Origin of the sequence: Acinetobacter sp. A3 (genome assembly GCF_012371415.1) — a bacterium.
Taxonomy (GTDB): Bacteria; Pseudomonadota; Gammaproteobacteria; order Pseudomonadales; family Moraxellaceae; genus Acinetobacter.
Genome location: NZ_JAAZQW010000003.1, coordinates 8,636 through 65,548, shown reverse-complemented (window position 1 = coordinate 65,548; position 56,913 = coordinate 8,636). Strand labels below are relative to the sequence as shown.

Below are 56,913 nucleotides of genomic sequence, written 5' to 3'. Positions count from 1 at the left end.
GCTTTAATCTAAGCTCAAAAAATTCCATTAAAAAAACCTGCTTAAATTAAGCAGGTTTTTTTGATTCTTAGTTGCTAAGACTGCCTTAGCGACAGCCTTAAACGACAACTTAGTTTGCGCGAATCCAAGTTTGGTTACGACCTAATGCCGCTACACCAATGAAACCGCGTAATTCAAGTTTCTTACCACCATTGGCAAGTTTACCTTTGAGCTTGTAGGTCTTACCAGTTTGCGGGTCAAGAATTGAACCACCATCGTAGCTTGTGCCACCCGTATTTTTCAGACCGCGAACAATGGTCAAACCTTTCAAAGATTTGTTGTGATACGGACCTTCACATTTTGTACAGGCATTTTCTTCACCAGGTGTTAAAATTGACTGAATACTTGCGGTTAAAGTTCCATTTTTTTGCTCAGTAAATCTTACCGTGGCTTTGGGTTGTTTGGTTTTATCGTCAATTGTTTTCCAAACTGTGCCGTTAAGCGGATCTGCAGCATTGGCTAAAGCGCTTAAACCTAACAGCCCGAATGCAAGTGCAATTTTTTTCATTGTTTTGTTTCCCTGGTCTACTATCAGACAACTTTATTATTAAAAAGTCACAACAAATTTGCAATTTTTGAATGTGACCGTTTAGTGTACCCTTGTAAATTATGTTGGTAAATACACAAATATCCGATCAAATAAAGAACAAAATGGAAAAATCATGAAGATTAACCCCATGTGGAAACAAATTATTACAGAGCGGTTTTTAAAAACCACCATCCGTACGCCTAGTCAGTTAAATTTACCACCCAATTCTTTACGTTTTGCACTTGAGCAAATGTGTCGTTTGTTTCCTATGCAAAAGTCGGTGCAGGTACGCACATTGCGTTTGGCAGGTTTACGTGCCGAAGAATTAAAACCTCAGGATGCTGCTACACAGCTAATTTTTCATATTCATGGCGGGGCTTTTTTTCTAGGTTCTTTAAATACGCATCGGGCATTTTTAAGCCAAGTGGCGGCACGTACTCAAATGCAGGTCATTCATGTCGATTACCCTCTTGCACCTGAGCATCCGTTTCCTAATGCCTTAGAAGCTGTCTTTGATGTTTATCAAAGTCTTTTAACACAAGGTATTCAAGCCAAAGACATTATTTTGTCTGGCGATTCTTGCGGGGCAAATCTGGCTTTGGCACTGGCCTTGAAAATACGGGATGAGCAATTGCCACAAGTCAGCGCCCTGATGCTGCTTTCACCCTTTCTGGATTTAACGCTCACCAGTGAATCCTTACGCTATAACCGCAAGCATGATGCCCTACTCTCGATTGAAACACTGGAAACAGGCATTGATTATTATGTGCCGCCTGAACTGGATCGTGCTGCGCCACAAATTTCACCTTTATTTGATGATTTACATGACTTGCCCCCTGTTTTGGTACAAGTTGGCTCTAAAGAAATTTTGCTGGACGACGCAGCCCGTTTTAAAGAAAAAGCTGAACAAGCAGGGGGAGAAGTACATTACAAACTCTACACAGGCATGTGGCACAATTTTCAAATGTTTTCGCCATGGTTTGATGAAGCCAAGCAAGCTTTGGCAGATTTGGCTGAATTTGCTCATCTGCAAGATCAAAGCTAAATTTGAAATTAAGCTAAAACCGTTGATGACATCATTGCAGCTCTATGCGCGTAAACGGAGTTTTCAATAAAACTGACAATAAAAAAGCTCAGCATCCTTAAGATACTGAGCTTTTTTGTTGGGAAAAATACAGCCTAAATTGCCTGAATTTGTTGCAAGGCCTTAGCAACTGCCTGATCTTTAAATTCAGACATACTCACACCTTCCGCACGAATCACTTGCACATCATTCACGCCTGTAAAATTGAAGATGGTTTTTAGAAAATCTTCCTGAAAATCGGCAGGGCTGTTATCACCATAGACGCCACCACGGCTACTGGCGATATACGCTGTTTTCTCACCCGCCAAGCCCACAGGGCCTTGCTCAGTATATTTAAAAGTTTTGCCTGCCACACTAATGCGGTCAATCCATGCTTTCAAGGTAGAAGTCAAACCAAAGTTATACATGGCAACACCTACGACCACGACATCGGCATCTATATATTGCTGGATAATTTTTTCACCCAAAGCGGCTTGTTCTGCGTCTTGGCCCATTAAAATTTCGGCAGTTAAATGCGGAATCGGTTGCTGTGCCAAATCTAAATAATCGACCTGTGCATGGGCATGTTTCGCAGTCAGTTGTTGCACAATGGCCTGACTCAACTGACGTGAAACCGAATTTTCACCTAAAATACTGGAGTCGATATGTAAAATTTTCATGGCTGCATCTCAATTCTTTATTCATTCAATAACGCTATTTTAATCTTTGCGCTAAATTGAATAATCTGGAGAATTAAGACACTCTGTTTTATTTTTGGAACAAAATTGGCAAGATCGCTGCGCCACAACCCACTTTGATTATGCAATAGCTACTCCAAATTTACACGACTACTCCATTCAGACTTGGCTTTGATAAGGTTCCAAATAATTGACCCACATTGGCTCTTGTAAAGCTGCTTGCATCCAAGCCTGCATAGCGGGATGCTGCATCACCAGTTGCATATACTGCTGACTTTCTGCGCTCACGGGCAAAGCATAAGTCATAAAACGTGTCACCACAGGGGCATAAAAGGCATCGGCAATGCTGAATTCACCACATAAAAAGCCACCTACAGTTGGGCGTGTTGCCCAAATCTGTTCAATGCGAGCCACATCCTGCCTCAAACCTGCATGTTCTTGCCATAATTTTGCGCCAACTTCCGCTAAATTGGCGCGAATATTCATCCCACATAAACTGCGTAAATCTGTAAAACCGCTGTGCATTTCTGCACAAATACTGCGTGCCCAAGCGCGTTGTTGTGCATTACGTGGCCACAGGGCTTGCTCTGGAAATTGCTCAGCCAAATATTCACAAATGGCAAGAGAATCCCAGACCAATAATCCATCATGCAATAAAGCAGGTACTTTACCGTTTGAGTTCACTGCCAGCACCTGCTGTTTAAAATTACCCTGACCACGTTCTGTGGGAAAATTGATCTGAATTTCCTCAAAAGGCAGATGAAATGCTTTTAACACCAGCCACGGACGCAGCGACCAGCTCGAATAATTTTTATTGGCAATATACAGTTGCATCATAATTGTGATTCCTGTGCTGTGTCCAACTGACTGAGCTGTTGCAATAAAGTACGCTCGGTAAATGCACCTGTTAAACGTAAACTGCGAATTTCTTGTTGTTGTGCATCTAAAAACAAGAATGTCGGTGGCCCTAAAATTTCCCATTGATTAAGCAAGGCCTGATGACTTTCATCATAATCACTTAAATCGAGTTTAATCAGATAATACGCTGCCAATGCCTGTTTAACCTCAGCAGCCTTCAATACTTGCTGCTCAATCGGACGACACGCTACACACCAGTCGGCATAAACATCGATCATCACTTGCTGATTTTTAGGGGCTTGAGCCAGTAACTGTTGTAATTCGGCAGCAGTTTTGGCCTGATGCCATTGTAATCCTACTACACTTTTTTGCTGCCAAAAGCGCTGACTGTGTTGATACTGGCTATAAATCAGATAAGGCACAACCAACAATAACGCACTCACATAAAGGGCTCGCAAGCCACCATGATAGCGGCTTAAACGATGCAGCACATAGCCAATAAAACTGAGTCCAAGTGCCAAGCTAAGCCATTGCAGCCATGCTTCACCAATTAAAGGACGGACAAAATATAGTGCTAAAGCCAGCATAATAAAGGCAAACAGCACTTTAATTTGATGCATCCACAAGCCTGCTCGCGGCAATACTTTTGCCCCAAGCACACTGGCCAACAATAACGGCGTACCCATGCCAAAACCGAGTGTAAATAGTAGTAACGCACCCTGTATCTGACTTTGGGTTTGGGAAATAAACAATAATGCCCCTGCTAACGGCGCAGTCATACACGGCCCAACCAACAAGGCAGATAACATGCCCATTAGCGCAGCACCAGCTAAATTACCGCCCTTTTGCATAGATTGCGCCTGATCGAGTCGATTGACCCAAGCACGTGGTAACTTGATTTCAAACAAACCAAATAGGTTTAAAGCAAACAGCACAAATAACAGGCTAAAGGCAATTAAGGTTGCAGGCTGCTGCAACCAACGCTGAAAATTCAAACCTGCTGATGACGCAATTAATCCCAACAGCGCATAGACCATGGCCATACTGCAGACAAAGACCAGTGCAATCATCCATGCTTTGATGCCTTTGTGTTCACGTACCAATAGGGAGGTCAAAATGGGCAACATCGGCAAAGAACACGGGGTAAAAGCCAGCAGCAGCCCCAATCCAAAAAATAATAGCAAACCATAGGCCAACGAGCTTTGTGCCAGTTTTTCAGACCACTGCTGATCTTGTGCCGTTATAGGTTGTGCAGCTTCAGGGCTTGTCTGCAAATCAGTTGGAGAATTGGCAGGTGCAGTTGAAAATCCTTCACGAGTGGAACTACTTTGCCCAGCCCAAATACTTTTTTGTGATGCACTTTGATTTTCTAAAATGACCAAACCTGTGTTATCGGTCTGGAATTCTATGCGCTGCGGTGGATAACAAATCCGATCTTGGGCGCACCCTTGCCAAGTCACTTGATAGTGCTGCGCAGCTTGGGTGGGAATTTTAAAACTCACCTGCCGATAATAAACTTGAGTGTGTCCATAATTTTCATCATAAACATCTTCAGCGGGAGGCAACTCCAAAGCCAGCACTTGCTGCCCATGCTCGACCTTAAATTGATGTCGATACAAATAATACTGTTCAGGCATGTTCCAGCGCAGTTCTGCCTGATGCGAATCTACAGATTCAACACTAAACTGAAAGGCTTTTTCGGGCGGAAGTAATGGCGTTTCTGCCTGCACATTCAAACTGAACAGCAACAGCCAACCCAACAATAAAATACGCACAGCTTTATGCAAATAGTGACTCAGATGATAAGCCACGCCTCGAATCACTGCATTTAACTGTGCTGCACTCGGCTGAAAAAAAGGCAGTGTCATCTTGTTTTAGCTGCCTCCGCATACACTTTGTTGTTATTGAATAAATGCAGCGCGTGAAATCACTGTTTACACGCGCTGCATTTTGAGTTGTTGTTTAAGTGCTGTTCACTTAAAACAGGAACGACATCCCTAAACCTGCACGGTAACTTTTATCTGCACCGTCTAAATCTACACCAACACTGGCATCGAGTTGGGTACGCTCATTCAGTGTATAAATCAGCCCTGAACCCAAACCATATTCATAGTCCTGACTTTCTGCTTTGCGATATACCAACTCAGAAAAACCCGACCATTGATCATTTAAACGATATTGAATATTTGGAATCGCAGTTGCCGCCCAATCACTATTTTGCACCGCATAACGCATGGTGATGCCCGTTTTTAATAGGTCGCTATATTGATAGCTCACCGCTGTGCTTAAACTGTAAATATCGTCATGTTCAGTAAAACCGTCATTGCCTGTGGCAATTAACGCTTCTAACAATACTGCCATCGACAATTTATCGTCATTTAAATCAATTGCTTGTTTTAGGCCAATGCTGACATCGCCCAAACCATCATCTTCAACCGATTGCCCTGCAGTTTTGCTTTGGCTCCACGCAGGACCCTGCCAACCTAGTTGCAACTCTAAGTCCTGCATTAAGCCTGTACGCAACAACATGTCAGCATTTAAGCGTGTGGTTTTCACTGTTTCGCCCAAAGCGTTGTTACTTTCCTGATAACTTGCACTTGGCAAAGCCTGTTCCCAAGCCAATTTTCCTACAGGGGTGATACCTGTGCTCATTCCTGCACCAGGACGATCAAATTCAAACTCGGTTGCTCCAACCTGCATGCTGATCGCTGCTGCCACCAGAATTCCAACTGTTTTTAATGCTGACATATTTTTATCTCTGCGGTTAGGCCAATTCTTTACTCATTTTTGCGCCATGGTGACGCAACAATTCTAAAGTCTGTTGTTCTTCTGGCAAAGCATCAGACCATTGAATTTCATCAAAATCACAATCAAACAATAAATCACTGATTGAAGATAAAATAGTTAAACCATCTTCATCTTTGGTATTTGGATCCACTTTTTCATCTAACAGACGTTGTACGGCAGGTGTACATGCTGCACTAGCAGCATCCCAAAGTGGTCCGTAGACTTCTTCGGCATCCCATAAATGCAAATTCACTTTGGCTTGAATCAAGGCTTCTAAAATATCTAGATGGACTTGTAAATCTTGTTGTTTTTGCTGATCACTTAATGGCTGACCCGCCTCATAAGCTTCACAAATTTTTTCCCACCATTGAAATAAACCGTCAGACCAGACCGAAATGACAGGCCCCTTTTCGGCATCCATAAAATTAGGATCCAAACCCTCTGCCAAAAGGCGTTGCACTTGGGCAAGGTCTAATTCTTCTATTGCTTGCACCAAAACTTGTTGTTGCGCAGTTAACATGCAGAAAACTCTCTTCAATCAATATTCAATTTAAGACTATTATGCCCAATAAAGCGGCATTTGTATGAGATAAATATCAGCAAATCGTGAATTTACATCTGCACAGTTCTATCAGGCATAAAAAAGCCCCGCAATGTTTGCGAGGCCAGAAGTCTGCAGTACTTAAACTGCATGTTTCTTATTCATCAGCATCGACATCTGTATCTACAAATTCAGGGCGTGCACCACGAGGGTTCTCATTTTTCTCAAACGCATGTTCTAGGCTGCGTTTTAAACGGTCAATCGCACCATGAATTGCAGTATCAATGTTGTGACCACGATGATTTACAACCACTGGTTTTAAACCTGCTGGACGGGCTTCAATCATGCAACGGATGTCGTCATCACCGCCTTTTTCCCCATTTTCATCACTAAAATGTACTGAAAAATGGGTAATACGCTCACTGTGGCGTTGGAATTCATTATTCAGTTCTTCACGAACGTAACTAATTAATCGATCACTGTTTTGAATGTTTTTATCGGTACGGATTTCAATATTCATGATTTCATCCTCTTGCGTTCGTTATTTCTGAATCTTGTTGTGCCAAAATCTTACATATAATTTTATACATATACGTTTTAGCGTGTTTATAATGTGCTGTTTTTACAGCATAAAGTACATCTTCAACTTAGTTTGGAATAACTTCCTCCCATTTGAATGATGAACACTTTTAAGTCTGCAGAACCGTGTCCCTATACCTTGAATATCGGGCCTATCTAAAAAATATGCAAGCGATATTTATAGAAAAGCAGCAAAAGAATAACCCTTTTAGGACAAGTTTTCGCTCAGATGTTCAATAAGCAACCAATTTGACTGTTCAAGCCGATGTGATTGGTTTTTCAACACAGAAACTTGATGCTTTTAAGGGGCTTAGCATGGCATGCAAAAAGCTAGACATTATTTTTACCATTGGTTTTAAATCCTGCAAAAAATGCAGCGCTTTTAGAATTGGCAAAAAATACCAAGAAATGACCTGTCAATAATCGAATTTTGCTTTATTTTTGCTTAAGAATCTGTATCCTTGAAACGCTTTTCTTGGGGTCTTATTTTATGAAATTTACACATATTGCTGCGCTATGCGCTCTCTCTACTGCTGCAACTTTTACGCAAGCTGCGCCAGTTTGGCAAGATTTTAGCATTACAGGTTTATATGGTGAGAATTATGCTCATCCTGTTGGCATGGTTGATGATTTAGAGCAAACCACTATTACTGCTGAATATGCTGCGGGATTGAAATACGGTGATTTTTTTGCCTTTGCTGACCGTACCAATAATGATCTAAGTGGTAACGAAACTTATTTTGAAGTTGCACCACGTTTAAGCTTGGGTGCTGTTTCAGGCCAAAAACTGGCAGTCGGCCCAATTAAAGACGTTTTGATTGCAACGACTTGGGAAGGTGGTGAAGGCTTTAACAACTACCTGTACGGTATTGGTTTTGCTTTAGACATCCCATATACCCAATATGCAAACATCAACTTCTATAAAGTAGAAAATGATGGCCAAGAAGATGATTATCAAATGACCATCACTTATGCTATTCCATTTAAACTTGGTTCAGAAGAGTTCTTGGCTGATGCTTTCCTAGACTGGTCTACGGCTGAAAAAAATAATCATGCAAGTGAATTGAACTGGACATCTCAGTACAAATGGAATGTGGGTAAACACATTTCACCTGATACCAAACTATACGTGGGTATTGAACATTCTGTTTGGAACAACAAATACGCCATTAAAGGTTTAGACGAACACAATGTTAGCGCATTAGTCAAATATCACTTCTAAGTCAGCCTGATCGCTATTCAAAAAAGCAAGACTTCGGTCTTGCTTTTTTATTGGCTGTTAAAATTTTCAATTTATATTCAGATATAAAATTAGCACGCGACTCATTTGTACTTCACTCAAAACTCCGCTACATTTACTTTAAATTTCAAATAAAAAGCAATGTGACTTCACATGCAAAAAACTGATTTTATTATTCTGCTATTTTGTGCCATTGCCGCAATTTTACATGGCATGAGTGGTTTTGGCTTTCCCATGCTTAGCACCGCTGCAGTGGCGATGCTGTATCCGCTGAGTACCGCAGTCGCCTTGGTTCTCATTCCCTGTTTACTGTTAAATCTATACATGTTGCGGGGTGACACCAAGCAATCTTTATTGAGCAGTTTATATGGCTACTGCAAAAAATATTGGGGCTTAATTCTCAGTGCGTTAATTGGCAGCTATTTAGGCGTCAGTTTGCTGCTGATTCTAAATGAAGGCTATTTAAAATTTGCGATGGGGACACTGATTCTGCTTTACGTGGCCGATCAGTTTAGAACCCACCCCTTACAAATTTCAGCCTCACTGAAAAATATGCTGATTTTTGGTTTTCTAGCAGGTGTGATTGGTGGTGCGACCAATGCCATGGCACCATTTCTGATGATGTATTTACTCAGCACTCAACACAGCAAAACTGATATTGTAGTAATTAGTAACTTAAATTTTATTATTTCTAAACTCATTCAACTGGCAGTGTTATATCCAGTAATTCAACAATTTAATCACATACAATTACAAGTTTTAGCCTTGATTTGCCTAATTTCTGTGGCAATGGTTTATGTGGGCAGTCAGATTCGTAAAAATATTTCTCAGGCTGTATTTAAGCAGATTGTATTTGCTTTGCTTGGTCTTATGGCTATTTACGCAATTGCTCAAGGATTATCCATCATTTTAAAACAGCCTGCATTGCTGGTATAAATCAATAAAAATGAACATAACAAATGGAAAATTATTTAGATTTTTTTTGGCTTAAACAAATTTTTACACCTATAATTAAGGCTAGCTTAAAAAAAAGTCTATTCAGACTGCTTCGGTCGTTTGCATCGACCAATCTTCCCTCTTTTCTTTTAATTCCTTTTGACGGAGTGAACTTCTATGGAAAATAACCATATAGAAGTGCCAGCCAATATTAAGCGAAAAGAACTGATCAAGACCTGGGTGATTGTTGCAATTGCAGCCCTGCTCTCTTTCGGTTTATACAATGTCTTGCCTTATGATGAAAATGCAAATAAGGGTCTAAGTCTGTTGCTTTTTATTGGTATTTTATGGCTCACCGAAGCGGTACACATTACCATTACAGCACTGTTAGTACCTGTGCTTGCTGTGGCTTTAGGTATGCCACTAGAAAATGCCAGCAAAGAACTTGTACCAATTTCAACCAAGCAAGCATTAGCAACTTTTGCTGACCCTGTCATTTTCTTATTCTTTGGTGGTTTTGCCTTAGCAACTGCGCTGCATATCCAAAAACTGGATCGTAAAATTGCGATGTGGATTATTTCCATGTCGGGCGGTCACTTGGGGATTTCGGTTTTATCTATTTTTGTGGTCACTGCTGCGCTGTCGATGTGGATTTCCAACACCGCGACTGCAGCAATGATGTTACCGCTGGCACTAGGTTTGTTGTCACACCTCGATGCCACCAAAGAGCGTAAAACCTTCGTTTTCATTTTATTGGGGATTGCCTACTCTGCCAGTTTAGGTGGTTTGGGGACTTTGGTCGGCTCTCCGCCAAACGCCATTGCAGCCAAAGCTTTAGACTATGACTTTGCTGACTGGATGAAAATTGGTCTACCAATGGTGCTGATTTTACTGCCAGCCATGTTGGTCAGCTTATATTTGGTATTGCGTCCAAATTTAAACCAGAAAATTCATTTTGAAACTGAAGTGATTCCTTGGACCAAAACCCGTATTGCAACCATGCTTTTATTCGCATGTACTGCAGTGGCATGGATTTTTGGTAAAAAACTTAGCGAAACCTTTGGTATTAGCCAACCCGATACATGGACTGCATTAGCTGCTGCATGTTTGGTGGTCATGCTAGGTACTGCCTCATGGAGGCAAGTGGCTGAAAATACCGATTGGGGCGTGTTATTACTGTTCGGTGGTGGTCTAACCCTCAGTGCAATCTTAAAAGATTCAGGTGCGTCTTTGGTATTGGGTCAAACCCTTGCCAATACCTTTGGTGATACTTCTCCATTGGTGGTCATTTTTGCAGTCACCATCTTCATTATTTTCTTAACCGAATTTACCAGTAACACCGCTTCTGCTGCGTTATTAGTACCTGTATTTGCTGCAATTGCAGACCAAATGGGTATTCCGAAAGAAATTTTAGTGGTGATTATTGGTATTGGTGCATCGTGTGCCTTTATGTTACCTGTTGCAACACCACCAAATGCGATTGTATTTGGTACAGGTCAAATCAAGCAAAGCGAAATGATGAGTGTGGGCATGGTCTTGAACATCATGTGTATATTTATTATTTCGTTATTTGTGTATTGGTTCTTTAGTTAAGTATCAATCAATAAAAATGGGGCATAAAATGCCCCATTTTTTATTCACTTTAGATCAGCTTAAACCGCCAAATCAGCTAAATTACCTTTCTGCTCTAACCATACTTTACGGTCAGCAGAACGTTTTTTTGCCAACAGCTTATCCAGCAAACCAGCAGTGAAATGACTGTCGTCTAAATCCAACTGCACCAAACGGCGTGTATTGGGGTCCATTGTGGTTTCACGCAACTGACTGGCATTCATCTCACCCAAACCTTTAAATCGGGTAATTTGCGGATTTTTGGTCTTGGCTTTTTTCAGGGTGTTTTCCAGCTCATCGTCATCTAACGCATAATGCACATCTTTACCGTCATCAATACGGAATAATGGCGGCATGGCCACATATAAGTGCCCATCTTCCACCAGACTTGGAAAATGCTTCACAAACAGAGCACATAACAAGGTCGCAATATGTAAACCGTCCGAGTCAGCATCGGCCAAAATACAAATTTTGCCATAACGCAATTCAGACAAGTCATCACTACCTGGATCAACCCCAATGGCAATTGCAATATCATGTACTTCCTGCGAGCCTAAAACCTCATCGGAAGAGACTTCCCACGTATTTAAAATTTTCCCACGAATCGGCATGATCGCCTGAAAGTTTTTATCGCGTGCTTGCTTGGCAGAACCACCTGCAGAGTCACCCTCTACAATAAATAGTTCCGATTCTTCACGGGTTTGCCCCACACAATCTGCCAGTTTACCGGGCAAGGCTGGGCCTGAAACAATTTTTTTACGTTCCACTTTTTTAGCCGCTTTTAAACGACGACCTGCTTTGGAAATTGCCATTTCTGCCAGTTGCATGGCAATGTCTGAATTTTGGTTAAGCCACAAGGCAAAAGCATCTTTGGCAATATTTTGCATAATGCTGGCTGCTTCACGGCTAGATAAACGCTCTTTGGTTTGCCCTGAAAACTGCGGTTCTTGAAACTTTAATGATAAAATATAGTTGACCCCGTCCCAGACATCTTCTGCAGACAGTTTCAAATTACGCGGCAATAAATTACGTAACTCACAAAATTCACGTAAAGCATCGGTCACGCCAGAACGCAAACCATTCACATGCGTACCGCCTTGTGCAGTCGGAATCAGGTTAACGTAGCTTTCCTGAATTTGCTCACCGCCTTCTACATTCCAACAAATGGCAAATTCGGCACTGGCACGCTCTGCCTCACCTGTGGCCACAAAAGCAGGTGCAGGCACAATTTCACGATCTTCCAGCTCATCCATCAAATAGTCGACTAGACCATTTTCAAATTGCCAGACAATTTTTTCATCGTTAATTTCATCAAGGTAATGAATTTCTAAACCTGCCGCCAATACTGCTTTAGCTTTTAAATTGTGTTTTAAAGCTTTTAAGGCAAATTTAGGCGAATCAAAATATTTGGCTTCAGGCCAAAAATGCACCAACGTACCCGAAGCACGTTTTGGTGCTTTGCCTTCCAATACTTCTAAAGGCGCAGCAGCTTCACCCTGATCAAATGCCATTTTATACAGGTTACCCTGACGCTGTACGGTCACTTCTACACGGCTAGATAAGGCATTGACCACGGAAATACCAACGCCGTGCAAACCACCAGAGAACTGATAGTTATCGGTACTGAATTTACCGCCTGCATGCAGTTTGGTCAGAATAATTTCAATCCCGCTTTGTCCGTATTCAGGGTGAATATCGACAGGCATGCCACGGCCATTGTCTTCTACTGACAATGAGCCATCTTTATAGACTTTTACCGTAATTTTATTGGCATGTCCCGCAAGCGCTTCGTCCACCGCATTATCAATGACTTCTTGCGCCAAATGGTTTGGACGTGTGGTGTCGGTATACATGCCCGGACGACGACGTACTGGATCTAAACCAGATAAAACTTCAAGAGATTGAGCGGTATATTGAGACACGTTGTACTGTTTCCTTAAGCTAGGGAATCCGATAAAAATTGCAGTAACATCGGAATTTTGTCTGCAAAATCATCCATGGCATGGTTGCCGTGCGCTTCGGTCATCATCATGGCCGAAGGCGAAGCAGTACTATAATAACGCTGCGCTTCACGATAATCCAAAACTTCATCGCCTTGTTGCAATAACACCAATATTTTGTCTGCATCTTGTGCAACTGGCAACGCAATGTCTGCTAAGTCATCCAATTGCTGTGCAGTTAAATGCCAGTTTGGGTGTACGGTGTAAGGCAATACATCGCCAAACAAGTCTTGAAACAACTGCCATGGTCGCATAGCAGGATTGATCACAACAGCAGGCACATGATGCTGTGCGACCAATTGTGTCGCATAAAAACCACCCAAACTGCTGCCCACCAATGCCACATTGGGCAAGCTTTGAATCAATGCCGACAGTTGTGCCAAAACCTCTAAAGGCGGCGCATTTAAATCGGGCAAATGCATCTGAACATTTGGGCGATGCTGCTGCACATAGGCATACAATAACTGCCCTTTCATGGACAAAGGGCTACTTTGAAAACCATGTAAATAAATCAAATTCATTGTTGCTATGCCCTTATTTTTTTATCTCTATCTCGTGAAATTTAGCCACTTTTGATGTGTTTTTAATTTAATTTTCATGGAAAAATGCAATTGTTAGACAAAAAGACGCATGCATCTTGGCAGTCATCGGTATTTTAAAAGCAGATCGAAATAAACACGATAAAATGAAAGCGTACAAGTTTATACCGCGAACTCAAGTAAAAATAAAGCGTTCGGTATATGGGAACACAAGGGGCAACACAGTATGCCAAGTTTAACACCACTGCATGAAACCTATTGTAGATGGGACCGTACACCTCCAAGTCAGGCCGATATTTTAGAAGGCTTGGCACAACTGGTCAGCACACGTCTGAATGCTGTCATGACCGATGTCATTCAAACCATCCAGCGTGAAGTCCTGCTTAGCGTGTTTGGCATGAGCGAACAACGCTCCAAAAAATTCCAGAAAACACCCACATTTCAAAAGCTGTATAAATTCGCCTTTAATAGTTTGCAACAATACGGCTACCACTTTGTTGCACCTGGCTTACGCCATATTAATGCACAATTCCCAAATTTACATGACAAAGCCCTAACCCCCAGCCTGCACTTTTTAGTCGGTGTACTCAATGGGGTGTTGGGAGATTATTTACTCGAGCAGCAAAATCCGCTCGCGTTGCCTATGGTGCTATACGATCATTATGGTGCAGTTCAACAAGGCGATTTGTCTGGGCGTATTGTGATTTTTGCGCATGGTTTGTGTCGTAACCATTTAGATTGGACATCACATCAAATGGGTGGTTTTGGTGAAAAACTACTGGCGCAACGTGATCACAACACCATGCTGTATCTGAACTACAATACAGGACGCAGAATTTCAGCCAATGGGCGTAGTCTCGCCAATACACTGGAAGACTTAATTCAGCGTCATCCTCAAATTACCAGTATTGATTTAATTGGCCACAGCATGGGCGGCTTGGTGTCACGCAGTGCGCTGTTTTACGGCAAACAAAATATGCATGGCTGGATTCATTTGGTGGAAAATCTGGTATGTCTAGGTTCACCGCACCACGGGGCAGTACTGGAGCGTTTTGGGTTCCATTTGCAAGATAAATTAGGCCGCTTCCCGATTGTGAAAATTGTCGGGCATTTGGTCAATATCCGCAGTAACGGTATTTTAGATTTGCGGCATGGCAGTGTGCGTGATGATGACTGGGAACATAATCAGGCACGGATTGGACAGGTCGATGACAATCGTAAACCTGCGCCCTTACCGACCCATATCAACACCTACTTTGTTGCAGGCAGTATTGAGCGTGAGAAAAAACAAAAGCTGAACCGCAAAGTGATTGGCGATTATCTGGTTAGCGTGAAAAGTGCTTTGGGCGAACATCCCAACCCACGTTTTGAATTGAAATTGCCCGAATCACATAAAGCGGTGTTTTATGGTTTAAACCATTTTCAGTTGCCTTATCACCCAAGTGTGGCCGAGCAATTGGTGAAGTGGTTTTATCCACCACAAGAAGATGTACCTGAACAGCAAATCCATGAATTTATTGGTGATTGGTCAAGTTTAGAAGGCATTGCCCTGACTTAAAATTTAAGACTCACCAACTAAAAATATAAAAAAAGCGCCATCTCAGTTTTGTAGATGGCGCTTTTTTAAATCCAATACCAGATAGACTGAACTTATTTTTTCTTAATTTTGCCAAATGAAGCAGGCGCAACAAAAGGATAGTTACGCAGTAATTGCCATAAACTGACCAAGGCCAACACACTAAAAAACAGCAATGACCATACTGGTAAAGACTGCCCCAAGAACGTCCAGTCAATTACCGCACATTCACCTGAACCCGACAGCACTTGCTGCAACACCGACTTCATTGGCAAAGCCTCAACCAAGTAATCCAGTCCCGGACCGCAGCTTGGAACTTGATCAGGTGGTAGGTTTTGCAACCAAACATGCCGTGCTGCCACACCCACTGACCATAAAATGCCAATACTGCCCAACAAGGCATATATGCGTTTGACCACATTGGAGCGTGGGTTATGCACAAAGGCAATCAACGACATTACACCCAAGGCAATTAAACCAACACGCTGAAACACACACAATGGACACGGTGCCAAACCTTGCACATGCTCCAAATACAATGCAAATGCCATCCCCACGACACTGGCTAAAAATAAAAAACCACTTAGCAGACGATAACTAATTTGCATGCTCGAGCCTCGGAATGATTAGCGATATTTTGCTAAATAGTCTGTAAAACTCAGACTATGTTCTTGTTCAAGTTGTTGTTGTTGCTGAATTGATTGTAGCGCAGCAGCATCAAAATAAGCCTGTGTTTCTGGGCTGAGTTGATGCTGTTCATATACATGCGCATGTTGCTGCGCCATATAGCTACCAAAGCCCCACGTTCCGCCATGACGAATAGTATCTGTAATCATGTGCGCAGACAGCGTTTCATCTACCTCGTGTAAACGCACCATCATGTGTGTTAAGGCGTTCGAGTACAATTGGGTGTCATAACTTTGGTCAAGTAAAGCAGCCAAAGGTTGCATGGCAGTGACATAGTGCTGCCCCCACGCTTCAATTGGAGTTTTGACTTCACCTTCCTGAATTTGTGCATTTGGCGCACGACCACGATTAACCACTTCGGCCTGATTTTGCTCAATAATCGTTTGCTCTGCATCAAACAAGGCTGGGCTATCGCTCAGTAAACAATACAGCGCCAAGACTTCCAAAAAGCCTGCCGTATGTTCATCAATCCCGATTGGGCTGTATGGGTTAACATCTACCGCACGTAGTTCCACATAACCAATACCACGATTCGCCAAGGCTTGTGATGGCGTTTCACCATCCTGCGGTACTTGTTTTGGACGTACCAAACTGTAGTACTCATTTTCAATTTGCAGGACATGGTCATTAATTTGAATCGCTTCGCCCGTTTCATCATCCAAACCTAAACGGCTAAATGGTAAATACGGCGTTTTCACGGCCTTTTGCAGACCATCCAAATAACCCGTTAAGTCGTTGTAATGGATACCGAGTTTTTTCTGTGCCGAGTTTTGATAACCAAAATTGCCCATACGCAATGCGGTGGCATACGGCAAATACAACGTACCTCGTAACAACGGCAACAAATGGTGTTCACGCCCTGTCATAAAACACTGACATACCGATGGACTCGCACCGAGCAGGAACATCACCAAAGGCGTTAAACGAATAAAATTACGAATTAAACCCAAATAACGATGGCTGCGATAATCCTGCAAACTGAGCGCTTTTAGCTGATCATCGGTTTCGTGTTGTTGAAGGGCTGCAAATAAATGCTCAGGGAAGGATAAATTATAATGCACCCCTGAAATGGTCTGCATACGGCGGCCATAGCGCACACCCAAACCACGGCGATACAGGGTTTTAAAACGCCCAATATTGGAGCTGCCATATTGCGCCAGTGGAATGCCTTCATCGGTTTCATCAAGCATACACGGCATAGACAGTGGCCAAAGCTTTTCGCCCTCACCCAAGTGCTGATGCACCACACTGTGAATATCACGCAAATACGCCAAAGCCTGCGGAATACTGTTTTGCGGTGGAGTAATAAACTCCATCAACGCTTCAGAATAATCTGTTGTAATGTGTGGATGTGTCAGTGCCGAACCCAAAGCTTGAGGATGTGCTTGCTGCGACAAAAAGCCGTCACTTTGCATACGCAGACTTTCGCGTTCAATCCCGCGCAACATCCCTTGAAGCAGCGCAGCGTCTACCCAGTTCGGTAAAACATCTTGCGCATTTGGTTCGGGTTGACTCATTACACTCTCGCTTAATCCAATACACTACGAATACGACATAAACCACAAGCTGATTTTGGGTCGGTTGCAATTTTCTTAATCATGGGCATGATCTAAGATAAAACCATAACCTTTCAAGTATAACTTGATTTGGCAGCAGTACATGCGCTTGGGCTGTTTTTTCTAACAAAATGATGATTTTGGGGCAGGCTGACATTTTATATAGTGGTCAACGTCAATAAATTTTAATTTGGCAATTTTTTATCACAAAGTTGCACTATAAGACACGTTAAATTTGTGATTTTATAATCAAATGAGCAGAGGTAAATAATAAAGCGTATGAATTATCAAGATTTTTTAGATTTTTGGTTTTCTCCAGCTGCAGAAGCAAATTGGTTTGTGAAAACTGCAGAATTCGACGCCTTACTTGCAGAAAAATTTGCAGAAGTGCATCGCCAAGCTGCGCAGGGAGAATTATGGACATGGCGTGGAACACCCGCAGGGCGTTTGGCTGAAATTATTATTTTAGATCAACTATCACGTAATTTATATCGTAATGACCCACGTGCCTTCGCTCAAGATGGTATGGCCTTGGTCTTGGCGCAGGAAATGATTCATTTAAAACTGGATCAGGACTTAAAGCCAATTGAGCGCCGCTTTTTATATATGCCATTTATGCACAGTGAATCAAAACGCATTCACGAAGTAGCCTTAGGGCTTTTTGAAAGTTTGGATGACCCCACTGTTTTGGGCTATGAACTTAAACACAAAGTGATTATTGACCGTTTTGGACATTATCCGCACCGAAATCAGGTGTTAGGACGTCCATCTAGCGCAGAAGAGCTTGAGTTTTTAACCCAACCCAATAGTAGTTTTTAATTGACTCGGTTGTGATAACGGGTTGAATTGCGCAGGAGAGCTTTCTTATGAAATATTCCCTACTCGGTCTTGCCCTTGCAGGCAGTTTGCTATTTACAGGTTGTGCCACCACACCCTCTAAACCTTTAAGTTTTGAGCAGTTGGGACGCTACAGCGCAACGCCACTCAATTCACAAACCTATCGAATTAGTTTTTTGGCGGGTCATAACATGAGTTTTGGCACAGCTGAAGAAATTACTTTGGTTAAATCGGCGCAAACCACACTGCAACACGGTTTCCGTTTCTTTAAAGTTTTAGATGACCCAAGTAACCGCAGCCAGAAACCGCCTAGACAAGCGGTGGTCTACCCCGCACCGAGTTATTATCCATACAATTATTCACCGTATGGCTATTATCACCGCCGTGCACCGTTCTGGCCTGACCCGTTTTATGACATGCCACAGGTGGTCAATTTAGATCCAACGCAGGTGTCTTATACCATTCAGTGTTTTAAAGATCAGAAATCTGCTCCTGAAGATGCCTTTGATGCCACATTGATTTTACAGTCTTTAGGCGCTAAATATGGGTTAAGTCCAACAGGACAACCGCTGATTGCGCCTGCTGCCCCTGCGGCACAGTAAGACCGTAATTTGCATCAACCATTGTTATTTGGTCACTCTCGCTTTAAAAGGATGTGTGCATGAATCCAGCACCTGCCAATAGCCCAACTCAGCACTCGGCAAACGTATCTCCAAGTTTGCAACGCAGTAAACGCTTTGCCACCATTGCCTTAGTGATTGCGGTACTGACCTGGCTGGCATTAATGCTGACCGCAAAATTACTGCCTGAATATACCTGGTTGATTCATATTCTGATGCTATCTGCCGAGGCAGGTGTAGTGGGTGGTCTGGCAGACTGGTATGCAATTACTGTGCTGTTTCGCAATCCTTTTGGCAAAATGCCAATTCCCAAGTTTTTACGTGATCACACCGAAATTATTCCGCGCAACAAAGACCGTATTGCCGAGTCGATGGGACGTTTTGTACAGGAAAACTTTTTGTCGCCACAAGTGGTAGAAAAAAGCCTACACAGTACAGACTTGTCTTTAGCCGTGGGTAAATGGTTGGCCAATCCACAAAATAATGCGCAAGTCACGCAAGTCATTCAGCAAACTGTACCGAAAATTTTTGAGTTCGTGGGACAAGAGCAAATTGGGCGCTTTATTCAAAGTAACAGTGTGCAATGGATTCGCAACACTCAGGTAAACCATTTGGCCAGTGAAATGCTGCGTGCCGTTTTAGAAAATGATTTCCACCAAGATGTGCTGCAACGTGGTTTAGACCTAGCCCATGACTGGATGCTAAAACATCCTGAAAAAAGCCGTGAATTGACCCGTCAGTTGTTTAAAGAACTGGGGGTCTGGAAACTGGCCAAAGGTGCCAGCTGGATTGGCATTGATGTACAGCAACGCACCATAGATTCATTGTTGCAACGAGTCGAATCTATGCTGGCAGACCCAGATCATCCTTGGCGCCAAAAAATTGAAGATGCTGGACAACAACTGATGCTGCAACTGGCAGACAACAACAGCAGTGCAAGCCAACGCCTAAATGACACTAAAAATACCTTGTTAGACAGCCCACCGGTCTTGAACTTTATTAGTGGTGCAGTGGTGATTCTCTGCAATGCGATTAAGGAAGATTTGCAAAAGCCTGACTCGGGGATTGCCCAAAACCTGCGTGTCGCAATTCAGCAAGTCGGGGAAAATATCATTGCCAACACGGCGGTGCGTCAGTTATTGAATGAAAAAATGGGCGCTATTGCGGTCAACTTGTCAGATCAATACAGCGAAAAAGTGATTCGTTTTATTAGTGAGCGTATTCATGAATGGGACTCACGCGAAATGATTGGCAAAATTGAAAATGAAGTCGGTGGCGATTTACACATGATTCGGGTCAATGGTGTCATCGTCGGTGCATTTATTGGTTTGGGTCTAGGGATTATTCGGGCGTTGGTGGAGTTGATTTGAGATTTAAATATTTAGGATACTTATTTATAAACTTCAGCTTCATTTAAGGTAGCTATCGATCATTTGAGTTACGGTTTCGGAATAATTTTAACTTCTATACTTGGATCCTCCAAGTTAGACATTATTTCTTTATAAATTTCATAATTTTCAACATCATGGCATACAAACAATACTTTAGAAATAGAGGGACTATATGCTAATGCAGGAAGTATAGTCCCTATGGCTATTTCAGCCGCCTTTCGCTTTGGAAGTTTATAGACCCCTGTCCCTAAATTGGGAAAAGATACTATTTTTGCCTGTACTTCGTTTGCTTTATTGAGTGCATTCCAATATGCATCACATAAAAGCTGTGCTTCATGATGATTACCATCAAGCCAACGTGGTGCAATCGCATGAATAATGTATTTTGCAGGCAAATCTCCAGCCGTTGTGAGTTCAACACTTCCTACAGGACGTATTCCTTTTTCTTTATTTAATTGTATACAAGCCTCTTTCATCAAAGGACCAGCCTTTTTGTGGATGATATAATCCAATCCACCACCACCAAGTAATGACTTATTTGCAGAGTTGACAATAATATCTACTGAAATTGTAGTAATGTCAGCTAAGATTAACTGAACAATTTTCATATCATTATTCTCCAACATCACAACTCGCCCCAAAAAAGTTATAGCAAAAATATATTGGCTTCAGGGATGACTCAACTAGATAAAAAAAACAAAATGCATGCTTCATTGTTATAAAAAATCTTTTCCCTAATTGCTCACAAGCTAATGATGTCCTCCCTCAAAAATTAGTTTGTGACAATATTTTTCGGCTTACAACACGATCATGCCACACCGAATATCCATTTGCATTCAACCCTGAAAACGCTACGATGTAAAGCAAACTGCTGCCACCATCAGAACCTTTCTATGCTCAATATTCACGCAAAACTCCCTGCTCAAGGTCTCAGTATTTTTAGCCGTATGTCGGCTTTGGCTCAACAACTCAATGCCTTAAATTTATCGCAGGGTTTTCCAGATTTTCCTGCACCTGCAGCACTACTAGACGCATTAAGCCAAGCCACACACGCAGGTTTCAATCAATATCCTTCAGGTGATGGCTACTTGCCACTGCGTGAACAACTGGCACAGCAATTTTTAAAGCGTGATCAATTACAGCTTGACCCCATCAGTGAAATTACCATCACCCCAGGGGCAACCCTTGCCATTTTTAGCATTATGCAAACCGTGCTGCAAGCAGGCGATGAAGTCATTATTTTTGACCCGAGTTATGACAGCTATGCCCCATGTGCAAAGCTGCTGGGTGCAAAAGCTGTGCACATTCCATTGCAAGCCCCGCATTTTCAAGTGGACTGGAATAGGGTTAAAGATTCGATTCATGCCAAAACCCGCATGATCATCATCAACACACCACACAACCCCACAGGCACGGTATGGTCAGAACAAGAGTGGCAACAATTAATTCACCTGATTCAGGCACATAACATTGTGGTGCTGTCCGATGAAGTCTATGAACATTTGGTCTTTGATGATCAGCCACACCGTTCTGCACTGTCTTTTCCTGAACTCAGAGAGCGTAGTTTCGTTGTCGGTTCTTTTGGTAAAACCTTTCATGTCACAGGTTGGAAAACAGGCTACTGTGCAGCTGCACCTGCTTTAATGCAGCTCTTCCGCCAAGCCTATCAGTTTGTGAATTTCTGTGGGGTGATGCCTGTACAAGTGGCATTGGCCAACTATATGCAGCAGCATCCTGAACATATTGCAGAGCTGGCAGGCTTTTATCAGGCCAAACGTGATTTATTTAATCATGGTATTGCTCAGTCACGTTTTCAGTTGAGTCCTGCACAGGGCACGTATTTTCAAAATTTGGATTACAGCAATATCCGTCCTGATTTAAATGCCGTAGACATGTGCCATTTCCTTGCCGAGCAACATGGCATTGTCGGTATTCCTGTGTCTGCGTTTTATCAAAGCCCGCCTGATGACTTACGTTTAATTCGTTTCTGCTTTGCCAAAAAAACCGAGACGCTGTTACGTGCAGCGGAAATTTTATCGGCAGTTTAAGTCAGGAATTGCATCGCTGAGTTACTGAAAAGCTAAGGCTTTTTAGGGGCGAATCATGCTAGGGTGAATAAAACAACCGCAGTTCAAACGCAGGATTTGGCATGGCAAGACCTCAGGCATTGGTCGATCACCCTCAGCTTTGGAAAACCTTTTTGGTGTTTCTATTGCCACTGATTGCCACCAATATTTTGCAAAATCTCTCAGGCACCATTAATACTGTGTTTGTGGGACAAATGCTCGGGGTCGATGCGATTGCTGCAGTGTCGGTATTTTTTCCGATTATTTTTTGCCTGATGGCCTTTGTGATTGGACTCTCGGCAGGGTCTACCGTGCTGGTCGGACAAGCATGGGGTGCACAAAATGTTGAAAAAGTACGCTGTATTGTGGGTTCAACTTTATTTATGACCCTAATTGGGGGCAGTGTCATTGCCTGCTTGGGCGTAATTTTTGCCAAGCAAATTCTACTATTACTGGGCACTGACCCGAAAGTGATGCATCTTTCAGTACCTTATGTGCAATGGATGCTGGCAGGCAGTCCGCTGCTATTTGTTTATATTATCTATACCTCTATTTTACGTGGTGTGGGCGACAGTCTAACGCCATTGATTGCATTGAGTTTGACCAGTCTCATGGGCGTCGTGATTACACCTGTACTGATTGCAGGCTATTTTGGCTTTCCACGTTTGGGCATTATTGCACCGGCCATTGCCACCATTTTAGGTTATCTGGCTGTTTTAATTTTCTTGGTGATTTATTTAAATAAAAAAGATCATCCACTCAAACTAGATTGGCACTTGTTTCGCCAAATTCGACATCAACCCCATTTAAGCAAAGTCATTTTACGCTTAGGTATTCCGACAGGCTTACAAATGGTCACCACGTCTATGGCAGGTTTGGTAATTGTGGGGTTGGTTAATCGGCATGGCGCAGAAGCCACAGCAGCCTATGGTGCGGTCAATCAGGTGTTGAATTATATTCAATTCCCTGCACTGTCTATTGCCATTGCCGCTTCTATTTTCGCTGCACAAGCGATTGGTGCAGGTAAAGCCGAATTACTGGCCAAAGTAACCCGCACCGCCTTAGGAATGAATCTGGTGATTACCGGTATTTTAGTCAGTTTAGGCTATTTGTTTTCTAAATATCTGATGGCGCTGTTTATTACCGACCCTGCGGTGGTGGTGCTAGGTCAACAACTGTTATTTATTGTGTTGTGGGCCATTGTATTCTTTGGTGCCAGTGCAATTTTTGCCTCAATTATGCGTGCCAGTGGTACAGTCACTGTCCCCATGATCATCAATATTTTAGCCATTGTGCTGATTGAAGTGCCATGTGCTTATTTGTTTAGCCAACGCTGGGGCTTGGAAGGTATTTGGTATGCCTATGCTTTGGCCTTTGTGAGCCTGTGCATTGGTCAGGGCGCATATTATCAATTCGTCTGGAAGAAAAAGACCATTCAGGTTTTGGTCTGAATGGCCTTGTTTAGTCTAGATTAGATTAACTACGTTTTTTACCCAGCTTGGTTGCCCATGCTGTGACTTTTTGATAACCCGTTGGAACAATACGCTGAATCAAGTCTAAGGTTTTCGCATCATTACCAATCAATAAACGGCGTTTATCTTTTTGTACTGCTTCTAAAATTTGACGTGCTGCTTCTTCAGGCGGGCAACGCAATAATTTGTTAAACGCACGTGCCGATTTTTCAGGATTCATGCCCAACGTGCGCATGCTGTCATTCATTTTTGCGTTATTGGCAATATTGGTACGAATCCCGCCTGGATGCACACTCAATGCACTCACACCACAATTTTCCAAGTCCAATTCCTGACGCAAAGACTCTGTAAAACCACGCACCGCAAATTTGGTTGCGTTATAGGCCGACTGAGTCGGTTGTGCGGTTAAACCAAACAAACTAGAAATATTAATAATATGGCCATCGCCCGTTTGTTTAATTAAAGGCAAAAACTCTTTGGTGCCATACACCACGCCCCAAAAGTTAATGCCAACAATCCACTCCAGTTCTTCGTAAGTTGTGCCCTCTACAGTAGAACCCAAAGCCACGCCTGCATTATTAAAAATCATATTCACCGAGCCGTGATCTTGTACAGTTTCTGCCGCCCAAGCACGCATTTGCTCCAGTTGAGATACATCTACCTTTTTAATGGTCACACGCACATTGCTGTCTTTTAACAAGTCTACCGTTTGGGCCAAACCTTGTTCATTCACATCACTAAGCGATAAATGACAGCCTTGCTGTGCCAAAAGCACTGCCAATTGCTGTCCAATCCCCGAGCCTGCACCTGTAATTGCGGCAACTTTATTTTTAAAATTTTTCATGTGGTTTCCTTGAGTGTGTTGCCTGCACAGTTCAGACCTGCTTGTTTTTCTGTAGGGCTGTGCAGTTATATTGCTTTCAATATAATTTTGACAATAACTATTGTCAATATAAGTCAAAACGAATATCGCAAACAAATATGAAAACATAGGTTTAACAGATAATTATTGTTAATATAAAACCCATTAACGAATTTATTTGGCTCAAGTGAAGATGACAGAACAACTGCCCATCCACGCAGACACACAACAACAGCCCCAAAAACAACAAAAAGAACGTCAGTTTAAAGGTTTGTCTTTAACTGAACGCAAACAGGCACGTCGGGAAAAACTGATTGAAGCAGGTATTCAGGCCTATGGTACGCATGGTTTTTTTGCCGTGACTGTCAAAGATATTTGTACCGAAGCCAAACTAACCGAGCGTTACTTTTACGAATCTTTTAAAAAAAGCGAAGAACTATTTCAGACTATTTTTTTAAAACTGATTGATGAATTGCAGCAAAATGTCATGCAAGCCATTATGCAAGCATCCACCGACCCGAAAAAAATGATTGATGCAGGCCTGACCGCCTTGCTGACCACCCTAAAAAACAACCCACAAATGGCACGTATTATTTATATAGATGCCATGCTGGTACAGGAACTGCATAATCAGGCCACTATTCACGAAACCATGTCACGTTTTGACCGCATGATTCAGGCCTTTGTAATGTTGATGATGCCGCATTTAGACCGCCCTAACCGTGAAATTTCATTGGTTGCCACAGGCTTAAATGGGTATGTCACCCAAATTGCAATTCGCTGGGTCATGAGTGATTTTAAACAATCGATGGAAGATGTTTTGTCGTCTTGCCGTATTGTATTTTTATCACTGCTTCAAACCTTTTCAGACAAAGAGCAAGTGCTTGATAAAGATTCCAGCAACCTGTCATAAAACTGAAAAATATTCATAATATTTTTTAATTTCATTATTTTACTTTGACGAATATCTGTAGATATTTCATCAAATCGACACTAGTTTGTCACAAATTATTGCAAAAATAGCCTGTTTACCCCTTTCTGCAATGATACTGTCATAATTAATCTTTGTAATAAGCCTGTCATAAATAAAACGGTCCACCGTTAACATCTATAGGATATTGCGTTGTGAAAGATGACTACATTTTAATCGTCGATGACGAACTCCCAATTCGGGAAATGATCCATACCTCTTTAGATATGGCAGGCTTTCAGTGCTTACAAGCAGAAGATGCAAAACAAGCGCATCAAATGATTGTCGATCAACGTCCAGCGCTTATCTTGCTTGATTGGATGATGCCAGGCGGTGTCAGCGGTGTAGACTTGTGCCGTCGCCTAAAACGTGACGATAACCTTGCAGAAATTCCAGTGATTATGCTGACTGCACGTGGTGAAGAAGACCACAAGGTTCAAGGTCTAGATGCAGGCGCAGACGACTACATGACCAAGCCTTTCTCAACCCGTGAACTGGTGTCGCGTATTAAAGCGGTATTGCGTCGTGCCAATGCCCTAAGCGGTGAAAAAACCATTGATGCCAACGGTTTAATTCTAGACCCTGTTAGCCAGCGCGTGAGTTTTGGTGACAATATTTTAGAAATGGGGCCAACTGAATATCGCTTACTTGCGTTCTTTATGACCCATCCTGAACGTGCCTATACCCGTGCGCAATTGCTTGACCAAGTCTGGGGCGGCAATGTATATATTGAAGACCGAACTATTGATGTGCATATTCGTCGTTTACGTAAAGTCTTGGAACCGTATGGTGTAGACCGTTTTGTGCAAACGGTACGTGGTACAGGTTATCGCTTCTCGACGCGTGCGGATGTTGCTTTAGGCTAAAATTATTTTATGTACGAACCTTACCCAGTCCCTGAACTCGCCCGTGACCTCAAACAAGTTCGTTACAGCAGTTTATGGACTTTTGCCAAACAAGACTTTCGTTTACTGGCCTTTTTTCTCATTATTGCAAGTTTGATTGGATTTGGGATTGGGTATTTTTGGATTTGTATTAGCATCGCCTTTTTGCTGTTTTTTCTTCAGCAAATGCGCTCTTTATACTTAGTCAACGACTGGATTTCTAATCGTCCCTATGATGTGCCGCCCAATCTGCACGGCATTTGGGGGGCATTGTTATTCAATGTTTATCGCTCACAACGTCAGGAACGTATTGTTCAGGCCGAAATGGTCGGGCTGATTGACCGCGCACAGTCATCTCTAGTGGCATTAGATGAAGCTGTCATGCTGATTGATGAAAATCACCAAATTGAATGGTGGAACCCTGCCGCAGAAAAACTTTTAGGTATTCAGCCCTTAGACCGTGGACGCAATATTCTGACTATTTTGCGCCAACCGAATTTTATTGAATATTTTAACCATATTGACCAAGCACCCGATGGCTTAAAGATGAAATCGACCGTATGCGAAGGGCAATACGTACAGGTTAAAATGACCCAATTTGGTGGAGATAGCCGTTTGTTATTTGCCTACGACATGACCCGTATGCATAACCTTGAGCAAATGCGTAAAGACTTTGTCGATAACATTTCACACGAATTGCGCACCCCGCTGACCGTACTCAGTGGCTATATTGAAACCTTTACCGATCAAGAAGAGATTAACCCACGCTGGAAACGTGCTTTCGAGCAAATGCAGTCACAAACCCGCCGCATGAATGCGTTGGTGAATGACCTGCTTTTATTATCTCGCTTGGAAAATGAAAAAACCATCGCCAAAAATCAAATCATTGAAATGCCAAGTTTAATGAATCAATTATTTGATGATGCGCATGCCTATAATGTCGATTATGGTCATACCCTCAACTTAAATATTGACAGTCATTATGATTTAATCGGTTCAGATGTAGAACTGGCCAGTGCCTTTAGTAACCTGATTACTAATGCCATTAAATACACCCCGAAAGGCGGTACCGTTACCATTGGCTGGCATGATGATGGCAATCAAGGCTATTTTACTGTGGAAGATACAGGCATCGGGATTGATCCTAAACATTTACCACGTCTGACCGAGCGCTTTTACCGTGTAGACAGCGCACGCAGCCGACAAACTGGCGGCACAGGTTTAGGCTTAGCAATTGTGAAGCACGTTTTAATGCAGCACAACGCACACTTAGAAGTAGAATCTAAAGAAAATCAAGGCTCTACCTTTAAAGTCGTATTCCCGAAAGAACGTTTATACCATGTGACTTAAGTTCGAGTTTAAAGACAAAATGCTCATTAGAAGCAAAAAAACGCCAAATCAATTTGGCGTTTTTTTATTTCTCAATACATAAAATTATACTGCGGTAACGGTATGCCCCAAGGCTTTACCCATTTCCACCACCGAATTGGCTTGAAATTCAGCATCCCACTGCATTTTATTTTCTTCAAATAAAACAATTGCTGTTGAACCCAAATAAAAACGTCCCAATTCTGCACCCTTTTCAAGGAACAATTGGTGTTGATTCAGTTCTAAACGCCCCGATGGTTTCACCTTGCCTGTAGCTACGGTTTCAATACCCGCTACAATCATCGCACCGACTAAAACCACTGCCATACGGCCAAGTTCGGTATCAAACAAACACACCATACGCTCATTGCGGGCAAATAAACCTGGAATATTTTCTGCTGTGGTTTGGTTCACCGAAAATAGTTCACCTGGCACATAAAGAGTTTCAGTCAGTGTACCTGCAAAAGGCATGTGCACACGGTGATAATCTCTCGGAGATAAATATACGGTGGCAAACTGACCATTTTTAAATGGTTCTGCCAGTTGCGGGTCGGCAATTAAATTTTCAACAGTAAATTGCTGACCTTTGGCCTGAAAAATAGCGCCATCTTCAATTTTACCCAATTGCGAAATTGCACCATCTGCAGGCGATACAATGCTGCTCGGATTGCTGTCAATTTCACGTACGCCCTGCTTTAAAGAACGGGTAAAAAAATCATTAAAAGATTTATATTTCAAGGCATTGCTTTGCTCTGCCAATGACATATCAATGCCATACTGGGCTTTAAATGCCGTAATAACCGCATTTTTCAGTACAGGATTCTCGCTAGCTGCAAGTTTACCTACAACACGTGATAATTGATGTTGTGGCACAACGCGCTGTGCCTGAATGAAAATTTGTTTTTTAAAACGTGATGTGAGGCTCAAGACGGCAACTCTCCAGTAATAACAGGACTGTCAGGGCGGTTGCCCCATTCACTCCACGCACCATCGTAGGCCTGAATTTGCCAACCCAGTAATCTTCCTAAAATATAGGCCAGACCTGAACGGTGATGTGACTGACAATACACCACTACAGGTTCATTGAGATTGAATCCGAGTTGTTCCAGACGCTGTCGTGTGCGTTCTAAGGGGTGCAATTTTAAATGATTTTCACGATTAAGGGCAGTACTCCATTCAAAATGCAATGCCCCAGGTATGTGACCACCGCGTCGTGCAGCCAAACGCAGCCCTGTATATTCGTCTACAGTACGGCAATCCCACAGTTGTACCGACTGGTTTTGGCACTTTTCTAATAGCTCATCATATTGAATACGATACTGATTTTGCGCTACAACAGGAGCAAGTGTACTGACAGGTTTCAATGATTCAACTTCAGAGGTGGTCGGAAAACCTGCGGCCAACCAAGCATGAATACCGCCATTGAGCAAACTGGTATTTTCAAAGCCTAAACAGTGCAAGTTCCAGATCAGACGCCCTGCCCATGCACCGCCTTCATCATCATAAGCCACCACATGATGCTCAGGCGAGATATTCAAATACTGAATCAGCTCCTGCAAGGCTTCAGGTTCTGGCAATAGACCTGAAGTATCTTCATCCTGACGTAACAACATGCTCGGTTTGACCTGTAAGGCATGCGGCAGATGCAATTGCTCATACACTGAATTGCGGCTTAAATCGACAATGCGTAATTTATCATGTCCTAAAACAGGGACTAAATCTTCTGCTTCAATCAGCAGTCCAAAATCGAATGGTGAAGCGTTCATTTTTATGCTGTTCAGTCTGGTTGGCAATCCACTTTAACTTAGTATAGGTCATTTTTGGGCGCATGCTGTTTTTTTCATAACTTTCTCAGAATTTTAACAATCACATGCTTTAATCTAGAAAAAAACCGAAGATTTTCTTCGGTCTTTTTTTCAGTTTTTTAGGCTTGTTGGTCTTTAAACTGGTGCCTGAATATCAAAAACTTGGCGCAAATATGCCAAGAAGGTGTCATTATCAGTCATGGTTTTACCAGGACTATCTGACAATTTCGCCACCGACTGACCATTACACTCGACCAGTTTCAACACAATATTCAGTGCCGTTTGCCCCATGTCATTGGTCAAATTGGTACCAATCCCAAAACTGACCTGAAAACGGTCTTTAAAGTACTGATGCAAGGCCCATGCTTTTTCAACATTCAATCCATCACTAAAGGTCAGCATTTTAGTTTTGCTGTCAATTTTCAGCTTTTTATAATGTGCATAGGCTTTATCGCCCCACGCATACGGGTCACCACTGTCATGTCGCAAACCATCAAATAACTTGGCAAAATACAGGTCAAAATCACGCAGGAAAGCATCCATTCCCACAACATCGGTCAGGGCGATGCCTAAATCCCCCCGATATTCCTGCACCCAAGTTTCCAGCGCAGCTTTTTGAAAATCGCGCAGACGCACATCCAATGCCTGAAAAGCCTGTAAAAATTCATGTGCCATGGTACCAATAGGCGTAATACCTAATTCTTTGGCTAACAGTACATTACTGGTGCCACGGAATACATCAGGTACGGCTTGATGAAAAGCTGCTACCACATGCTTTTGCCATGCAAAGCTATAACGACGGCGAGTACCAAAATCTGACACTAAAAATGGCGGGTCTTCAGGTTGTTGCTGCTGTTGATAGTCCTGAATCAGGGCAATTTTTTGCTGTAAACGTCGCTCGCCTTCCGCCCAGACCTCATCTGTACGAATTCGCTGGAAATACAGTTCATTCACAATGGCCAGCACAAAAATTTCAAACATCATGGCTTGCACCATTGGGCCTTCCACCCGAATGTCCAAGCGGCCCTGTGCATCAATACTGGCCTGAATAAAACGACGTTTGAGCTGGAACAGTTCTAAATAATCGACAAAATCACTTTTAATAAAGCGTAAATTACGCAAATACTGCAATTCATCTTCTTTAAATTTCAGCTGACACAGGTGATCTAACTGCTCATTTAGTTCATCTAAAATATCGGTCAGTGGATAGGCAGTATCTTCAAGATTACGGCAGCGAAACTGATAAACACTGTGCGTTTGCGGAAACTTATGCAGTACCACCTGTAACATGGTGAATTTATACAAATCTGTATCAAGCAAAGATTGAATAATTGGGGTCATAGTGCTCATCATTTCGCGATCCTTCTTGCATTAAAGCATAATTTTTTCAGCAAAAAAGGGCTTTTATCGACAATCTTGTTACAACTTTGCTGCACCGTACGGCTCCATTCCTGTTTCATTTTCGGTGGGTTTATCGCTTAGTTACTTGGAGTAAGCTGATCTTTAATCACGCCAGCGGGCATGAATTTGTTAGAATCTCGCCATCTCTTCACTTAGATTAATACTGAGTATGCGTGCATTATTACAACGGGTTCTTGAAGCTAAAGTCGTGGTCGATGGCAAAATCACTGGCGAGATTCAACAGGGTATTTTGGTGTTCTTAGGTTTAGGCAAAGACGATAATTTTGAAAAAGGCAAAAAGCTGATTGATAAAATTCTGAAATATCGTTTTTTTGATGATGAACAAGGCAAAATGGGCTGGAATGTCAGTCAGGCCAATGGCGGTGTGTTATTGGTTTCACAATTTACCCTCATGGCACAGACCCAAAAAGGTTTACGTCCTGATTTTGGCCCTGCTATGCCCCCACAAGCCGCTCAAGAGCTCTACGAACAATTGGTGGACTATGCCAAAAGCCAGTTTGATCAAGTAGAAACGGGGATTTTTGCTGCCGATATGAAAGTACATCTGATCAATGACGGGCCAGTAACTTTTTGTTTAGAAGTAGAATAAAGTGCATTAAAAAAACCTCTGTCAAAACTGATCAGAGGTTTTTTCACATCATGGCAACTTATTTGCCTGTTTTTTGTTTAATAAACTGACGTGCTAATTTAATTTTTTCTTTTACAGGTTTTGGCAATTTAGGCGGAATTAATTTCGCTGCTTGGTTAAACCACACTAACAAGCCAAAGTCACCTTCCATTTTAATGCTGCCATTTTGCATACCAGTCATAAATGCAGTTGGGTCACCTTTCATCAAGGTTTTCACCCCTTGCTCACTGTCTGCAAATTGCAAAACAAAATCCGCTTTTTCTGCATCGCCAGCAACCGTATCAATATGACCATTGTTGACAATAATTTGACGCGCCATGCCCAAATCTGTACCAATTTGAATACGGAACTGACGCTCATGCACCAACTCAATAAATTTTGGACTGGTACGTGCCAGCTGTTTCATGCGTAATGCCAAACCTGCCACTAAAAGGTCAAGTGGATCGGTACTGACATCAACTAAAGGAAGTTTGACCACAGGAATTGCAGAAAGTTTCATGACTGTGAAGCCTATTGTAATTGTTGGAGAGTTGATCGCATCATCCTATCACAACTCCTGCTTTTTACCGCAAGGCTTTGTATAACAATCTTAAGCTGGATGTTAAACTTTTGTCGCACACTTTATGGGTGAGTTAGCCGTGTTTATAAACTAAAAAAGATGCAAACCTGTTGCATCTTTTTTAAATCAAGGATCTATTTTAATTAACGGCTTGAGCATTGCTGCTGATCATCTTCATACACTGGGGTATGTTCAATATAGCGGCGTTTTGCCAAAGCACGTTCTGCGCGTCGATCTTCTCGTAATAATAATAAAGTTACCAATGCCATCGCCAAGCAAATTGCAGACAGATAACTATAGGTAATTGGCAGCTCAAACACACGTTGTACACTGTAGCGTACCACTTCTAACAAGCCCCAAAAAACCATACCTGCCAACATAAAGTTTAACCAGCGACGATAAGGCGAAAAGAAAACAGCAATCAACGCAACTGCGACTAGGCTTAAGCCAACAATGGTCGCTAAATTCGCTGTTACCATAAAAACCTCCGTCTAAAGATGCAGCCTCATTTTTTAAATTGGTCTGCGACTTCAAATACCGTTTAAATAAATAATGGATGTCGATTTAAATTCTATGCATGCATTATGCTGCGTTTTTTCGATAAAAAAAGACTTGTATTTTCATAAAGCGACACACCTTGTCGCAATATTATATTGTCATTACATTTTTTTAATTTGGTAGTTTTCGGGAAGTGAAGCAGGCTCTTTATTCGCGTGTCATTACAAAAAAACACCTTCTATTTTTGCCCTAAAAAAATTTTTTTTGATTCGATCTTGTTGTTGTTTTTATCAGCAGTTTTTCCTTACCGTTTATCGTTATCTGCTGATTATACAAACAAAAAACGCAGCATGACTGCCGCGTTTTTTTCATTGATTTGTCATATTAGGCGCGGTTCAAATCTTTGTCATGCACACCCAATAAGTACAGCACACCATCTAATCCAACACTGGAAATGGCTTGATTGGCATTCTGACGCACCAAAGGTTTGGCACGGAATGCAACCCCTAAACCTGCTATGGAAAGCATTGGCAAGTCGTTGGCACCATCCCCCACAGCAATGGCTTGCTCTAAAGAAATACCCATTTTTTCTGCCAGTTCACGCAGTAATAATGCCTTACGTGCCCCATCGACAATATGGCCTTTAACCTCACCCGTTACCACGCCATTTTCCACATCTAAAATGTTGGCATGTACTTCATCAATCCCTAGTTTTTCCTGTAGGTATTCTGCAAAATACTGGAAACCACCCGACAAAATTGCAGTGCGATAACCCAAGGATTTCAGCGTTGAAATTAAACGCTCGGCACCTTCAGTGACTGTAAGTCGCTCTGCAATTTTAGGTAACACTGCAGCATCTAAGCCTTTCAGCAATGCCACACGGGCACGGAAACTTTGCTGAAAATCCAATTCACCCTGCATGGCACGTTCGGTAATTTCAGCTACCTGATCGCCTACACCTGCTTCAATAGCCAACTCATCAATCACTTCCTGCTCAATCAGAGTCGAGTCCATATCAAAACAAACCAAACGGCGGTTACGGCGGTAGGCATTGTCTTCTTGAACGGCAACATCCACACTCAGTTCATTCGACAAGCTTAAACACGCGGCACGCATAGCCACAGCATCGAGCATTTGCCCACTTAAACCAAACTGCACACAGGCACGTTTAGGTTCATCTACAGATGCATTGAGCTGTGGACGACCCGACAAACGCGTCACTGTTTCAATATTAAAGCCCTGACTAGACACAATATGCGTGACAGCCTGCAAATGTGAGGCATTTAGCTCGGGTGCCAGTGCCGTTACGATATAACGGGTGCGGCCACCTTCGTTTACCCATTGCTCATATTCGGTTGCAGAGATTGGTTTAAAACGCACTGTTAAGCCAATATCATGTGCTAAAATCAGAATCTCCTTCATGGCTAAAGCAGTTGCAGTCTGGTCTTCTGATGCAACAACAATACCTAAAGTCAGTTGATTATGAATAACAGCTTGGCCAACATCTAAGATTTGTAAGGAATGAGCGGACAATACCTGCATTAATCGAGTAAACTGATTAGGTTGGTCAGGTCCTAAAAATGATATAAGAATGATTTCTCGCATGAATTGACTCGGGTCTGAGCTACAACTATTGTGAGAATCATAATCTAAATTGAATATAAATGCCTTGGAAGTTTTACCTTGAATGCGCCTAGACAAGGGCTATTTGCTAGCCTATTGATTGTAAGTTTTGCTTTTCACACCTTTTTATTGGTGCTTGCAACAACACACCAATTGAATGAAAACCGCGCCAATCAGGGGCAGTTAATGACCAGCCAACTGGTCACCGACAGCCTTTCTGAGCTGGAACCTGCCAATACGGTATCGCTGGCCTTGTTGGTGAATCGCTATGCCACCAATCCAAGCATTGCTTCTATTCGCATTTTAGATGCCCACAATCAGGTCTTGGCCACAGGTGGACAATCACGTACTCGTCAAGGCGAAGTTTTTGTACGTGATGCGCTGGTGAATGAAAAGAAAGTCGGCAGCATTGAAATTACGCTGATTCAACCAAGTATTGGTGAAATTTTACGAACACAGTGGCTAGCAACATTATTGTCTTTGATTATTCACGGTTTATTGTGGTTAGCGTATCGAGCGATTGCCCGTCCAAGCCGTAGTGAATATCTGGCACGTATTAACAACGAGTCACGCTTAAAACATGAGTTGCAAGCTTTAACACAGGCACTGGAACAAGAAAAACACCAAACTGCCTTGGCATTGGCTCAAGCTCAGCAGCAGCCTAAACCAGTCTTGCCACCTAAAACCAATAAAGCCATTGAGCCTGCGCAACCCGAAAATAACATTGCACTCAATATTCAGTTTTATGATCCAAAACAGTTATTAGACACCGTCAATCAAACTGTTTCTGTACCATATTTTAGTCTGTGCCAAATTTTTCTAAATAAAAGCATTGAATTGTGCGTACAGCACTACAAACTAAACCGTTCAGATATTCAAACCGTGCAACCCTTCCATGAAGAAGGTGCAACCCTCAGTATTGCAGCCAATACGCCTAATGCTGTGCCATGTATGGCCATGATTGGCACCGTATTCCAATTGTTGTCAGAAGTACTCTATAAGCGCTACCGTGAAGAAAAACGCTTCGTGTTACAAACCCGTAGTGGTTTATCTACTTCGGTAGACGCCATGCAGCTGTCTGCTGCTCAAGCGGCAGAGCGATTGGTTAATCAACTGTCTGCCCGCGAAAATGCCGTGCACTTGCCCAATGAATTGTTAGACGAGTTATCTGCGCATTATGAGTTGGTAAGTATGCCAAATCCAACCAATGTATTGATGCGACACGCCTTTATGGTCAATGGCATGGACAGTGCTTCGGCTGAACTGGCACAAAGCCTTAGAACTGAAATTTTAAAAGGTAAATCTTCTAAAAGTGCTTAAATAATAAAAGTACGGTGAAGCTCACCAGAAAACAAAAACCTGAGTGGAAATATCACCACTCAGGTTTTTTATTTTGGGATACTTGCCTGTTTATAGATTCAGTTGCTTTTGTTCCACCAAATGCATTTGTGCACTATAAGCCACTGATTGACCAACCTCTGCTTTGTTCCACTCACCATTGGCCTGAAGTTCCCAAGCATTTTGGTTGTCGTGTAAATAACTCAGCAAGCCATCTTCTACAATGCGTTGTTTAATTTTCTCATCCAAAATTGGGAAGCAGGTTTCCACCCGTGAAAATAAATTGCGTCCCATCCAGTCGGCACTGGCACAGTACAATTTTTTCGCCCCGCCATGCTCAAAATAATAAACACGAGTATGTTCCAGAAAACGTCCCACAATCGAACGCACATGAATACGTTCCGACATGCCTTTGACTTGTGGAATCAAACAGCAAATTGAGCGAATAATTAAGTCAACCTGTACCCCTGCCTGCGAAGCACGGTATAAGGCCGTAATCAATTCAGGCTCTGTCAGTGCATTGACTTTAATCATAATTCGGGCAGCTTTGCCTGCTTGCGCAAAGGCAATTTCTTGCTCAATCAGTTTCAACAACTCACTATGCAAGGTAAATGGTGCGTGCAGCAAAGTTTTTAATTTTGCCGATCTGCCCATGCCTGTAAGTTCCTGAAACACACGATGCACATCTTCACAAATATCAGGATGTGTGGTCATTAAGCCATAGTCGGTGTACATGCGCGCATTGCCCGCATGATAGTTCCCCGTACCCAAATGCACATAGCGCACCAACTGGTCTTGCTCACGGCGCACAATCAAAATCATTTTGGCATGGGTTTTATAGCCCACAATACCATACACCACCACAGCACCCGCCTCTTGTAAGACGTTGGCCACCATAATGTTAGATTCTTCATCAAAACGCGCCCGCAGCTCAATCACTGCCGTAACTTCTTTACCATTACGTGCAGCTTCTGCAAGTACCTGTACAATTTCAGAGTCAGGGCCACTGCGGTACAAGGTTTGCTTAATTGCCAACACATTTGGATCTTTCGCCGCTTCTTTAAGTAAATTAATCACAGGCTGAAAAGAATCAAAAGGATGATGCAGCAACACATCCTGCTTTTTTAGAATTTCAAAAATTGGTTTTTGCTTCCGAAATACTTTGGGAATAACGGGCACAAATGGTAGATACTTTAATTCAGGACGGTCAAAACTACTGGTCAGACGTGACAGATTAATTGGGCCACTAATCCGATACAGCTGCTGTTCATCTAAATCAAATTCTGTCAGCAAGTAGTCAATAATGTCTTGCGGGCAGTCGTCTTCAATTTCCAAACGCACTGCGCGACCAAAACGGCGTGATGAAAGTTCATCTTTAAGGGCTACCGCCAAATCATCAACATCTTCTGCCAAAATCAGGTCGGCATTACGCGTCACCCGAAATGCATAGCAGCCTGTGGCTTTCATGCCTGGAAATAAATCATTGATATGCTGTTGAATAATAGCCGTCAAGAAAATGTGTTCTGTCGCACTGCCTGCAACTTCTTTAGGTAAGTTGATTAAACGTGGCAAGGAACGTGGCGCAGGTACAATCGCCATTTCAATTTCACGCCCAAAGGCATCTTTACCCTGCAAACTAACAATAAAGTTCAGGCTTTTATTGACCAAACGTGGAAATGGATGCGAAGGGTCAAGGCTGATTGGCGTTAAAACAGGTTGTACCTGACGCGCAAAATAGTCGGCAATCCAAGCCTTATGTTTATCTAGAATGTCTTGAAACTGAATAAAATGAATCCCCAAGCTTTGTAACTGCGGCAAAATTGCAAAGTTTAAGGTGTCATATTGCTGTTTGACCGCCTGATGGACTTTATCTGACAGCTCTGCCAACACGTGTTCAGTTGGAATTGCATCTGGGGTACGGGTAATCGCATTCAAATCGAGCTGCTTCATTAGCCCAGCGACTCGAATTTCAAAAAACTCATCTAAATTACGTGAAAAAATAATTAAAAAGTTCAACCGTTCTAAAATAGGTAAATCAGGGTCTAATGCTTGCGCCAAGACCCGACGGTTAAACTCAATTAAGGAAAGTTCACGATTAAAATAAGTATCAGATGAATGGTGAAAGTGTTCCATATCTTCTCTATGCTGTTTTGGGACAGTCTGCTTATTTCGCCTCAGTGCAGGCATGGTAGGTAGAGATTATGACAATCATGTTACACCCACAACCAATTGCAGAACATTTCGTCAGTACAAGGTCAATCTAAAAAATTGATTTTGTTTGTTTTATCTTACATTCAATACATTTTTATAGCAAAACAGCACTTTTAGTGACTTCTTTTATCTTAGACCATGTATCTGACATTAATTTAAAATATCTGCACTTTGAATCCGCTGCACACCATGTGCCAGCATTTGTTGCCATGCCTGCTGCAAAGAACCATTTAGATCAATAGCTTTGGTGGCATCTTCAATCACATACGCCTGAAAGCCTAATTGGCAAGCATCCATTGCCGTCCATGCCACACAAAAATCTGTAGCAATGCCGACAATATAAACCGTATCAATCCCACGTGCCTTTAAATACGCGGCCAATCCTGTTGTGGTTTTGCGGTCAGCTTCCATAAAGGCAGAATAACTGTCTATTTCAGGGTGGAACCCTTTGCGAATAATCAGTTGTGCTGTTGGTAAATCTAGGTCTGGGTGTAGTTCAGCATCGGACGTACCTTGCACACAATGCACAGGCCAAAGCACCTGCTCACCATAGCCAAGCTGAATCTGTTCATAAGCTTGCTTGCCCGCATGGTTTGCCGCAAAGGATACATGCGTTGCAGGATGCCAGTCTTGCGTAATCACAATATTATGAAACACGCGCCCAAGCGCATTAATGCAGGGAATGATTTGATCGGCGGCGGCAACGGCCAAATTTCCACCCGGACAAAATCCGTTTTGCACATCCACCACAATCAGGGCACTATTGACCTGCTGCATGCTGTTTCCTTTTCAAAGCTAAACACTGCCATCAGCATAGCTGAAATTTAAACCCGAGTTGTATCACTTTGATAAAAATAAAAAGAACCCTGTTCCACACAATGTTGATAGGCGGGCAGTTGTGACAATAACTGCCGTACAAAGCGCGGATAGACTTTGGCTTTACGTGCTGTGGCAGCATGGAAATAAAAATAAGGCAGTGGATGCCGAGTCAAATAATTCACCAAATGTTGTCGGGCTAAAGACATGACCTGAAAGGCATCAATCCCAGCATTGACATCTTCATAAGTGGCTTGATCTGCAAACGCCAGCCATGCGTTTTGTTTCGGGGATGTGCGTGTTGCCTGAAACTTGCGTTTAAGTTCTAAAATAAATTCGTATTCAACCAAATACAGTGAAAACTGCTGTTGGCTGACCTGAAACTCAGCAATCAATTTTTTCTGTTTCATTCAGATCACACTCTTATTTTTTTAACTGTTTTTTTACGTTTTATTATACCCTTTATGGTGGATATCCCCCGATAAAACAGGCAGCTGTGCGACAGTACTTGTCACACTAAATCAAGCAGTTTGCTCGCACAAAATTTTCAATCAAAACAAAAAATAGCCCGCAATGCGGGCTATTTTGACTTCAAGCTGTTCTCATCCTTTTAAACAGTTTGAATACGGCGTACCAATAACAACATGAAGACTGCTGAAATAATAATACAAGGAATGGCTGCTGATACGACCCCTGCCGCACCAAAGCCTGCTGCCAATAACTGACCCGCAATTGCAGGGCCAAGCATTGCCCCCACACGGCCAACAGCAGATGCAACACCCACCCCTGTACCACGTACTTCAGTTGGGTAAACAATACTACCAAAAGCATACAACACGCCCTGACAGCCAATCACGAATGCACCCACCAAAGCCGATGCCATATACATTTGGGTCAGTGAACCTGCTGCATTCAGTGCAAATAAACCTGCCAAAATGCCACCGTACATCAATAAAATAACGTAGGCTTTTTTCCAGCGGTCGGTCAGCATACCTAAAATTACGGTACCTACAGTTGCACTCACCATAAAGTAGAACTGTGCTGTACTGCCTTCTTTACGTGTGAAACCTAACTCCATAAATAAAGATGGCAACCAGCTCAACATGATGTAAACCACCATCAAGGTAAAGAAGTAGCTCACCCAAATAAATAAAGTACGCATTAAGTTTTGTGAGTTAAATAAATCTTTAAAAGATGCTTTAGGCGCAGCATTTTGTGCTGCCAAATGATTGCCTGCTGCTTGTGCTTTTAAGAACTCACGTGATTCTGGCAATAACCACATCATCAACGGAATCACAATAAACGGAAGCAAACCACCCAAATAGAAAATGTTTTTCCAGTTTGAACCAAAATCTGTACTGGCCACCAAAGATAAAATGGCTGCACCCACAGGCATACCGCAATACATTAAGCCTACAGCACGACCACGGTTTTGTGGTGAAACTGCTTCAGAAGCCAAGGTAATCAAAATTGGCATAGCAGCACCCAAGCCTGCACCCGCCAAGAAACGTACCGCCAATAAACTTTCAAAGCTATTGACCCAAACGGTACACAAAGTAAATAAGGCAAATACCGCAGTTGACCAAATTAGTACTTTTTTACGACCAATACGGTCTGCAAAACGTCCACCAACCAATGCCCCAGGCAATAAACCTAAAATACCCGCACTAAAAAACACCCCAAGTTGCGAGCTGTCTAGTCCAAAATGTTCACGAATACCCGCAGCCGCAATACCCGCTGCCTGAATATCTAGGCCTTCAATGACTGCAATTAAAAAACAGATCGCAACGGTAATCACCGCATGCCGTTGATCTGTATGTTGTGTTGATCTATCCATTGGGTCCCTCTACTAGAATTAGATAGCCATGTGAAAGCCTGCATCTTGCGCAGTTTTAAACAGCAGCAATAGCTATCAATAAGTGTTAGACCAAAGTGATTTTTTGAAGATCAGAAGACATTACAAATAAATTGTGCGGCAAAAAACATAGCGAAAAAAACAATAATTCAGCTGCGTTCCCCTCATTTTTTTGAATAAATACCACTATTTCGCTAGAAAATTCTCACTATTTAAGAAGCCTGCATGAAGCAGAGTAGACTTAAAAGCTATTAATCTGAAAGGCAAAAACCCCATATATTCCGATTAAAATACTCAGATATAAGAGCTATAAACTCTGAATTGAGTGTTTTTTTCTATAATAATCATGGTTTCAGCGACAAATTTCAGCCTGCAGCATTAAAAATGGCTCACGTAGCATGATCTAAAGACCTGCAGAAAATCATTTCAGCTTTGCTGCGATCGTTTTTGCTTTTTATTGTGAAAACAAATACCTGTTCAATTCATTTTTTACTGAACTTCACAAAGTTTCTGTTTGCTTTGACGAAAGCATATTGTTCTGACACACTGAATCAGTCATAATTTGGCTAAGCATTATTTAATCAAATTGATTAAATTTTGACCCAAATCAAAATACTGCAACCATCCACGTCTTCTTTTCTACACCATTGTGGATGGAAAAATAGGATCTTTTTAAAAAATGACTCAGCAAGCACAGACCATTCAAGGCTCAATTGTCGCAATTGTCACCCCAATGTTAGAAGATGGCAGCGTAGATTGGAAAGGTCTCGAGAAGCTGGTTGAGTGGCACATAGAACAAGGCACCAACAGTATTGTTGCTGTGGGCACAACTGGTGAAGCATCGACCCTAAGTATGGAAGAGCACACCAAAGTGATCGCAGAAATTATTCGCGTCGCAAATAAGCGTATTCCTGTCATTGCTGGTACTGGTGCAAACTCAACGCATGAAGCCATCGAACTGACCAAAGAAGCACAACAACTGGGCGCAGATGCGGCCCTATTGGTAACGCCTTATTATAATAAGCCAACCCAAGAAGGTTTATATCAACACTATAAAGCCATTGCAGAAGCGGTAGATTTACCAATCATTCTATATAACGTACCAGGTCGTACGGGCGTAGACATGTCTAACGAAACCGTAATTCGCTTGGCCGACATCCCTAATATTGTGGGCGTAAAAGACGCTACAGGCGATGTGCCACGTGGTCAGGAATTATTGGCTGGCTTAAACGGCAAAAACATGGTGGTTTACTCAGGTGATGATGCGACGGCATATCAACTGATGCTACACGGCGCACAAGGCAATATTTCTGTAACTGCCAATGTTGCACCGAAAGCCATGAGCCAAGTTTGCGCAGCAGCAATTGCAGGTGATGCGGCAGGTGCAGAACAACAGAACAGTACGATTGCAAATTTACACAATATTCTATTTTGTGAATCGAACCCAATTCCTGTGAAATGGGCACTTCATGAAATGGGATTAATTGGTACAGGTATTCGCCTGCCATTAACTCCGCTTGCAGAACAATATCGTGCACCGCTACGCGAAGCCCTTCAGGCTGCGGGTGTCATTCAATAAAAGAGCTTAGTATGATGCAATTACGTTTTGGTTTTATCGCCGCACTTTCAGTATTGAGTTTGGCTGGTTGTAGTTCTCTGGCCATTAACAATGGTTCATTGGACTATAAAGACACCACCACTTTAGCACCACTTCAATATCCTGAAGGTTCTGTGGTTCGACCTGCAACGCCATTGTATCCTGCACCAAGCGTTGACCCGCTTGCAACGGCCAATGCGCCAAAGCTTGAAAATTCACGTGGCAACCGTTTTGCAATGCCACGTCCTGAAGCTGTGCAAGCGAGTCCGACTGTTGAAGACGGTACCCAAATTGGCCGTCCTCAGCCTGTAGTTGATGGAAACCAAAATCCGTTACTCAAAATTGATGGAAATTCTGCTACAATTTGGCAATACACTCTTGCCACCCTCAGCAGTCTGAATTACAGCATTGTTGGTCAAAGTAAGAACCGTTACGAGGCAACCATTAAGGTCGATCAACAGATTTATGTCTTAAGATTGACCTCTGTCGGTTCGAGCAACAACTTAGCCGTGTTCAATGCCGATAACAGCTTTGCAGACCAAGAAAAAGCTGCAGATCTGTTGGCCCAGATTTACCAAAATTGGCCAGCCTAGCCGTACTAGGCATTTTTTTTTGAAAAAGGTTCCCTCATGTTAAAACAAACCTTGCTCTATACTGGTAAAGCGAAATCTGTTTATACCACAGACAGTGCAGACCACCTGATTTTAGTCTTTCGTGATGATGCCTCTGCGTTCAATGGCGAAAAAATCGAACAACTAGATCGTAAAGGTAAGGTGAACAACCGTTTTAACGCCTTTATCATGGAAAAATTGGCTGAAGCGGGTATCGAAACTCACTTTGAAAAGCTACTTACACCAAACGAAGTATTGGTGAAAAAATTAGACATGATTCCTGTAGAATGTGTAATTCGTAACTACGCTGCAGGTTCACTTTGCCGTCGTTTAGGTGTAGAAGAAGGCAAAGAATTAACCCCACCAACATTTGAATTGTTCTTTAAAGACGATGCGCTTGGCGATCCGATGGTCAATGAATCTCAAGCGATTGCTTTAGGTTGGGCCAATGCAGAACAATTGGCAAAAATGAAAGAACTGACTTACCAAGTCAACGATGTATTAAAAGCATTGTTTGATGCAGGTAACATGATTCTGGTCGATTTCAAACTTGAGTTTGGTGTATTCCACGACCGTATCGTATTGGGCGATGAATTCTCTCCAGACGGTTGCCGTTTATGGGACAAAGACACCAAGAAAAAGCTCGACAAAGACCGTTTCCGTCAAGGTTTAGGCGGTGTGGTTGAAGCTTATGAAGAAGTTGCTGCACGTTTAGGCATCGACTTAGACAACATCTAATCTACAGTTGTCTTGAATTCTAAAGGCCGAGCTATTTTGCTCGGCTTTTTCATTTTTACTGTGCCAACAAAGCACAAATTACAAAGCGGATTTGTTCAACATAAATGAATTTAGAAGACATGACCTGATTGCCTTTTTTAAATTAATTTGAATTTAAATTGTGTATTCTGCAATTCCGTGTATGCTTGTACCCATACTAGAAAAATATGAAGTTCGTTTTAATCGTCTAAGTCCGTAGTTTTATTTTGTAATCCTTCGTTTTGTTCAGATTTTAAGTCGCATCTTTTTCCCAGTTATTCCAAATCTTTTTAGATTGCAAAATATTAAAATTCAGCAGGATATTTCCCTATGTCGAATACTACGATGAAAGGCACTGTAAAGTGGTTCAACGAAACTAAAGGTTTTGGCTTTATTCAACCAGAATCAGGTCCAGACGTGTTTGCACACTTCAGCGAAATTGCACACTCAGGCTTCAAGACTTTACATGAAGGTCAACAAGTTGAATTCAGCGTAACTCAAGGTCAAAAAGGCCCGAACGCTGTAAACATCAAACCGCTTTAAGTCTTTGCTTACAGACACCTCTTTGATGTCTGTAAACCAATGCAAAAAAGCTCAAGTGTATGCTTGAGCTTTTTTTATGCCAATTATTTTTATCAGCTGCACTAAATAGCTTATGACTGATTTTGCTGCCAGCGACGTTGCTGTAAACGCTCGCCTTCAACCTCACGCTTATTACGTGCTGACTCATACAGTTTAGTGCCTTTCAATTCAGGTGGCATATATTCCTGCAGCACAAAATGCTCTGGGTAATTGTGTGGATACAAATAATCTACCCCGTAACCCTGTTCTTTCATCAGCTTGGTTGGTGCATTGCGTAAATGCAGTGGCACTGGCAAGTTCGCTGTTTTTTCGGCCAAATCCATCGCTTTGTTAATTGCCAAATAAGTGCTGTTACTTTTGGCACTGGTGGCCAGATACACCGCACATTGTCCTAAAATAATCCGTGCTTCAGGCATACCAATGACTTGTACCGAACGGAAGCACTCGCCTGCCAACAACAAGGCATTCGGGTTAGAATTGCCTATATCTTCTGAAGCTGCAATTAACATACGGCGCGCAATAAAAGTCGGGTCTTCACCACCTTTGAGCATGCGTGCCATCCAATACAATGCTGCATCGGGGTCACTGCCACGAATTGACTTAATAAAGGCAGACACCAAGTCATAATGCTGTTCGCCCGACTTGTCATAACGGGCAATATTTTGTTGTGCGACCTTCACCACAATGGCATTGGTGATGATGTTTTCTACATCTGGTTCAAAGGTACTTGCAACCAAGTCCAGTAAGTTTAAAGCCTTGCGTGCATCGCCTGCGGCAAACTGAATTAGAGCATCAAATTCTTCAATCTGAATATAACGGTCTTTTAAGAACTGATCTTGCTGAATGGCTTGTGTTAGCAAGGTCTGAATTGCATCGGCATCTAGCGCTTTTAAGGTATAGACCTGACAGCGAGATAACAAAGCACTGTTCACTTCAAATGAAGGGTTTTCAGTCGTCGCACCAATTAAGGTGATTTTGCCCTTTTCAACTGCATTCAGTAAGGCATCTTGCTGTGACTTATTAAAGCGATGAATTTCATCAATGAAGACCACAGGTGTAAGTAAGTCACCGCCTTCGGCAATAATTTCACGCAGCTCTTTGACCCCAGTATTCAGCGCAGAAAGGCTGATAAAAGGACGATCTACCGCCTGTGCCAACAATAAAGCAATGGTGGTTTTTCCGACCCCTGGTGGTCCCCAAAATATAATTGAAGGCAAATGCCCCTGATCAATCATTTGGCGCAATGGTGCTTGCTCACCCAGTAAATGATCTTGGCCGATAATTTGCGCTAAATCACGTGGGCGCAAGCGCTCAGGCAGCGGAATATGACTTTCTGACATCTTGTTATTTCTATACTTGACTTCACTCTAGTCTACTATGATCTCAGGCTTTGGAGTATTTCTAATCGTGCTGATTTATTCTGAAACTCTAAGCGTGACCTTACATTGAAGATAAATCAACGCACCCAGCGCACCACATAATCTTCAATATCTTCTTCTGCAACATCTAATTCTGAAATACAGCGCCCAGCCGCAGATTTTTTGGCTTTAATCACACTTTGTCGCGAACCTGTATTTAAATAATGCCAAGACGGCAAATTTTTACCTTCTTTTAAACGTCGATAAGCACAACTTGGCGGCAACCAGTGAATTTTTTCCAGTTTTTCTGGGGTAAGTTGAATGCAATCGGGTACGAATTCAAAGCGATTGGCATAATCTGAACAACGCGCTGTGTTGCAATCCAGTAACTTACACGACACTTTGGTATAAGCCACTTCCTGCGTGTCTTCATCTTCTAATTTGACCAAACAGCATAAACCGCAACCATCGCACAAGGCTTCCCATTCCGCTGTAGTTAAGGCATTCAGCGGATAGTTTTTCCAAAATTCAGGTCGTAATTGATCAGACATAGCGCACAAAAAATATATAAACCGCCCCATTATAACAGCCTTCTGGGGACTTGTAGGCTTGCTTTAGTCTTTAAACGAATCAAACACTTAACTTTAACAACTGAACATTTAATACACAAAAACAAAACAGTGCACTGCGCGCACATCCCTATACTGAATTCAGAAGCTATAAAAACACATGGAGAAAAATTATGTTTCGTTGGGCTATTATCTTTGCAGTAATTGCATTAATCGCGAGTCTACTTGGTTTTGGTGGTGTTGCAGGTCTGTCTAAAGACTTTGCCATTATCTTATTAGTCATTGCTGTTATTCTGGCAATTGTTGGTTTCTTATCTCGCGGGAAAGTCTAGTCAGACATTCTGCAAAACTTAAATAAAAAAGAAGGATGATTCCTTCTTTTTTTATGCCTGTTTTTAAGTAAATCCATACCCATTCCACGATTTTTAAAATATTTTCTCACATTTATAAGCAGGTTTTACCCTGTTTTTAAAAATGCGTGCCATATTATTATGCTTTAATCATGGCATTGAAAACGATAAGGAAAGAAGGCATGGCTTTAGCAATCAAAACTCGCGAAATTGAATATACTGCTGCAGATGGAAGCAAACTGATTGGTTATTTTGCAGCACCAGAAACCAGCGAAGCTGTCGCGGGCGTGATTGTCGCACCTGAATGGTGGGGACGCAATGAATACACCGAACAACGTGCCCGAGAGCTGGCTGAACATGGTTTTGCTGCACTGGCAATAGACATGTATGGCGACAAAAAAGTCACCACCACCGCCACTCAAGCCAACGAATGGATGATGCAAACTTTTGAAGATGCAGACACAATTGTGACTCGTGCGTCTGCAGCTTTAGACGCTTTAGCTGCCCAACCTGAAGTAAATCGCGATAAACTCGCTGCAATTGGCTTCTGTTATGGTGGCAAAGTGGTCCTTGATTTGGCGCGTTCTGGTGCTCCTGTGCAAGCCGTCGTGACCTTCCATGCGAACCTAAGCCCGAAAGCCCCTGCACAACAAGGTCAGGTTCAAGCCGAGATTTTGGTATTGCATGGTGAGCTAGACAGCATGGTGACTTTAGAAGATGTAGCAAGTTTCCGTGAAGAAATGCATGCGGCACAAGTTGACCATGAAGTGATTATTTTTGAAGATGCCAAACACGGCTTCAGTAACCCTCAAGCCGATGAGCGTGCTAAAGCCAACGGTGTAGATTTAGGCTACAACGCTTCTGCAGAGCAGCAAGGTTTAGCGGCAATGTATGAAGTGCTAGATCGACGTTTGCCCAATTAATCTGCTGTACATATAACGCAGCATATACTCAACGCAAGCCAAAGAAAATTTTAAAGAAGAGGATATAACAATGACTGAGCAATGCCCTTATTGCAATTATGATGATTACGATGTTTTGGCAAAAAATGAATTTGGGGTGATTTTGCCTGAACCGAATGCCCTGTCTAAAGGACATTGCGTAATTATTCCAATACGTCATGTGGGTTCTTTTTTTGAAGTCACCGACAAAGAGCGTAAAAGCCTGTTGTCTTTATTGGAACTGGCGCGCAATGAGTTGCAATTACGTCATCAGCCTGCGGGTTTTCATATTGGCTTTAATGATGGCGATGTATTCGATGCCAAATCTGAGCATTTACACATCCACATTATTCCGCGTTATGAAGGTCAGACCTTAAAACTGGATAACCGTTGGGGCATGAGCGGTCAAATCTAAGCGACTGCTTTTTTCTCTCAACAGGGTCAAGCCCAAATAAAAGAAGATGCTGCGTCATCTTCTTTTTTATGCACCTCATTCCTGCGCCAGTTTGGCTATACTAGGCCGCTACTTTACAAACTGGGTTCGCATGACTGCTTTTTCATTTTCTGATGCTCTCCTCACGTGGTTCGATCAACACGGACGCCATGACTTACCGTGGCAAGTGGCCAATGATCCTTATGCGGTGTGGGTGTCTGAAATTATGCTGCAACAAACTCAGGTCAAAACCGTATTGCAATATTTTGAGCGTTTTATACAGCGCTTCCCTACCGTACAAGACCTAGGCCGTGCCACATGGGATGAAGTTGCCCCTTATTGGGCCGGTTTAGGGTACTACGCCCGCGCCCGTAACTTGCATAAAGCAGCCGCAATTGTGGCACAGCAAGGGCATTTCCCAAGCACCTTGGAACAATGGATGGCCTTGCCTGGCATTGGTCGCTCTACAGGCGGTGCCATGATGTCACTGGGTTTACGTCAATACGGCGTAATTATGGATGGCAATGTAAAGCGCGTATTGGCACGCTTTTTTGCCATTGAAGATGATTTATCCAAACCTGTGCATGAACGTGCCATGTGGCAACTGGCAGAGCAGCTTTGCCCTGTCACACGTAACCATGACTACACCCAAGCTATTATGGACTTAGGCGCCACCATTTGTACCCCGAAAAAACCATTGTGCCTTTATTGTCCTATGCAGCAACACTGCAAAGCCCATCAACAAGGTTTAGAACAAGAGCTACCGTTTAAAAAACCGAAAAAAGCCGTACCTGTAAAATCTGCACAGGTGTTGGTGTTGCAATGTGCTGAACAATGGCTCTGGCAACAGCGTCCCAATACAGGACTGTGGGGCGGGCTATGGTGTCTACCTGTGATTGAAGATAGATTGGCTTTTGAGCAGTTGTGCCAAAGTTTAGGTCTTAAACACGTGCAGCAACGTGCACAAATTTCTCACAGTTTTACCCATTTCACCTGGCAGCTCGAAGCCATTTGTTTTCAGGTCGATGCCGATTTGCAAGAACACCTTGCGATTGAGCTAAATGCACAATGGTTAAGCCCGCAACAAGCCAGTGATTTAGGAATTCCCACTGCCATGAAAAAATTGATCTCGGCAATCAATCTATGACATAGTCAAACATTGTGAACACTCAACGCATTGCATTCACTGCTATTACAAGGATGTTCTATGTTTCGATGGATTGCCATTTTAAGCGTATCGATGCTCATGCTGCTGATAGCCGCCTGTAGTTCTGCCCCGAAAAAACCCAGTACACCCTTACCACCCGACTTGGTACGCAAACTCAATCAAATGCAATTAAAAACCCGCTTGCCCATTCCAGTGCGAGGCATTAAAGCAAATCGACTTAGTGACACTTGGGGTGCTTCACGCAGCAATGGACGCCTGCATGAAGGCATCGACATCATTGCCCCTAAAGGCAGCAAAGTGTATAGCGCCACCGAAGGTTTAATTGCAGATTTACGCGATAATCGCTTAGGTGGTAAAGTGATTTGGATACTCGGCCCCGCAGGCACTTGGCATTATTATGCACACTTAGATGGACATAAGCGTGGACTCAAAGTTGGCGATTATGTCAAAGCTGGGGCACATATTGGCTATGTGGGCAATACAGGCAATGCCCGACATACCGCAGCACATTTGCATTATGGGCTCTATTTAAATGGTAAAGGACGCGGTGCGGTCAATCCTTATCCTTATTTACGTTAATTTTGTTAGGAACATTTCATGTCTGAAGCCCTGATTAATCGACTGGTGGAATTTGCTGAATCTGGCAATCAACAAAAAATTGTATTGGCAGGACAAAGCCATCAAGGTTGGGTCATGGAAATTACCGAAGATGCCTTGCTCATCAGCACAGGCTACTCAGATAAAGTCGGTAAAGATAACTGGATTTCCTTTCAGGACTTAGAACAGGCCGAATTATATTATTGGGATAACCAAAACGACCAATGGGCGCAATTTCAGCTCTAATCTGCCCGATTATTTTATGCCTTAATTGATCAGGAGTACGCACATGACCTTACAACGCTGTGGCTGGTGCTCTGATGATCCGCTCTATATGGCCTATCACGATTTAGAATGGGGACGGCCTGTCTTTGCAGAAGCACATCTGTTTGAAATGCTTTGCCTAGAAGGCCAACAAGCAGGTTTGTCTTGGATTACCGTTCTAAAAAAACGTGAAGCTTATCGCCAGCATTTTTTTCAATACAGCATTGCTGAAATTGCAGCCCTCAGTGATGACGAGATCGCACTTAAATTACAAGATGCAGGCCTGATTCGGCACGCAGGTAAATTAACTGCCATTCGTGACAACGCAATTGCATGGCAAAAATTAAAAGATGATGAGATAGATGTTGTGAAATGGCTCTGGGATTTTGTCGCACAGCAGCCAATTTCTAATGACGTGCCAGACTATCGTCTTGCCCCTGCACAAACCACAACCAGTGTGGCCATGTCTAAAGCCTTAAAGAAAAAAGGGTTTAAATTTGTAGGGCCAACTACCTGTTATGCCTTTATGCAGGCCGTTGGTATGGTCAATGACCATGAAAATTACTGCAACTTTAAAACCCTGACAAAGGTTCAGCATACTAATCCTTAGCCGTAATCACACAGTCAGCCCATGACAAGGACAATGCAATATGAGTAATACCATTCGAGCCTATGCCGCAATGCAAGCGGGTGAACCACTACAAGCCTATGAGTTTGATGCAGGTGAACTGCAGGCACATCAGGTGGAAGTCAAAGTTGAATATTGCGGCTTATGTCATTCCGATCTCTCGGTCATTCAAAATGACTGGCATTCTTCGGTCTATCCTGTAGTGGCAGGACATGAAATTATTGGCACCATTACCCAATTGGGTGCAGAAGCCAAGGGCTTAAAAGTTGGACAACGCGTAGGTATTGGCTGGACAGCAGACAGTTGCCAATACTGCGATGCCTGTATAGCGGGTGAACAAGTACTGTGCAGCAATGGCACTACAGCCACCATTGTTGGGCATGCAGGCGGTTTTGCCGATAAAGTCCGAGCAGGCTGGCAATGGGTCATCCCCTTACCCGATGCGGTCGATCCTGTCAGTGCAGGACCGTTACTCTGCGGCGGTATTACCGTATTTGATCCGATTCTAAAACACCAAATTCAAGCAGTGCATCATGTTGCTGTGATTGGTATTGGTGGCTTAGGCCACATTGCAATCAAACTCTTAAAAGCATGGGGCTGTGAAATTACGGCCTTTAGTACTAACCCCGACAAAACTGCAGAATTGTTGGCCATGGGGGCAGATCATGTGGTGAACAGCCGTGATGCCGCTGCGCTTAAAACCCAACGTGGCAAATTTGACCTGATTTTAAGTACGGTAAATGTGAGCTTGGACTGGAATGCCTATTTAAGCACGCTGGCACCGCATGGCACTATTCACATGCTAGGTTTAGCGCTGGAACCCATGCCTATTAAGGCAGGCAGCTTGATTGGTGGTGCAAAATCAGTGACGGGGTCTTCAACAGGTTCACCCAAAGCTCTGCGTCAATTACTTCAATTTGCAGCACGCAAACAGATTGCCCCGCAAGTCGAAGTTTTTCCAATGTCACAGATCAATCAGGCCATTGAACATTTGCATCAAGGCAAGGCTCGCTATCGGGTGGTGTTAAAGGCCGACTTTGACTGATTTTAAGTTAAATCAGGATAGTCAAATATATTTATGTCTATCTTTATTTAGGTAAAACCGCTTATCTAAAAACCTAGATAACATGAAGATACTCGGAAGTGTCATCCACAACCTGAGCAAAAACAAGCACTGCTTTGTTTGCAGCGCAAGTCAACTGTGGATGAATAGTTCTAATATGGCGAATAAATAAGTGGTAATAGCACAGCATCGCAAGATGGTTTTCTTGCGATGCTTTCAACTTTTCATTTTACCGAATGAGAGTATATTTCGTAAAAGTGGGCCGAACCGAAGGTTAATCCAATTATTGGACGACAAGCCCACAGAACGCTGTCTTAATCATTTTACGATTACAATAAAAATTTTCCTGCAGCTCAAACTAAATCAGAGTTTTCTTAATTTGCTCACAGCGAATCCTGAATTGATAAGATTTATGTATAAAAAATGTTTTAGATATTCAGTCTGTTATAGAATAAACTGCGTAAGCAGCATATATTAAAACGTTGAATCGATACCTGCTTCAACGCAGGTATCAAAATAGAAAAGTCTGTAAAAAAGTCTGCTAAGATGAATGCTGCTTTTTTAACTATAAAATGAATTTGAGAAAACCTATGAGTAAAGCCTTACCCATCGCTGTTGCTGTAATTTTAGGCGGTGCTGCACTTGTTCCTGTTTATTATGCCTCTCAAAACCCTGCGGTTGCGACTTCTAAGGCGTCTGCAAATGCCTCAGCCGTTGAAAAAATCAGCTACGCTTTGGGTTATGAAGTGGCACATCAAACCCCACCAGAGCTGGACATCAACAGCTTTGTAACAGGTGTGCGTGAAGGTCATGCGCGTAAACAACCTGCTTATACTGAAGAAGAACTACAAAAAGCCTATGAACAGTTCCAGCAAGAGTTGCAACAAAAACAAGCGACTCAAGCACAAGCTGCCCAAACTGCCAGTGATTCATTCTTAACTGAAAATGGTAAAAAAGCAGGCGTACAAACCACAGCATCTGGCTTACAGTACCAAGTCGTTAAAGAAGGTACAGGCAAACAGCCAACAGCAAGCTCTGTGGTGAAAGTGCACTACACCGGTAAACTGGTCGATGGCAAAGTATTTGATAGCTCAGTACAACGTGGCGAACCAATTGAATTCCCACTGAACCAAGTGATTCCAGGTTGGACTGAAGGCTTACAACTTATGAAAGAAGGCGGCAAAGCCACGCTGTATATCCCATCACAATTGGGCTACGGTGAACAAGGCGTACCGGGTATGATTCCTGCCAACAGCACCTTAATTTTTGATGTTGAACTGATTGAAGTGAAATAACAACATCGCCCTTTCAGGAGAGCTTGGCTCTCCTGTATTGTCTTAGGACGGAAATAATGAAAAAACACCTCGCCCTTGTGTGTATTGCGCTACTCAGTAGCAGTGGTTTTGCAAAAACAGTGACCAATAAAAGCCCTGTTGCAGATCAGGTGGGTTATAGCTTTGGCTATTTAATGGGGCGCAGCAATGCTGAAACGCTAAAAGACATTGATTTAGAAGCCTTTATGACAGGCTTAAAAATGGCTACCCAAGACCAGCCTGCCAGTCTGAGCGATGAAGAAATGGCGCGGGTTTTAACCCAATTTAGAAAACAAGCCGAAGCCAAACAACTGATTGAACTAAAAAAAGTAGCCGATGCCAATGCAAAAATTGGGCAAGCCTTTTTAAGTAACAATGCAAAAAAGGCAGGGGTAAAAGTCACTAAGTCTGGCTTGCAATATCAAGTCTTACAAGCGGGTGCAGGTAAATCACCAAAAGCCACCTCGACTGTCAAAGTGCATTATGAAGGTCGCCTAATTGATGGTACGGTATTTGACAGCTCCATTGCTCGTGATCAGGCCGCTGAATTTCAGGTGAGTCAAGTCATTCAGGGCTGGACTGAAGGTTTACAGCTAATGAAAGTCGGTGCCAAATACCGCTTCTTCATTCCTGCTGCATTGGCCTACGGTCAAATTGGCTCAGGTGATGCCATTGAGCCAAACAGCACGCTTATTTTTGATGTGGAACTCTTAGAGATTTTAAAATAATCACCACTCACACTTTTGATCAAGCGCTGAGAGAAAAATACCGCAATTTAAATTGCGGTATTTTTTTACTTTGATGTTTGGGATGCATTCAACAGCGATTTCTGTATTTATGGTTTTAAATGACGTGGTCTAAAGCCTGTTGCCAATAAACCAATCGCATATGCCAGCACACCCACTACACATAGTGCAGTCACTTCAGCCACACGCATCCACTGTGATACATCACCGTTATACCAAGTTAAGGCGTACCATAACGCAGCAATCATCACCGCATTGGCAACGGAAAATTGCAGAATAAGTTTTTTCCAGTGAGCACCAAAACGGAAAATCTTGCGCTGATGCAAATAAAAATACAGCATGCCAGCATTGACCAAAGCCGAACCTGAAGATGCCAACGCCAATGCCATGTGCTCAGCTTCCCAATCAATCAGTTTAAAAAAGCCAATAAACACCACGTTTAAAATAGCATTGGCTGCCACGGCCATTAAACCAACCCGTACAGGGGTTTTGGTGTCTTGCTGCGCATAAAAGCCCGGTGCAAAGACTTTAATCAGCATGAATGAAATTACCCCTGCACTCATACATTGCAAGGCCAAAGCCGTCATTTGTGTATCTTGAAAGGTAAACTGACCACGCTCAAACAAGGCCTGAATAATCGGGGTAGACAGCATAAACAGTGCAATACTGGCAGGTACACCCACCAAAATAATTACCCGTGCCGCCCAGTCCATCATGCCACGGAATTTGTCCATATTCTGTTCTGCATGACGTGCAGACAGTGACGGTAAAATAACTGTACCAATCGCCACACCAATTAAACCTAGCGGCAACTCTGTCATACGTTCTGCACTATACAACCAAGATACCGAACCATCCTGCATAAAAGAGGCCCAAATGGTATTGAGTAACAGGTTAATTTGCGTAACCGACACCCCAAACAAAGCAGGCAGCATCAGCTTCATAATCCGATCCACACCTTCGTGTTTAAAATCAACCTTGGGTGGAATCAGCAGTTTTTTACGCCACAATTCAGGAATTTGAATTGCAAGTTGTAAAGCACCCGCAATAATCACCGCCCAGCCCAGTGCCATAATTGGCTCTGCCATGTACGGCGTGAGCCATAATGCCCCTGCAATCATTGCCAGATTCAGCAATACAGGTGCAAAGGCAGGCGTAGTAAATGAGCCGTAGCTGTTTAAAATACTGCTGGCAAATGCCGTTAACGACATAAACAACAAATAAGGAATGGTCAGGCGGAACATATCTGTCGCCAAAGCGAACTTGGCTGGGTCGCTATGGAAGCCTGGTGCGTAGATATACATTACTGCAGGTGCAGCCACCATGGCAACAAAGGTTAGCCCTGTCATTACTGTCATTAGACAGCCAAAAACCCGACTAATCAGAATTTGCACTTCGGCATGGGTACGACTGGTTTTGTATTCGGTCAGTACCGGAATAAAGGCCTGCGAAAATGCCCCTTCGGCAAACAAGCGCCTGAAAAAGTTGGGAATACGAAACGCCACCACAAAGGTATCGAAATCTTTACCTGCACCAAATACATTCAGCAACACCACGTCACGGACTAATCCAAGTACCCGTGACAGCATGGTCATTGCACTGACAATAAAGGTCGATCGCCAAAGCGCCATCGTTACCACCCAATTAAAAATTTAGTCGCTATTGTAATCAAAGCATCAACAAAGTTTTGTTATTGATTGATCAATTTTTTCTGTAATGTCTAAGCTTTAGCTTGAGATAACTGTTCACGAAAACGTTGCCAGTCAAAAAATGGCCCGGGGTCAGTTTTACGACCAGGGGCAATATCGGAATGCCCTGCAATATGCTGCTGAATACGTGGATACGCCTGTTGCAAGGCCTGCACCACTTGTACCAAACGTGCATACTGTACCTCTTCAAAAGGTAAATCGTCACTGCCTTCCAGCTCAATACCTATCGAATAATCATTACATTCAGGCTGTGCCATATAACTAGAACGCCCTGCATGCCAAGCCCGATCTGCAAAATTGACAAATTGTAGCACTTCGCCTGTTCTTAAAATCAGCAAATGTGCCGACACTTGCATGCCCTGAATAGTCTGAAAATAAGGATGCTGCGACCAATCCAGCTGATTTTGAAAAAACTGCTCGATGTAGCCCCCGCCAAATTGTGACGGCGGCAAACTAATATTGTGGATGACCAGCAATTGAATCTCTTGGTCTGTCGGACGGGCGTTGAAATTTGGAGATGGGACTTGTCTTGCCCCCTGTAATTGTCCTTCAACCACCTGAAACGACGGCTCATGCTGCATAAGGCAACCCTCAAGCAATTAGAAAAGAAAAATAGAAGTCTATTTTCAGTTTAATGCCAAGCCATGGCAATGAACATCTTAAATTACACCCGAACGTGGCTAAAAAATACATCCAGACGCAGAACAATGCTAATATAACGCGCAATTTTCATGGGCAAAACCGACACGGAAAATCTTATGAGCATCTCTCCATCTTTGCTTGAACACTCTATCCAAATCAATATTCAGCAAGCGCTGCAAGAAGATATTGGCGATGGTGATATTACCGCATTATTGACCCCTGAAGATGAGCAGGCCACTGCGACCATTATCAGCCGCGAAGATATGATTCTGGCAGGTCAGCCGTGGGTGAATGCACTGATTCAAGCTTACGATGCCAATGTTCAAGTGACTTGGTTAAAAAATGATGGAGATCGAGTTGCTGCTAACGAAGCCTTTTTAAAATTGGCAGGTTCAGCTCGCAGCCTATTAACCGTAGAGCGTCCTGCATTGAATTTTGTGCAGACCTTGTCTGCGGTTGCCACCAAAACTGCGGCTTATGTACAACAGCTTGAAGGCTTAAACACCAAATTATTAGATACCCGTAAAACCTTACCAGGTTTACGTATTGCACAAAAATATGCCGTGACTGTCGGTGGCGGTCAAAACCATCGTTTAGGCTTGTTTGATGCCTTTTTAATTAAAGAAAACCACATTATGGCAGCGGGTGGCATTACTCAGGCAATTGCCAAAGCACATGCCATTGCTCCAGGTAAGCCTGTAGAAGTTGAAGTGGAAACTTGGGATGAACTCAATCAAGCCCTCGATGCCAAAGCTGATATTGTGATGCTCGATAACTTTAGCCAGCAACAAATGATTGATGCTGTTCAGCATGTGGCGGGGCGTTGCAAACTTGAGGCATCTGGCAATATCACCATTGAAAATTTACGTGAAGTGGCCAGCACAGGCGTTGATTATATTTCGATGGGTGTCTTGACCAAAGATGTGAAAGCTATTGATTTATCGATGCGTTTCAATGCTTAAACTTAGATAAGTTGAAATTCAGGAGGCAAGCTTGCCTCCTTTTTTATGCCTGAATTGCTACTCAATCATCATCTTCATTGTCGTTGTCGTTGTCGTTGTCGTTGTCGTTGTCGTTGTCGTTGTCGTTGTCGTTGTCGTTGTCGTTGTCGTTGTCGTTGTC

General features: G+C 42.7%; 59 protein-coding genes (1 of these 59 running past the window's edge). 32 read left to right on the top strand and 27 right to left on the bottom strand.

Features of this window, described 5'->3' with window-relative positions:
• On the top strand, positions 1 to 12 hold the final stretch of the coding sequence (locus HHA42_RS02295) for a Spx/MgsR family RNA polymerase-binding regulatory protein (RefSeq protein ID WP_168417689.1). It extends 336 nt beyond the left edge of the window; 12 of the gene's 348 nt are visible here — the last part of the coding sequence; the start codon falls outside the window, past its left edge; the stop codon is at positions 10 to 12.
• Between the two features lie 97 nt (positions 13 to 109).
• Here the strand turns inward: HHA42_RS02295 and HHA42_RS02290 are convergent, their stop codons facing one another.
• A complete protein-coding gene (locus tag HHA42_RS02290) occupies positions 110 to 547 on the bottom strand; it encodes a DUF2147 domain-containing protein (protein WP_168417688.1) in 438 nt (145 codons plus the stop codon).
• Between the two features lie 154 nt (positions 548 to 701).
• On the opposite strand from HHA42_RS02290, the gene HHA42_RS02285 reads away from it, so the two are divergent.
• On the top strand, positions 702 to 1,613 hold the full coding sequence (locus tag HHA42_RS02285) for an alpha/beta hydrolase (RefSeq protein WP_168460500.1): 912 nt from the start codon (positions 702 to 704) through the stop codon (positions 1,611 to 1,613).
• Positions 1,614 to 1,747: 134 nt separating this feature from the next.
• Here the strand turns inward: HHA42_RS02285 and HHA42_RS02280 are convergent, their stop codons facing one another.
• The 6 genes from HHA42_RS02280 to HHA42_RS02255 form a co-directional block, all read right to left on the bottom strand.
• On the bottom strand, positions 1,748 to 2,311 hold the full coding sequence (locus tag HHA42_RS02280; protein WP_168525311.1) for an NAD(P)H-dependent oxidoreductase: 564 nt from the start codon (positions 2,309 to 2,311) through the stop codon (positions 1,748 to 1,750).
• 177 nt (positions 2,312 to 2,488) lie between these two features.
• Entirely contained in the window at positions 2,489 to 3,166 is a 678-nt protein-coding gene (locus tag HHA42_RS02275) for a glutathione S-transferase family protein (protein WP_168417685.1), read from the bottom strand.
• Entirely contained in the window at positions 3,163 to 5,055 is a 1,893-nt protein-coding gene (dsbD, locus tag HHA42_RS02270; protein WP_168525309.1) for a protein-disulfide reductase DsbD, read from the bottom strand. Before dsbD ends, HHA42_RS02275 begins: the two co-directional genes overlap by 4 nt.
• A 109-nt stretch (positions 5,056 to 5,164) precedes the next feature.
• Positions 5,165 to 5,935: a transporter gene (locus HHA42_RS02265; RefSeq protein WP_168417683.1), complete on the bottom strand. Its 771-nt coding sequence runs from the start codon at positions 5,933 to 5,935 to the stop codon at positions 5,165 to 5,167.
• Positions 5,936 to 5,951: 16 nt separating this feature from the next.
• Positions 5,952 to 6,494, bottom strand: a complete 543-nt coding sequence (locus HHA42_RS02260) for an ankyrin repeat domain-containing protein (protein WP_168525307.1) — start codon at positions 6,492 to 6,494, stop codon at positions 5,952 to 5,954.
• A 178-nt stretch (positions 6,495 to 6,672) separates the two neighbouring features.
• Positions 6,673 to 7,035: an HPF/RaiA family ribosome-associated protein gene (locus tag HHA42_RS02255; RefSeq protein ID WP_168417681.1), complete on the bottom strand. Its 363-nt coding sequence runs from the start codon at positions 7,033 to 7,035 to the stop codon at positions 6,673 to 6,675.
• A 308-nt stretch (positions 7,036 to 7,343) separates the two neighbouring features.
• On the opposite strand from HHA42_RS02255, the gene HHA42_RS02250 reads away from it, so the two are divergent.
• The 4 genes from HHA42_RS02250 to HHA42_RS02235 all read left to right on the top strand — a co-directional run bounded on the left by HHA42_RS02250 (position 7,344) and on the right by HHA42_RS02235 (position 10,863).
• The gene (locus HHA42_RS02250; protein ID WP_168417680.1) at positions 7,344 to 7,517 is read left to right on the top strand and encodes a hypothetical protein; all 174 of its coding nucleotides are present in this window, start codon (positions 7,344 to 7,346) and stop codon (positions 7,515 to 7,517) included.
• Between the two features lie 67 nt (positions 7,518 to 7,584).
• Positions 7,585 to 8,316: an outer membrane protein OmpK gene (locus tag HHA42_RS02245; protein WP_136144365.1), complete on the top strand. Its 732-nt coding sequence runs from the start codon at positions 7,585 to 7,587 to the stop codon at positions 8,314 to 8,316.
• A gap of 171 nt (positions 8,317 to 8,487) precedes the next feature.
• Positions 8,488 to 9,270, top strand: coding sequence for a sulfite exporter TauE/SafE family protein (locus HHA42_RS02240; protein ID WP_168525305.1), 783 nt, complete (start codon positions 8,488 to 8,490; stop codon positions 9,268 to 9,270).
• Between the two features lie 177 nt (positions 9,271 to 9,447).
• On the top strand, positions 9,448 to 10,863 hold the full coding sequence (locus HHA42_RS02235) for a DASS family sodium-coupled anion symporter (RefSeq protein WP_168525303.1): 1,416 nt from the start codon (positions 9,448 to 9,450) through the stop codon (positions 10,861 to 10,863).
• A gap of 59 nt (positions 10,864 to 10,922) precedes the next feature.
• Here the strand turns inward: HHA42_RS02235 and parE are convergent, their stop codons facing one another.
• Both parE and HHA42_RS02225 read right to left on the bottom strand, forming a co-directional pair.
• Positions 10,923 to 12,803 (bottom strand): DNA topoisomerase IV subunit B, encoded by a 1,881-nt coding sequence (gene parE, locus HHA42_RS02230; RefSeq protein WP_168417676.1) that lies wholly within the window; start codon positions 12,801 to 12,803, stop codon positions 10,923 to 10,925.
• A gap of 14 nt (positions 12,804 to 12,817) precedes the next feature.
• On the bottom strand, positions 12,818 to 13,402 hold the full coding sequence (locus tag HHA42_RS02225; RefSeq protein ID WP_168525301.1) for a YqiA/YcfP family alpha/beta fold hydrolase: 585 nt from the start codon (positions 13,400 to 13,402) through the stop codon (positions 12,818 to 12,820).
• A gap of 244 nt (positions 13,403 to 13,646) precedes the next feature.
• Here HHA42_RS02225 and HHA42_RS02220 point away from each other — a divergent pair, with 244 nt between their 5' ends.
• Positions 13,647 to 14,978, top strand: a complete 1,332-nt coding sequence (locus HHA42_RS02220; RefSeq protein WP_168525298.1) for an alpha/beta fold hydrolase — start codon at positions 13,647 to 13,649, stop codon at positions 14,976 to 14,978.
• 92 nt (positions 14,979 to 15,070) lie between these two features.
• Here the strand turns inward: HHA42_RS02220 and HHA42_RS02215 are convergent, their stop codons facing one another.
• Together HHA42_RS02215 and gshA are read right to left on the bottom strand one after the other, a co-directional pair.
• On the bottom strand, positions 15,071 to 15,604 hold the full coding sequence (locus HHA42_RS02215) for a disulfide bond formation protein B (protein ID WP_104852736.1): 534 nt from the start codon (positions 15,602 to 15,604) through the stop codon (positions 15,071 to 15,073).
• Between the two features lie 18 nt (positions 15,605 to 15,622).
• Positions 15,623 to 17,200 (bottom strand): glutamate--cysteine ligase, encoded by a 1,578-nt coding sequence (gene gshA / locus HHA42_RS02210; protein ID WP_168460484.1) that lies wholly within the window; start codon positions 17,198 to 17,200, stop codon positions 15,623 to 15,625.
• 318 nt (positions 17,201 to 17,518) lie between these two features.
• On the opposite strand from gshA, the gene HHA42_RS02205 reads away from it, so the two are divergent.
• From HHA42_RS02205 to HHA42_RS02195, 3 genes are read left to right on the top strand one after another with little or no spacing between them, the layout of a single operon-like run.
• The gene (locus tag HHA42_RS02205) at positions 17,519 to 18,058 is read left to right on the top strand and encodes a DUF924 family protein (RefSeq protein ID WP_168460482.1); all 540 of its coding nucleotides are present in this window, start codon (positions 17,519 to 17,521) and stop codon (positions 18,056 to 18,058) included.
• 47 nt (positions 18,059 to 18,105) lie between these two features.
• Positions 18,106 to 18,678, top strand: a complete 573-nt coding sequence (locus HHA42_RS02200; protein ID WP_168525296.1) for a hypothetical protein — start codon at positions 18,106 to 18,108, stop codon at positions 18,676 to 18,678.
• Positions 18,679 to 18,737: 59 nt separating this feature from the next.
• Positions 18,738 to 20,066: a DUF445 domain-containing protein gene (locus HHA42_RS02195; protein WP_168417669.1), complete on the top strand. Its 1,329-nt coding sequence runs from the start codon at positions 18,738 to 18,740 to the stop codon at positions 20,064 to 20,066.
• Positions 20,067 to 20,134: 68 nt separating this feature from the next.
• Here the strand turns inward: HHA42_RS02195 and HHA42_RS02190 are convergent, their stop codons facing one another.
• Positions 20,135 to 20,695: a macro domain-containing protein gene (locus HHA42_RS02190; protein WP_168525294.1), complete on the bottom strand. Its 561-nt coding sequence runs from the start codon at positions 20,693 to 20,695 to the stop codon at positions 20,135 to 20,137.
• Between the two features lie 285 nt (positions 20,696 to 20,980).
• Between HHA42_RS02190 and HHA42_RS02185 the strand changes: the two genes are divergently transcribed.
• Both HHA42_RS02185 and HHA42_RS02180 read left to right on the top strand, forming a co-directional pair.
• Positions 20,981 to 22,135 (top strand): methionine aminotransferase, encoded by a 1,155-nt coding sequence (locus HHA42_RS02185; protein ID WP_168525292.1) that lies wholly within the window; start codon positions 20,981 to 20,983, stop codon positions 22,133 to 22,135.
• Between the two features lie 101 nt (positions 22,136 to 22,236).
• A complete protein-coding gene (locus HHA42_RS02180) occupies positions 22,237 to 23,604 on the top strand; it encodes an MATE family efflux transporter (protein ID WP_168417666.1) in 1,368 nt (455 codons plus the stop codon).
• A gap of 25 nt (positions 23,605 to 23,629) precedes the next feature.
• On the opposite strand, the gene HHA42_RS02175 is transcribed toward HHA42_RS02180, so the two are convergent.
• Positions 23,630 to 24,469 (bottom strand): SDR family NAD(P)-dependent oxidoreductase, encoded by an 840-nt coding sequence (locus HHA42_RS02175; protein WP_168525290.1) that lies wholly within the window; start codon positions 24,467 to 24,469, stop codon positions 23,630 to 23,632.
• Between the two features lie 211 nt (positions 24,470 to 24,680).
• Here HHA42_RS02175 and HHA42_RS02170 point away from each other — a divergent pair, with 211 nt between their 5' ends.
• The 3 genes from HHA42_RS02170 (at position 24,681) to phoR (ending at position 27,691) form a co-directional block, all read left to right on the top strand.
• Positions 24,681 to 25,400: a TetR/AcrR family transcriptional regulator gene (locus tag HHA42_RS02170; protein ID WP_168417664.1), complete on the top strand. Its 720-nt coding sequence runs from the start codon at positions 24,681 to 24,683 to the stop codon at positions 25,398 to 25,400.
• A 212-nt stretch (positions 25,401 to 25,612) separates the two neighbouring features.
• Positions 25,613 to 26,323, top strand: a complete 711-nt coding sequence (phoB, locus tag HHA42_RS02165; RefSeq protein ID WP_004974162.1) for a phosphate regulon transcriptional regulator PhoB — start codon at positions 25,613 to 25,615, stop codon at positions 26,321 to 26,323.
• A gap of 9 nt (positions 26,324 to 26,332) precedes the next feature.
• Positions 26,333 to 27,691 carry a phosphate regulon sensor histidine kinase PhoR gene (gene phoR, locus HHA42_RS02160; protein WP_168417663.1) on the top strand — a complete coding sequence of 453 codons (1,359 nt, stop codon included), beginning with the start codon at positions 26,333 to 26,335 and terminating at the stop codon, positions 27,689 to 27,691.
• Positions 27,692 to 27,775: 84 nt separating this feature from the next.
• On the opposite strand, the gene asd is transcribed toward phoR, so the two are convergent.
• From asd to pncB, 3 genes are all read right to left on the bottom strand, one after another.
• Complete coding sequence (asd, locus tag HHA42_RS02155) at positions 27,776 to 28,636, bottom strand: archaetidylserine decarboxylase (RefSeq protein ID WP_168525288.1); 861 nt, start codon at positions 28,634 to 28,636, stop codon at positions 27,776 to 27,778.
• The gene (locus HHA42_RS02150; protein WP_168417661.1) at positions 28,633 to 29,475 is read right to left on the bottom strand and encodes a rhodanese-like domain-containing protein; all 843 of its coding nucleotides are present in this window, start codon (positions 29,473 to 29,475) and stop codon (positions 28,633 to 28,635) included. Before HHA42_RS02150 ends, asd begins: the two co-directional genes overlap by 4 nt.
• Positions 29,476 to 29,649: 174 nt before the next feature.
• Entirely contained in the window at positions 29,650 to 30,855 is a 1,206-nt protein-coding gene (pncB, locus tag HHA42_RS02145) for a nicotinate phosphoribosyltransferase (protein ID WP_168417727.1), read from the bottom strand.
• Positions 30,856 to 31,084: 229 nt separating this feature from the next.
• Between pncB and dtd the strand changes: the two genes are divergently transcribed.
• On the top strand, positions 31,085 to 31,525 hold the full coding sequence (gene dtd / locus HHA42_RS02140) for a D-aminoacyl-tRNA deacylase (RefSeq protein WP_168525286.1): 441 nt from the start codon (positions 31,085 to 31,087) through the stop codon (positions 31,523 to 31,525).
• Positions 31,526 to 31,583: 58 nt separating this feature from the next.
• On the opposite strand, the gene HHA42_RS02135 is transcribed toward dtd, so the two are convergent.
• The 3 genes from HHA42_RS02135 to serB all read right to left on the bottom strand — a co-directional run bounded on the left by HHA42_RS02135 (position 31,584) and on the right by serB (position 34,226).
• On the bottom strand, positions 31,584 to 32,063 hold the full coding sequence (locus HHA42_RS02135; protein ID WP_168460472.1) for an SCP-2 sterol transfer family protein: 480 nt from the start codon (positions 32,061 to 32,063) through the stop codon (positions 31,584 to 31,586).
• A gap of 203 nt (positions 32,064 to 32,266) precedes the next feature.
• Positions 32,267 to 32,602: a ciprofloxacin tolerance protein AciT gene (gene aciT, locus HHA42_RS02130; protein ID WP_168525284.1), complete on the bottom strand. Its 336-nt coding sequence runs from the start codon at positions 32,600 to 32,602 to the stop codon at positions 32,267 to 32,269.
• Positions 32,603 to 33,005: 403 nt separating this feature from the next.
• Positions 33,006 to 34,226 carry a phosphoserine phosphatase SerB gene (gene serB / locus HHA42_RS02125; RefSeq protein ID WP_168417658.1) on the bottom strand — a complete coding sequence of 407 codons (1,221 nt, stop codon included), beginning with the start codon at positions 34,224 to 34,226 and terminating at the stop codon, positions 33,006 to 33,008.
• A gap of 78 nt (positions 34,227 to 34,304) precedes the next feature.
• Between serB and HHA42_RS02120 the strand changes: the two genes are divergently transcribed.
• Positions 34,305 to 35,564 (top strand): hypothetical protein, encoded by a 1,260-nt coding sequence (locus tag HHA42_RS02120; RefSeq protein WP_168525282.1) that lies wholly within the window; start codon positions 34,305 to 34,307, stop codon positions 35,562 to 35,564.
• Positions 35,565 to 35,654: 90 nt separating this feature from the next.
• Here the strand turns inward: HHA42_RS02120 and ppk1 are convergent, their stop codons facing one another.
• From ppk1 to mhpT, 4 genes are all read right to left on the bottom strand, one after another.
• A complete protein-coding gene (ppk1, locus tag HHA42_RS02115) occupies positions 35,655 to 37,769 on the bottom strand; it encodes a polyphosphate kinase 1 (protein ID WP_168525280.1) in 2,115 nt (704 codons plus the stop codon).
• Between the two features lie 174 nt (positions 37,770 to 37,943).
• Positions 37,944 to 38,570 carry a bifunctional nicotinamidase/pyrazinamidase gene (pncA, locus tag HHA42_RS02110; RefSeq protein ID WP_168525278.1) on the bottom strand — a complete coding sequence of 209 codons (627 nt, stop codon included), beginning with the start codon at positions 38,568 to 38,570 and terminating at the stop codon, positions 37,944 to 37,946.
• Between the two features lie 47 nt (positions 38,571 to 38,617).
• On the bottom strand, positions 38,618 to 39,019 hold the full coding sequence (locus tag HHA42_RS02105; protein WP_168525276.1) for a hypothetical protein: 402 nt from the start codon (positions 39,017 to 39,019) through the stop codon (positions 38,618 to 38,620).
• Between the two features lie 200 nt (positions 39,020 to 39,219).
• Positions 39,220 to 40,446 (bottom strand): 3-(3-hydroxy-phenyl)propionate transporter MhpT, encoded by a 1,227-nt coding sequence (gene mhpT, locus HHA42_RS02100; RefSeq protein ID WP_168525274.1) that lies wholly within the window; start codon positions 40,444 to 40,446, stop codon positions 39,220 to 39,222.
• A gap of 697 nt (positions 40,447 to 41,143) precedes the next feature.
• Between mhpT and dapA the strand changes: the two genes are divergently transcribed.
• The 4 genes from dapA to HHA42_RS02080 all read left to right on the top strand — a co-directional run bounded on the left by dapA (position 41,144) and on the right by HHA42_RS02080 (position 43,971).
• Positions 41,144 to 42,043 (top strand): 4-hydroxy-tetrahydrodipicolinate synthase, encoded by a 900-nt coding sequence (dapA, locus tag HHA42_RS02095; protein WP_168460469.1) that lies wholly within the window; start codon positions 41,144 to 41,146, stop codon positions 42,041 to 42,043.
• A gap of 14 nt (positions 42,044 to 42,057) precedes the next feature.
• On the top strand, positions 42,058 to 42,654 hold the full coding sequence (locus HHA42_RS02090; RefSeq protein WP_168417726.1) for a lipoprotein-34 precursor (NlpB): 597 nt from the start codon (positions 42,058 to 42,060) through the stop codon (positions 42,652 to 42,654).
• Positions 42,655 to 42,690: 36 nt separating this feature from the next.
• On the top strand, positions 42,691 to 43,410 hold the full coding sequence (gene purC / locus HHA42_RS02085; RefSeq protein WP_004974116.1) for a phosphoribosylaminoimidazolesuccinocarboxamide synthase: 720 nt from the start codon (positions 42,691 to 42,693) through the stop codon (positions 43,408 to 43,410).
• A gap of 348 nt (positions 43,411 to 43,758) precedes the next feature.
• The gene (locus HHA42_RS02080; protein ID WP_168417652.1) at positions 43,759 to 43,971 is read left to right on the top strand and encodes a cold-shock protein; all 213 of its coding nucleotides are present in this window, start codon (positions 43,759 to 43,761) and stop codon (positions 43,969 to 43,971) included.
• A 110-nt stretch (positions 43,972 to 44,081) separates the two neighbouring features.
• On the opposite strand, the gene HHA42_RS02075 is transcribed toward HHA42_RS02080, so the two are convergent.
• On the bottom strand, positions 44,082 to 45,350 hold the full coding sequence (locus tag HHA42_RS02075) for a replication-associated recombination protein A (protein ID WP_168417651.1): 1,269 nt from the start codon (positions 45,348 to 45,350) through the stop codon (positions 44,082 to 44,084).
• A gap of 116 nt (positions 45,351 to 45,466) precedes the next feature.
• Positions 45,467 to 45,919 carry a YcgN family cysteine cluster protein gene (locus tag HHA42_RS02070; RefSeq protein WP_168417650.1) on the bottom strand — a complete coding sequence of 151 codons (453 nt, stop codon included), beginning with the start codon at positions 45,917 to 45,919 and terminating at the stop codon, positions 45,467 to 45,469.
• Positions 45,920 to 46,110: 191 nt separating this feature from the next.
• Between HHA42_RS02070 and HHA42_RS02065 the strand changes: the two genes are divergently transcribed.
• The 10 genes from HHA42_RS02065 (at position 46,111) to HHA42_RS02020 (ending at position 53,422) form a co-directional block, all read left to right on the top strand.
• Complete coding sequence (locus HHA42_RS02065) at positions 46,111 to 46,269, top strand: DUF1328 domain-containing protein (protein WP_004647174.1); 159 nt, start codon at positions 46,111 to 46,113, stop codon at positions 46,267 to 46,269.
• Between the two features lie 200 nt (positions 46,270 to 46,469).
• Positions 46,470 to 47,210, top strand: coding sequence for a dienelactone hydrolase family protein (locus HHA42_RS02060; RefSeq protein WP_168525272.1), 741 nt, complete (start codon positions 46,470 to 46,472; stop codon positions 47,208 to 47,210).
• 70 nt (positions 47,211 to 47,280) lie between these two features.
• The gene (locus tag HHA42_RS02055; RefSeq protein WP_004974104.1) at positions 47,281 to 47,643 is read left to right on the top strand and encodes an HIT family protein; all 363 of its coding nucleotides are present in this window, start codon (positions 47,281 to 47,283) and stop codon (positions 47,641 to 47,643) included.
• 130 nt (positions 47,644 to 47,773) lie between these two features.
• Positions 47,774 to 48,808, top strand: a complete 1,035-nt coding sequence (gene mutY, locus HHA42_RS02050) for an A/G-specific adenine glycosylase (protein ID WP_168417648.1) — start codon at positions 47,774 to 47,776, stop codon at positions 48,806 to 48,808.
• A 60-nt stretch (positions 48,809 to 48,868) separates the two neighbouring features.
• Positions 48,869 to 49,408, top strand: a complete 540-nt coding sequence (locus tag HHA42_RS02045) for a M23 family metallopeptidase (RefSeq protein WP_168417647.1) — start codon at positions 48,869 to 48,871, stop codon at positions 49,406 to 49,408.
• 18 nt (positions 49,409 to 49,426) lie between these two features.
• Positions 49,427 to 49,672, top strand: a complete 246-nt coding sequence (locus tag HHA42_RS02040; protein WP_168417646.1) for a hypothetical protein — start codon at positions 49,427 to 49,429, stop codon at positions 49,670 to 49,672.
• 43 nt (positions 49,673 to 49,715) lie between these two features.
• A complete protein-coding gene (locus HHA42_RS02035; protein ID WP_168525270.1) occupies positions 49,716 to 50,300 on the top strand; it encodes a DNA-3-methyladenine glycosylase I in 585 nt (194 codons plus the stop codon).
• A gap of 40 nt (positions 50,301 to 50,340) precedes the next feature.
• Positions 50,341 to 51,363 (top strand): NAD(P)-dependent alcohol dehydrogenase, encoded by a 1,023-nt coding sequence (locus HHA42_RS02030; RefSeq protein WP_168460466.1) that lies wholly within the window; start codon positions 50,341 to 50,343, stop codon positions 51,361 to 51,363.
• 608 nt (positions 51,364 to 51,971) lie between these two features.
• On the top strand, positions 51,972 to 52,676 hold the full coding sequence (locus HHA42_RS02025) for an FKBP-type peptidyl-prolyl cis-trans isomerase (protein WP_168460465.1): 705 nt from the start codon (positions 51,972 to 51,974) through the stop codon (positions 52,674 to 52,676).
• Between the two features lie 56 nt (positions 52,677 to 52,732).
• On the top strand, positions 52,733 to 53,422 hold the full coding sequence (locus HHA42_RS02020; protein WP_168417642.1) for an FKBP-type peptidyl-prolyl cis-trans isomerase: 690 nt from the start codon (positions 52,733 to 52,735) through the stop codon (positions 53,420 to 53,422).
• Positions 53,423 to 53,529: 107 nt separating this feature from the next.
• Here HHA42_RS02020 and murJ read toward each other — a convergent pair whose 3' ends face one another.
• On the bottom strand, positions 53,530 to 55,080 hold the full coding sequence (gene murJ / locus HHA42_RS02015; RefSeq protein WP_171525557.1) for a murein biosynthesis integral membrane protein MurJ: 1,551 nt from the start codon (positions 55,078 to 55,080) through the stop codon (positions 53,530 to 53,532).
• A gap of 80 nt (positions 55,081 to 55,160) precedes the next feature.
• Positions 55,161 to 55,730 carry a 1,6-anhydro-N-acetylmuramyl-L-alanine amidase AmpD gene (ampD, locus tag HHA42_RS02010; protein WP_168525268.1) on the bottom strand — a complete coding sequence of 190 codons (570 nt, stop codon included), beginning with the start codon at positions 55,728 to 55,730 and terminating at the stop codon, positions 55,161 to 55,163.
• 177 nt (positions 55,731 to 55,907) lie between these two features.
• On the opposite strand from ampD, the gene nadC reads away from it, so the two are divergent.
• A complete protein-coding gene (gene nadC, locus HHA42_RS02005; protein WP_168417639.1) occupies positions 55,908 to 56,753 on the top strand; it encodes a carboxylating nicotinate-nucleotide diphosphorylase in 846 nt (281 codons plus the stop codon).
• Positions 56,754 to 56,913 lie beyond the last annotated feature (160 nt).

What these genes read in the sequence shown, in the direction of transcription:
- HHA42_RS02275 (WP_168417685.1), bottom strand. Translation starts at nt 3,166, where the DNA reads ATGATGCAACTGTATATTGCCAATAAAAATTATTCGAGCTGGTCGCTG.
- HHA42_RS02170 (WP_168417664.1), top strand. Translation starts at nt 24,681, where the DNA reads ATGACAGAACAACTGCCCATCCACGCAGACACACAACAACAGCCCCAA.
- dapA (WP_168460469.1), top strand. Translation starts at nt 41,144, where the DNA reads ATGACTCAGCAAGCACAGACCATTCAAGGCTCAATTGTCGCAATTGTC.
- HHA42_RS02075 (WP_168417651.1), bottom strand. Translation starts at nt 45,350, where the DNA reads ATGTCAGAAAGTCATATTCCGCTGCCTGAGCGCTTGCGCCCACGTGAT.
- HHA42_RS02180 (WP_168417666.1), top strand. Translation starts at nt 22,237, where the DNA reads ATGGCAAGACCTCAGGCATTGGTCGATCACCCTCAGCTTTGGAAAACC.
- dsbD (WP_168525309.1), bottom strand. Translation starts at nt 5,055, where the DNA reads ATGACACTGCCTTTTTTTCAGCCGAGTGCAGCACAGTTAAATGCAGTG.
- ppk1 (WP_168525280.1), bottom strand. Translation starts at nt 37,769, where the DNA reads ATGCCTGCACTGAGGCGAAATAAGCAGACTGTCCCAAAACAGCATAGA.
- HHA42_RS02090 (WP_168417726.1), top strand. Translation starts at nt 42,058, where the DNA reads ATGCAATTACGTTTTGGTTTTATCGCCGCACTTTCAGTATTGAGTTTG.
- HHA42_RS02205 (WP_168460482.1), top strand. Translation starts at nt 17,519, where the DNA reads ATGAATTATCAAGATTTTTTAGATTTTTGGTTTTCTCCAGCTGCAGAA.
- HHA42_RS02045 (WP_168417647.1), top strand. Translation starts at nt 48,869, where the DNA reads ATGTTTCGATGGATTGCCATTTTAAGCGTATCGATGCTCATGCTGCTG.
- phoR (WP_168417663.1), top strand. Translation starts at nt 26,333, where the DNA reads ATGTACGAACCTTACCCAGTCCCTGAACTCGCCCGTGACCTCAAACAA.
- HHA42_RS02290 (WP_168417688.1), bottom strand. Translation starts at nt 547, where the DNA reads ATGAAAAAAATTGCACTTGCATTCGGGCTGTTAGGTTTAAGCGCTTTA.
- HHA42_RS02035 (WP_168525270.1), top strand. Translation starts at nt 49,716, where the DNA reads ATGACCTTACAACGCTGTGGCTGGTGCTCTGATGATCCGCTCTATATG.
- HHA42_RS02080 (WP_168417652.1), top strand. Translation starts at nt 43,759, where the DNA reads ATGTCGAATACTACGATGAAAGGCACTGTAAAGTGGTTCAACGAAACT.
- aciT (WP_168525284.1), bottom strand. Translation starts at nt 32,602, where the DNA reads ATGGTAACAGCGAATTTAGCGACCATTGTTGGCTTAAGCCTAGTCGCA.
- gshA (WP_168460484.1), bottom strand. Translation starts at nt 17,200, where the DNA reads ATGAGTCAACCCGAACCAAATGCGCAAGATGTTTTACCGAACTGGGTA.
- HHA42_RS02135 (WP_168460472.1), bottom strand. Translation starts at nt 32,063, where the DNA reads ATGAAACTTTCTGCAATTCCTGTGGTCAAACTTCCTTTAGTTGATGTC.
- HHA42_RS02215 (WP_104852736.1), bottom strand. Translation starts at nt 15,604, where the DNA reads ATGCAAATTAGTTATCGTCTGCTAAGTGGTTTTTTATTTTTAGCCAGT.
- HHA42_RS02025 (WP_168460465.1), top strand. Translation starts at nt 51,972, where the DNA reads ATGAGTAAAGCCTTACCCATCGCTGTTGCTGTAATTTTAGGCGGTGCT.
- HHA42_RS02285 (WP_168460500.1), top strand. Translation starts at nt 702, where the DNA reads ATGAAGATTAACCCCATGTGGAAACAAATTATTACAGAGCGGTTTTTA.
- HHA42_RS02055 (WP_004974104.1), top strand. Translation starts at nt 47,281, where the DNA reads ATGACTGAGCAATGCCCTTATTGCAATTATGATGATTACGATGTTTTG.
- HHA42_RS02065 (WP_004647174.1), top strand. Translation starts at nt 46,111, where the DNA reads ATGTTTCGTTGGGCTATTATCTTTGCAGTAATTGCATTAATCGCGAGT.
- HHA42_RS02190 (WP_168525294.1), bottom strand. Translation starts at nt 20,695, where the DNA reads ATGAAAATTGTTCAGTTAATCTTAGCTGACATTACTACAATTTCAGTA.
- HHA42_RS02265 (WP_168417683.1), bottom strand. Translation starts at nt 5,935, where the DNA reads ATGTCAGCATTAAAAACAGTTGGAATTCTGGTGGCAGCAGCGATCAGC.
- mutY (WP_168417648.1), top strand. Translation starts at nt 47,774, where the DNA reads ATGACTGCTTTTTCATTTTCTGATGCTCTCCTCACGTGGTTCGATCAA.
- HHA42_RS02030 (WP_168460466.1), top strand. Translation starts at nt 50,341, where the DNA reads ATGAGTAATACCATTCGAGCCTATGCCGCAATGCAAGCGGGTGAACCA.
- HHA42_RS02255 (WP_168417681.1), bottom strand. Translation starts at nt 7,035, where the DNA reads ATGAATATTGAAATCCGTACCGATAAAAACATTCAAAACAGTGATCGA.
- HHA42_RS02220 (WP_168525298.1), top strand. Translation starts at nt 13,647, where the DNA reads ATGCCAAGTTTAACACCACTGCATGAAACCTATTGTAGATGGGACCGT.
- ampD (WP_168525268.1), bottom strand. Translation starts at nt 55,730, where the DNA reads ATGCAGCATGAGCCGTCGTTTCAGGTGGTTGAAGGACAATTACAGGGG.
- HHA42_RS02105 (WP_168525276.1), bottom strand. Translation starts at nt 39,019, where the DNA reads ATGAAACAGAAAAAATTGATTGCTGAGTTTCAGGTCAGCCAACAGCAG.
- HHA42_RS02185 (WP_168525292.1), top strand. Translation starts at nt 20,981, where the DNA reads ATGCTCAATATTCACGCAAAACTCCCTGCTCAAGGTCTCAGTATTTTT.
- pncB (WP_168417727.1), bottom strand. Translation starts at nt 30,855, where the DNA reads ATGACCCCAATTATTCAATCTTTGCTTGATACAGATTTGTATAAATTC.
- mhpT (WP_168525274.1), bottom strand. Translation starts at nt 40,446, where the DNA reads ATGGATAGATCAACACAACATACAGATCAACGGCATGCGGTGATTACC.
- HHA42_RS02020 (WP_168417642.1), top strand. Translation starts at nt 52,733, where the DNA reads ATGAAAAAACACCTCGCCCTTGTGTGTATTGCGCTACTCAGTAGCAGT.
- HHA42_RS02060 (WP_168525272.1), top strand. Translation starts at nt 46,470, where the DNA reads ATGGCTTTAGCAATCAAAACTCGCGAAATTGAATATACTGCTGCAGAT.
- purC (WP_004974116.1), top strand. Translation starts at nt 42,691, where the DNA reads ATGTTAAAACAAACCTTGCTCTATACTGGTAAAGCGAAATCTGTTTAT.
- HHA42_RS02240 (WP_168525305.1), top strand. Translation starts at nt 8,488, where the DNA reads ATGCAAAAAACTGATTTTATTATTCTGCTATTTTGTGCCATTGCCGCA.
- HHA42_RS02150 (WP_168417661.1), bottom strand. Translation starts at nt 29,475, where the DNA reads ATGAACGCTTCACCATTCGATTTTGGACTGCTGATTGAAGCAGAAGAT.
- HHA42_RS02280 (WP_168525311.1), bottom strand. Translation starts at nt 2,311, where the DNA reads ATGAAAATTTTACATATCGACTCCAGTATTTTAGGTGAAAATTCGGTT.
- HHA42_RS02070 (WP_168417650.1), bottom strand. Translation starts at nt 45,919, where the DNA reads ATGTCTGATCAATTACGACCTGAATTTTGGAAAAACTATCCGCTGAAT.
- HHA42_RS02195 (WP_168417669.1), top strand. Translation starts at nt 18,738, where the DNA reads ATGAATCCAGCACCTGCCAATAGCCCAACTCAGCACTCGGCAAACGTA.
- HHA42_RS02200 (WP_168525296.1), top strand. Translation starts at nt 18,106, where the DNA reads ATGAAATATTCCCTACTCGGTCTTGCCCTTGCAGGCAGTTTGCTATTT.
- HHA42_RS02245 (WP_136144365.1), top strand. Translation starts at nt 7,585, where the DNA reads ATGAAATTTACACATATTGCTGCGCTATGCGCTCTCTCTACTGCTGCA.
- pncA (WP_168525278.1), bottom strand. Translation starts at nt 38,570, where the DNA reads ATGCAGCAGGTCAATAGTGCCCTGATTGTGGTGGATGTGCAAAACGGA.
- HHA42_RS02225 (WP_168525301.1), bottom strand. Translation starts at nt 13,402, where the DNA reads ATGAATTTGATTTATTTACATGGTTTTCAAAGTAGCCCTTTGTCCATG.
- HHA42_RS02040 (WP_168417646.1), top strand. Translation starts at nt 49,427, where the DNA reads ATGTCTGAAGCCCTGATTAATCGACTGGTGGAATTTGCTGAATCTGGC.
- nadC (WP_168417639.1), top strand. Translation starts at nt 55,908, where the DNA reads ATGAGCATCTCTCCATCTTTGCTTGAACACTCTATCCAAATCAATATT.
- serB (WP_168417658.1), bottom strand. Translation starts at nt 34,226, where the DNA reads ATGCGAGAAATCATTCTTATATCATTTTTAGGACCTGACCAACCTAAT.
- HHA42_RS02260 (WP_168525307.1), bottom strand. Translation starts at nt 6,494, where the DNA reads ATGTTAACTGCGCAACAACAAGTTTTGGTGCAAGCAATAGAAGAATTA.
- HHA42_RS02175 (WP_168525290.1), bottom strand. Translation starts at nt 24,469, where the DNA reads ATGAAAAATTTTAAAAATAAAGTTGCCGCAATTACAGGTGCAGGCTCG.
- HHA42_RS02235 (WP_168525303.1), top strand. Translation starts at nt 9,448, where the DNA reads ATGGAAAATAACCATATAGAAGTGCCAGCCAATATTAAGCGAAAAGAA.
- dtd (WP_168525286.1), top strand. Translation starts at nt 31,085, where the DNA reads ATGCGTGCATTATTACAACGGGTTCTTGAAGCTAAAGTCGTGGTCGAT.